46 protein-coding genes and 5 pseudogenes (1 of these 51 cut by a window edge) are annotated in these 57,175 nt (G+C 71.0%); 22 read left to right on the forward strand and 29 right to left on the reverse strand.

The genetic code is table 11. From position 1 onward, the window contains the following. Nucleotides 1-249: 249 nt before the first annotated feature. The gene (locus ACQPW6_RS00005; protein WP_433887385.1) at nt 250-528 is read right to left on the reverse strand and encodes a hypothetical protein; all 279 of its coding nucleotides are present in this window, start codon (nt 526-528) and stop codon (nt 250-252) included. A 238-nt stretch (nt 529-766) separates the two neighbouring features. Here ACQPW6_RS00005 and ACQPW6_RS00010 point away from each other — a divergent pair, with 238 nt between their 5' ends. Beyond that, nucleotides 767-3,277 carry a Helicase associated domain protein gene (locus ACQPW6_RS00010; RefSeq protein ID WP_433887386.1) on the forward strand — a complete coding sequence of 837 codons (2,511 nt, stop codon included), beginning with the start codon at nt 767-769 and terminating at the stop codon, nt 3,275-3,277. A gap of 36 nt (nt 3,278-3,313) precedes the next feature. Here ACQPW6_RS00010 and ACQPW6_RS00015 read toward each other — a convergent pair whose 3' ends face one another. Then, nucleotides 3,314-3,523 carry a hypothetical protein gene (locus ACQPW6_RS00015; protein ID WP_433887387.1) on the reverse strand — a complete coding sequence of 70 codons (210 nt, stop codon included), beginning with the start codon at nt 3,521-3,523 and terminating at the stop codon, nt 3,314-3,316. Between the two features lie 82 nt (nt 3,524-3,605). Here ACQPW6_RS00015 and ACQPW6_RS00020 point away from each other — a divergent pair, with 82 nt between their 5' ends. The 4 genes and pseudogenes from ACQPW6_RS00020 (at nt 3,606) to istB (ending at nt 9,842) form a co-directional block, all read left to right on the forward strand. Continuing rightward, nucleotides 3,606-6,524 (forward strand): NACHT domain-containing protein, encoded by a 2,919-nt coding sequence (locus tag ACQPW6_RS00020; protein ID WP_433887388.1) that lies wholly within the window; start codon nt 3,606-3,608, stop codon nt 6,522-6,524. A 497-nt stretch (nt 6,525-7,021) separates the two neighbouring features. Next, nucleotides 7,022-7,285: a hypothetical protein gene (locus ACQPW6_RS00025; protein ID WP_433887389.1), complete on the forward strand. Its 264-nt coding sequence runs from the start codon at nt 7,022-7,024 to the stop codon at nt 7,283-7,285. A gap of 121 nt (nt 7,286-7,406) precedes the next feature. Further along, on the forward strand, nt 7,407-9,041 hold the full coding sequence (istA, locus tag ACQPW6_RS00030; protein WP_433887390.1) for an IS21 family transposase: 1,635 nt from the start codon (nt 7,407-7,409) through the stop codon (nt 9,039-9,041). After that, nucleotides 9,038-9,842: pseudogene (gene istB, locus ACQPW6_RS00035) on the forward strand (IS21-like element helper ATPase IstB). Before istA ends, istB begins: the two are co-directional and overlap by 4 nt. Before the next feature lie 319 nt (nt 9,843-10,161). Here the strand turns inward: istB and ACQPW6_RS00040 are convergent. Beyond that, entirely contained in the window at nt 10,162-10,422 is a 261-nt protein-coding gene (locus ACQPW6_RS00040) for an ankyrin repeat domain-containing protein (RefSeq protein WP_433887391.1), read from the reverse strand. Between the two features lie 551 nt (nt 10,423-10,973). On the opposite strand from ACQPW6_RS00040, the pseudogene ACQPW6_RS00045 reads away from it, so the two are divergent. After that, nucleotides 10,974-12,881, forward strand: a pseudogene (locus tag ACQPW6_RS00045) (family 78 glycoside hydrolase catalytic domain); the annotation flags it as partial. 586 nt (nt 12,882-13,467) lie between these two features. Next, nucleotides 13,468-13,911, forward strand: a complete 444-nt coding sequence (locus ACQPW6_RS00050) for a hypothetical protein (protein ID WP_433887392.1) — start codon at nt 13,468-13,470, stop codon at nt 13,909-13,911. A 49-nt stretch (nt 13,912-13,960) separates the two neighbouring features. Here the strand turns inward: ACQPW6_RS00050 and ACQPW6_RS00055 are convergent, their stop codons facing one another. Further along, on the reverse strand, nt 13,961-14,374 hold the full coding sequence (locus tag ACQPW6_RS00055; RefSeq protein ID WP_433887393.1) for a hypothetical protein: 414 nt from the start codon (nt 14,372-14,374) through the stop codon (nt 13,961-13,963). 41 nt (nt 14,375-14,415) lie between these two features. On the opposite strand from ACQPW6_RS00055, the pseudogene ACQPW6_RS00060 reads away from it, so the two are divergent. Then, nucleotides 14,416-14,598: pseudogene (locus ACQPW6_RS00060) on the forward strand (sugar O-acetyltransferase); the annotation flags it as partial. Here the strand turns inward: ACQPW6_RS00060 and ACQPW6_RS00065 are convergent. The 4 genes from ACQPW6_RS00065 to ACQPW6_RS00080 all read right to left on the reverse strand — a co-directional run bounded on the left by ACQPW6_RS00065 (nt 14,570) and on the right by ACQPW6_RS00080 (nt 20,277). Further along, on the reverse strand, nt 14,570-15,232 hold the full coding sequence (locus tag ACQPW6_RS00065) for a response regulator (protein ID WP_433887394.1): 663 nt from the start codon (nt 15,230-15,232) through the stop codon (nt 14,570-14,572). The pseudogene ACQPW6_RS00060 and the gene ACQPW6_RS00065 overlap by 29 nt on opposite strands. Further along, nucleotides 15,229-16,419, reverse strand: coding sequence for a sensor histidine kinase (locus ACQPW6_RS00070; RefSeq protein ID WP_433887395.1), 1,191 nt, complete (start codon nt 16,417-16,419; stop codon nt 15,229-15,231). The genes ACQPW6_RS00065 and ACQPW6_RS00070 overlap by 4 nt, the downstream gene beginning before the upstream one ends. 5 nt (nt 16,420-16,424) lie before the next feature. Further along, nucleotides 16,425-18,629: an MMPL family transporter gene (locus ACQPW6_RS00075; RefSeq protein WP_433887396.1), complete on the reverse strand. Its 2,205-nt coding sequence runs from the start codon at nt 18,627-18,629 to the stop codon at nt 16,425-16,427. A gap of 910 nt (nt 18,630-19,539) precedes the next feature. Further along, nucleotides 19,540-20,277 (reverse strand): FadR/GntR family transcriptional regulator, encoded by a 738-nt coding sequence (locus ACQPW6_RS00080; protein WP_433887397.1) that lies wholly within the window; start codon nt 20,275-20,277, stop codon nt 19,540-19,542. A 209-nt stretch (nt 20,278-20,486) separates the two neighbouring features. Between ACQPW6_RS00080 and ACQPW6_RS00085 the strand changes: the two genes are divergently transcribed. Together ACQPW6_RS00085 and ACQPW6_RS00090 are read left to right on the forward strand one after the other, a co-directional pair. Further along, nucleotides 20,487-20,999 carry a gluconokinase gene (locus tag ACQPW6_RS00085; RefSeq protein ID WP_433887398.1) on the forward strand — a complete coding sequence of 171 codons (513 nt, stop codon included), beginning with the start codon at nt 20,487-20,489 and terminating at the stop codon, nt 20,997-20,999. A gap of 93 nt (nt 21,000-21,092) precedes the next feature. Beyond that, on the forward strand, nt 21,093-22,487 hold the full coding sequence (locus tag ACQPW6_RS00090; RefSeq protein ID WP_433887399.1) for a GntP family permease: 1,395 nt from the start codon (nt 21,093-21,095) through the stop codon (nt 22,485-22,487). A 201-nt stretch (nt 22,488-22,688) separates the two neighbouring features. Here the strand turns inward: ACQPW6_RS00090 and ACQPW6_RS00095 are convergent. Further along, a pseudogene (locus ACQPW6_RS00095) lies at nt 22,689-23,186 on the reverse strand (enolase C-terminal domain-like protein); the annotation flags it as partial. A 481-nt stretch (nt 23,187-23,667) separates the two neighbouring features. On the opposite strand from ACQPW6_RS00095, the gene ACQPW6_RS00100 reads away from it, so the two are divergent. Then, nucleotides 23,668-24,105, forward strand: coding sequence for a hypothetical protein (locus ACQPW6_RS00100; RefSeq protein WP_433887400.1), 438 nt, complete (start codon nt 23,668-23,670; stop codon nt 24,103-24,105). Between the two features lie 1,111 nt (nt 24,106-25,216). On the opposite strand, the gene ACQPW6_RS00105 is transcribed toward ACQPW6_RS00100, so the two are convergent. The 5 genes and pseudogenes from ACQPW6_RS00105 to ACQPW6_RS00125 form a co-directional block, all read right to left on the reverse strand. Continuing rightward, the gene (locus ACQPW6_RS00105; protein WP_433887401.1) at nt 25,217-25,378 is read right to left on the reverse strand and encodes a hypothetical protein; all 162 of its coding nucleotides are present in this window, start codon (nt 25,376-25,378) and stop codon (nt 25,217-25,219) included. A gap of 1,012 nt (nt 25,379-26,390) precedes the next feature. After that, nucleotides 26,391-26,699 (reverse strand): DUF6221 family protein, encoded by a 309-nt coding sequence (locus ACQPW6_RS00110; protein WP_433887402.1) that lies wholly within the window; start codon nt 26,697-26,699, stop codon nt 26,391-26,393. Nucleotides 26,700-26,774: 75 nt separating this feature from the next. Continuing rightward, nucleotides 26,775-27,158: pseudogene (locus tag ACQPW6_RS00115) on the reverse strand (transposase); the annotation flags it as partial. 35 nt (nt 27,159-27,193) lie between these two features. Continuing rightward, entirely contained in the window at nt 27,194-27,895 is a 702-nt protein-coding gene (locus tag ACQPW6_RS00120) for a DUF4232 domain-containing protein (protein WP_433894377.1), read from the reverse strand. Between the two features lie 183 nt (nt 27,896-28,078). Next, nucleotides 28,079-29,410 (reverse strand): FAD-binding protein, encoded by a 1,332-nt coding sequence (locus ACQPW6_RS00125; RefSeq protein ID WP_433887403.1) that lies wholly within the window; start codon nt 29,408-29,410, stop codon nt 28,079-28,081. A 188-nt stretch (nt 29,411-29,598) separates the two neighbouring features. Between ACQPW6_RS00125 and ACQPW6_RS00130 the strand changes: the two genes are divergently transcribed. The 4 genes from ACQPW6_RS00130 to ACQPW6_RS00145 all read left to right on the forward strand — a co-directional run bounded on the left by ACQPW6_RS00130 (nt 29,599) and on the right by ACQPW6_RS00145 (nt 32,512). Next, on the forward strand, nt 29,599-30,198 hold the full coding sequence (locus ACQPW6_RS00130) for a TetR/AcrR family transcriptional regulator (protein WP_433887404.1): 600 nt from the start codon (nt 29,599-29,601) through the stop codon (nt 30,196-30,198). 58 nt (nt 30,199-30,256) lie between these two features. Beyond that, on the forward strand, nt 30,257-30,799 hold the full coding sequence (locus tag ACQPW6_RS00135) for a GNAT family N-acetyltransferase (RefSeq protein ID WP_433887405.1): 543 nt from the start codon (nt 30,257-30,259) through the stop codon (nt 30,797-30,799). A 65-nt stretch (nt 30,800-30,864) separates the two neighbouring features. Then, complete coding sequence (locus ACQPW6_RS00140) at nt 30,865-31,677, forward strand: hypothetical protein (protein WP_433887406.1); 813 nt, start codon at nt 30,865-30,867, stop codon at nt 31,675-31,677. 376 nt (nt 31,678-32,053) lie between these two features. Further along, nucleotides 32,054-32,512, forward strand: coding sequence for a hypothetical protein (locus ACQPW6_RS00145; protein WP_433887407.1), 459 nt, complete (start codon nt 32,054-32,056; stop codon nt 32,510-32,512). 88 nt (nt 32,513-32,600) lie between these two features. Here the strand turns inward: ACQPW6_RS00145 and ACQPW6_RS00150 are convergent, their stop codons facing one another. From ACQPW6_RS00150 to ACQPW6_RS00185, 8 genes are all read right to left on the reverse strand, one after another. After that, nucleotides 32,601-33,707 (reverse strand): maleylacetate reductase, encoded by a 1,107-nt coding sequence (locus tag ACQPW6_RS00150; protein WP_433887408.1) that lies wholly within the window; start codon nt 33,705-33,707, stop codon nt 32,601-32,603. Between the two features lie 117 nt (nt 33,708-33,824). Beyond that, nucleotides 33,825-34,592, reverse strand: coding sequence for a dienelactone hydrolase family protein (locus ACQPW6_RS00155; RefSeq protein WP_433887409.1), 768 nt, complete (start codon nt 34,590-34,592; stop codon nt 33,825-33,827). A gap of 2 nt (nt 34,593-34,594) precedes the next feature. Further along, nucleotides 34,595-35,410: a catechol 1,2-dioxygenase gene (locus tag ACQPW6_RS00160; protein ID WP_433887410.1), complete on the reverse strand. Its 816-nt coding sequence runs from the start codon at nt 35,408-35,410 to the stop codon at nt 34,595-34,597. 133 nt (nt 35,411-35,543) lie between these two features. After that, on the reverse strand, nt 35,544-36,728 hold the full coding sequence (locus tag ACQPW6_RS00165) for a glycine/sarcosine/betaine reductase selenoprotein B family protein (protein WP_433887411.1): 1,185 nt from the start codon (nt 36,726-36,728) through the stop codon (nt 35,544-35,546). Nucleotides 36,729-36,768: 40 nt separating this feature from the next. Next, on the reverse strand, nt 36,769-37,131 hold the full coding sequence (locus ACQPW6_RS00170) for a DUF1330 domain-containing protein (protein ID WP_433887412.1): 363 nt from the start codon (nt 37,129-37,131) through the stop codon (nt 36,769-36,771). Nucleotides 37,132-37,133: 2 nt separating this feature from the next. Then, a complete protein-coding gene (locus tag ACQPW6_RS00175) occupies nt 37,134-38,246 on the reverse strand; it encodes a muconate/chloromuconate family cycloisomerase (protein WP_433887413.1) in 1,113 nt (370 codons plus the stop codon). Next, nucleotides 38,243-39,043, reverse strand: coding sequence for a 3-oxoacid CoA-transferase subunit B (locus ACQPW6_RS00180; RefSeq protein WP_433887414.1), 801 nt, complete (start codon nt 39,041-39,043; stop codon nt 38,243-38,245). Before ACQPW6_RS00180 ends, ACQPW6_RS00175 begins: the two co-directional genes overlap by 4 nt. After that, nucleotides 39,040-39,744 carry a CoA transferase subunit A gene (locus ACQPW6_RS00185; protein WP_433887415.1) on the reverse strand — a complete coding sequence of 235 codons (705 nt, stop codon included), beginning with the start codon at nt 39,742-39,744 and terminating at the stop codon, nt 39,040-39,042. Before ACQPW6_RS00185 ends, ACQPW6_RS00180 begins: the two co-directional genes overlap by 4 nt. Before the next feature lie 80 nt (nt 39,745-39,824). Between ACQPW6_RS00185 and ACQPW6_RS00190 the strand changes: the two genes are divergently transcribed. Then, nucleotides 39,825-40,805 carry a LysR family transcriptional regulator gene (locus ACQPW6_RS00190; protein ID WP_433887416.1) on the forward strand — a complete coding sequence of 327 codons (981 nt, stop codon included), beginning with the start codon at nt 39,825-39,827 and terminating at the stop codon, nt 40,803-40,805. Between the two features lie 5 nt (nt 40,806-40,810). Then, nucleotides 40,811-40,981: a hypothetical protein gene (locus tag ACQPW6_RS00195; RefSeq protein ID WP_433887417.1), complete on the forward strand. Its 171-nt coding sequence runs from the start codon at nt 40,811-40,813 to the stop codon at nt 40,979-40,981. 79 nt (nt 40,982-41,060) lie between these two features. Here the strand turns inward: ACQPW6_RS00195 and ACQPW6_RS00200 are convergent, their stop codons facing one another. The 4 genes from ACQPW6_RS00200 to ACQPW6_RS00215 form a co-directional block, all read right to left on the reverse strand. Continuing rightward, nucleotides 41,061-43,169, reverse strand: coding sequence for a xanthine dehydrogenase family protein molybdopterin-binding subunit (locus tag ACQPW6_RS00200; RefSeq protein WP_433887418.1), 2,109 nt, complete (start codon nt 43,167-43,169; stop codon nt 41,061-41,063). Beyond that, nucleotides 43,166-44,170: an FAD binding domain-containing protein gene (locus ACQPW6_RS00205; protein WP_433887419.1), complete on the reverse strand. Its 1,005-nt coding sequence runs from the start codon at nt 44,168-44,170 to the stop codon at nt 43,166-43,168. Before ACQPW6_RS00205 ends, ACQPW6_RS00200 begins: the two co-directional genes overlap by 4 nt. Continuing rightward, a complete protein-coding gene (locus tag ACQPW6_RS00210; RefSeq protein WP_433887420.1) occupies nt 44,167-44,742 on the reverse strand; it encodes a (2Fe-2S)-binding protein in 576 nt (191 codons plus the stop codon). Before ACQPW6_RS00210 ends, ACQPW6_RS00205 begins: the two co-directional genes overlap by 4 nt. A gap of 110 nt (nt 44,743-44,852) precedes the next feature. After that, nucleotides 44,853-45,152 carry a hypothetical protein gene (locus ACQPW6_RS00215; protein WP_433887421.1) on the reverse strand — a complete coding sequence of 100 codons (300 nt, stop codon included), beginning with the start codon at nt 45,150-45,152 and terminating at the stop codon, nt 44,853-44,855. Nucleotides 45,153-45,406: 254 nt separating this feature from the next. Between ACQPW6_RS00215 and ACQPW6_RS00220 the strand changes: the two genes are divergently transcribed. Further along, nucleotides 45,407-45,889, forward strand: a complete 483-nt coding sequence (locus ACQPW6_RS00220; RefSeq protein ID WP_433887422.1) for an MSMEG_6728 family protein — start codon at nt 45,407-45,409, stop codon at nt 45,887-45,889. 129 nt (nt 45,890-46,018) lie between these two features. On the opposite strand, the gene ACQPW6_RS00225 is transcribed toward ACQPW6_RS00220, so the two are convergent. Both ACQPW6_RS00225 and ACQPW6_RS00230 read right to left on the reverse strand, forming a co-directional pair. Next, nucleotides 46,019-46,708, reverse strand: coding sequence for a response regulator (locus ACQPW6_RS00225; protein WP_433887423.1), 690 nt, complete (start codon nt 46,706-46,708; stop codon nt 46,019-46,021). Beyond that, nucleotides 46,705-48,264, reverse strand: a complete 1,560-nt coding sequence (locus ACQPW6_RS00230) for an ATP-binding protein (RefSeq protein ID WP_433894378.1) — start codon at nt 48,262-48,264, stop codon at nt 46,705-46,707. The genes ACQPW6_RS00225 and ACQPW6_RS00230 overlap by 4 nt, the downstream gene beginning before the upstream one ends. 221 nt (nt 48,265-48,485) lie before the next feature. Here ACQPW6_RS00230 and ACQPW6_RS00235 point away from each other — a divergent pair, with 221 nt between their 5' ends. From ACQPW6_RS00235 to ACQPW6_RS00250, 4 genes are all read left to right on the forward strand, one after another. After that, the gene (locus ACQPW6_RS00235) at nt 48,486-49,883 is read left to right on the forward strand and encodes a cation:dicarboxylate symporter family transporter (RefSeq protein ID WP_433887424.1); all 1,398 of its coding nucleotides are present in this window, start codon (nt 48,486-48,488) and stop codon (nt 49,881-49,883) included. Between the two features lie 228 nt (nt 49,884-50,111). Next, a complete protein-coding gene (locus ACQPW6_RS00240) occupies nt 50,112-51,983 on the forward strand; it encodes a coagulation factor 5/8 type domain-containing protein (RefSeq protein ID WP_433887425.1) in 1,872 nt (623 codons plus the stop codon). Nucleotides 51,984-52,185: 202 nt separating this feature from the next. Then, a complete protein-coding gene (locus tag ACQPW6_RS00245) occupies nt 52,186-53,748 on the forward strand; it encodes a glycoside hydrolase family 88 protein (protein ID WP_433887426.1) in 1,563 nt (520 codons plus the stop codon). Nucleotides 53,749-53,820: 72 nt separating this feature from the next. Then, nucleotides 53,821-55,179: a ricin-type beta-trefoil lectin domain protein gene (locus ACQPW6_RS00250; protein WP_433887427.1), complete on the forward strand. Its 1,359-nt coding sequence runs from the start codon at nt 53,821-53,823 to the stop codon at nt 55,177-55,179. A gap of 92 nt (nt 55,180-55,271) precedes the next feature. Here ACQPW6_RS00250 and ACQPW6_RS00255 read toward each other — a convergent pair whose 3' ends face one another. Further along, nucleotides 55,272-57,175 carry the 3' portion of a hypothetical protein gene (locus ACQPW6_RS00255; protein ID WP_433887428.1) on the reverse strand. It continues 1,090 nt past the right edge of the window, so only the last 1,904 of its 2,994 coding nucleotides appear in the window; its start codon lies off the right edge, out of view; its stop codon occupies nt 55,272-55,274.

Raw genomic sequence — 57,175 nt, forward strand, 5'->3', positions numbered from 1 at the left:
AAACCGTTCGCTTGCTCACGGTTCGCACCCGCTCCGCGGGTGCGTGACCGCGCTGCGCGCGGTCCGCCCGGCTTCGCCGGCCAACCCCTCCGCTGCGCTCCAGGGTTGACGGCCCGCCAGGACGCGGGCTGCACCCGCCTCCTGGCGGGCCCGGCCCCTCGCTCCGCTCAGGTCCCCGCGGTGCGCTCCGCGCCCCGTAGCGGCTGCGGGAACACCCGTTCCGTGCGGGGCGGGCAACAAACAGGCTGGCTAGGAGGAGGGCGGAATGTCAGCTTGCTGCGGCGCGGAGTCGACGCCTCCGCTGGCAACGCGTCGGAATGTCAATGTCCAGCGCTCCTTGGGGGTTGCAGGGTTCTCTTTGGCGCTGACCAGCTTCCAGCCCTCGGATTCGATCAGGGCGATGTGTCTGCTCCGTATCTCCTCGAGGGTTGAAGCCAGTGTGCGCACGTACGTGTTCTCGCCTCGCTCTCGAGCAGCGATCGCACCCTTGGTTGCGCGCTTGTGCCCCCACTTCTGCATGAATCCCATGAGCAGGCCTCTTTCTGGGCTGGTCCGACCGCGGTGATCGACATCGACAGGACACTAGCGGCCTCCGCGCTGGCGGTCGGTGGGTGGCGTGGGGGAACCAGTTTCGGACAGTTCCGGTCATGGGATCGATCGATGCTGCGTCAAATTTCTGAGTGCGCTAATCTCTGGACTCAGACACCACCCCCGGAGCACACCGCCCGGGGCCGCGCATCGTCCCGGGATGGGGGAGCGTCAAACCATGGTGGCAGTGGTCACAGCCGAAGCGGAAAACACGGTCGTGGAGATGGACCCGCTTCCGCATCAGATCGAGGCATCCGATGCGGCGGTGCGGGCACTCGAATTGCAACCGGGTCAGGAAATGCCCGCGCAGGGCTTGCGGACGCAGGTCATCGCGGCGACCGGCTCGGGCAAAACGTTTATGGCCGTGCTGACCGCGCGGAAATTGCGGGCAGGCCGGGTTTTGGTACTGGTGCCGACTCTGGATTTGCTGACGCAGATGGCGGCCGCGTGGCGGGCCGGCGGCCGCACCGGCCCGTTCTACGGCATCTGCTCGCTGCGGGCCGAGGAGGCGCAGGGGCTCGCGGCGTGCACGACGAACGTGGACGAGCTGGTGGCGTGGACGCGCGGCCAGGAGCACCTGACGGTGTTCGCCACGTACGCCAGCGTGGGTCTGGGGACGCTCCAGCGGGCGCACGAGGCGGGCCTCGCACCGTGGTCGCTGGTGGTGGTGGACGAGGCGCACCGGGTCAGCGGCCGGGGCAGTAAGCCGTGGGCGGCGATCCACGACAACACCCGCATCCCGGCCGACCGCAGGCTCTATATGACGGCGACCCCGAGGGTGTGGGAGGCGCCGGAGACCGAGGAAGGCGCCGGCGGGGCACCGGTGCTGGTCGCCAGCATGGAAGACGACCCGGACGGGCTGTTCGGCAGCGTGGCGTACAAGCTGACGCTCTCGCAGGCCCGCAATCTCGGCCTGGTCGCGGCGTGGCAGGTGGTGTGCGTGGACGTGACCGACCCGGAGCTCCAGGCGGCCGCGCTGCTGGGGATTGAGGCCAGGTCGGACACCGTGCGCGGGAGCCGGCTCGCCGCGTTGCAGACGGCTGCGGTGAAGACCGCCGCGGAACGCGGCCTGCGCAGGATGCTGACCTTCCACTACCGGACCAGCGAGGCCGAGGCGATGGCCGCCGGGGTGCCGGCCGTGGCGCGGCGGCTGTGGGAGGACGACCCGCAGACGTACCCGGAGCCGGATCGGGTGTGGTCGGACTGGCTGTGCGGGGAGCACAAACCGAAGCGCCGCAAGGAGGTGCTGGCCACGTTTGCGGACCCGGTCGGCGAGCGCCTGGACGGCGACCTGGTCCCGATGCGCCTGCGACTGCTCAGCTCCGTTCGCATCCTCGGAGAGGGCGTGGACACACCAGGCTGTGACTCTGTGTACTTCGGGGACGTGCGCGGGTCGGCCGTCGATATCCTCCAGATCGTCGGCCGGGCACTGCGCATGAAGCCGGGAGAGGGCAAGGTCGCGTCATTGGTGGTGCCCGTTTTTCTGGGCAAGGACGAAGACCCGGACGCCATGCTCACGTCCAAGGGGTACAACGGCCTGGCCAAGGTTCTGGCCGCCCTCCGCAGTCACGACGCGGACACCGTGGAGGCCCTGGCGGAGCAGCAGGCCAACACCCGCAGCCGCAAGCCGTCGGCGGCGGAGACCAAGGGGGCCGGGCGGGGTGAGGAACGCGGCACGTCGGCCCCCGCGAGCAGCCTGCTGTCCTTCTCCACCCCGCGTGACCCGGCCGTGCTGGCGCAATTCATGAAACTGAGGATTCTCCAGCCCGAAAACACGTACTGGCGTCAGGGAGTCCAGGCCGCGACCCGGTACGTGAAAGAGAACGGGGATCTGAAAGTTCCCTATTCCTATGTCACGCCGGAGGACTGGACTCCCGCTGACTTCCCTCTGGGAACGTGGATCGCTGACCAGAGGCGGTTTTACAACGCGGGTGAGATGAAGCCCTCGCGCGCCAGGGAACTCGAAGACCTGCAGATGGTGTGGTCGCACTGGGACGTCGCCTTTCAGGAGGGACTGTCAGCAGCACAGGGGTGGGCAGCCGCACACGGGCACTTCCTCCCGCCCACCACGGCCAACTGGAACGGCCATCCGGTGGGGGTGTGGGCCAAGAATCTGAGGACGGCGGGCAGGAAGGCGGCGGAGATCGAGGCGCGGCGCGAGCAGGGGCTGCCGCTCGGCTCCGCCGTCGGGGCGCTGACCGAGGAACGCAGGGACGCCCTGGAGGCCATCGACCCGTCGTGGTGCCCGGCCTGGCCCGTGACCTGGCAGCGCGCCTACCGGCTGTGCCGCAACCTGATCGAAGCCGGCGCCCCGCTGCCCGGACCGGGCGAGGCCACGGTGCAAGGCGAAGACCTCGGCGCGTGGGTGCAGGCGCAGCGCCTGGACTGGGACCAGCTGCTGCCCGCGCAGCAGTGGATGCTGGAGAACATGCTGCACCTGTCCCCTGCGGAGGCGTCTGAGCGGCCGCCGGCGCCCCGCACGCAGGCCGACAAGTGGGCGGCGAACCTCGCAGCCGCCCGGCAGTACCACGCCCGCGAAGGCCACCTCCAGCCCCCGCGCAAGCACGTCGAAATCGTGGACGGAACCGAACACAAACTCGGCATGTTCCTCGACAACGCCCGCCGCAGGGCCGACAAGCTGAGCGAGGCGCGGCGCCAGGAACTCACCGAGCTGGGCATGCACTGGTAAACGCAGGCTCGGGCCGCATCGGCAAACCGGGCCGACTCACACGGCTGCGATCACGAAAGTCAGGAGTGCCAGCGAGAGTGTGGCACAGCCGGCGAAGGTGACGGCTCCATGCATGAGTGCCTTGGCATACGTGGCTCCATCGAGGCGGGCGAGCAGACCGGCGGTGGCGCCTGCCAGGATGCAGAAGAGTAGGACGACGGCCAAGAGCAGAAGGAGGAGCATCAGGTGAGTGGGTGTGGTGTTCATTCCTTCTCCCAGGATCGGTGGGGTCGCTGAGGAGAAGTTCGCCGGTTTGGTGTTCGCCGGGGTTCAGCGTGCACAAAGATGAATGAAAACGGTCATCGGAGCGACGGAGCATCGGGATATGGCGGAGTTGCCGGGCGATCCGCTGACGGAGCTGGCACGGCGGTTACGAACGCTGAAGGCGCAACGGAGGCTGCAGTCGGGCGGTCTTCAGCAGCGGACTGGGCTGGGGCGGACCACGCTCAGTCAGGCGCTGAGCGGTTCCAAGGTGCCATCCGAGACAACGCTGGTGCTACTGGCGAAGGCACTGGAGGCGGACGCGGAGCCGTTGCTGGCTCTACGCTCGGCTGCCGCTCGCCCGTCGGTGTCCAGGGCTACGCGAGTGTCAGGACCGCTTTCATTCGAGCAGCGGTATCGCGCCTACGTGGAACAGCGGCATTCCGGGCTAACTGTCGTGGGACTGGACCTCAGTCGCCCGGACCGTGCCCATTGGCCGTTGGACGCGGCCTACCTGAGCCTGGAGTTGGCGGAGCGGGCCGAGAGCTGGTCGGGCGGCGGTGATGAAGCTGACCGGTCAAGGTCCGTCGTCAAACGCGCCGAGCATGCCCTGTCTGGGCACCGGCGAGTGCTCCTGCGAGGGCTGGCCGGCAGCGGGAAGTCCACTCTCCTCCAGTGGCTTGCGGTAGCCGCAGCTCGGGAGGAATTGCCAGAAGAGCTGGCGGACTGGCGGGACCGGATTCCGTTTGTCTTGCCGCTGCGAACACTGGTGAGACGTGGTCCTCTCCCCCAGCCTCAGGAGTTCCTGGCGGCAGTCGGTACCCCGCTGGCAGCCTCGCAGCCCGAGCGCTGGGCCGATGCCGTGCTAGCCCGGGGCGAGGGTCTCGTGCTGATCGACGGCATCGACGAAGTGCCACAAGAGCAGCGGGGTGCCACACGGGACTGGTTGGAGGGGCTTCTGGCGGCCTATCAGGATGCTGTGTTCGTGGTCACCACGCGCCCGTCGGCGGTTCCCGAGGGATGGCTAGCGTCATCGCGCTTCACCGAGTTGACGGTTCGGCCCATGAACGCCGCCGACATCGGGGTGTTCGTGGGCCGGTGGCACACTGCAGCCCGCCGCGGCGCCGAGTCTGCCGATGAACGAGCGCACCTGGACGAACTGGAATCCGCGCTGCGGATGACGGTGCGTGCTCAGCGCGACCTGGCGCAGTTGTCCAGTACGCCGCTGATGTGTGCGCTGGTCTGCGCGCTCCACCGGGACCGCCGCGGCCATCTTCCGCACAGCCGCATGGAGCTCTACCAAGCCGCGCTGTCGATGCTGCTCGTACGCCGTGACCGCGAACGCAGCATCGACATCCCCGAAGGGATCCAGCTCACCGAGCACCAGAGCATCAAGCTTCTCCAGCGCCTTGCCTACTGGCTGATCCGCAACCGCCAGACCGAAATGGACTACGCCACCGCGCTGGTTCTGATCGGCGATGCTCTGCCTGCCATGCAAGCCGTGGCCGAACAGGGACCGGCCGAGCAGGTCCTGACTCATCTGATCGGCCGTAGCGGTTTGCTGCGCCAGCCCACCGCCGACACCGTCGACTTCGTCCACCGCACCTTCCAGGACTACCTCGGCGCCAAAGCCGCCATTGAAGCGCACGACTTCCCCCTACTCATCAACAACGCCCACGACGACCAGTGGGAAGACGTCATCCGCATGGCCGTCGCCCATTCCCGTCCGGCTGAGAGCACTGATCTGCTCAACCGCCTCGTCACTCGTGGCAATGCTGAAGCCGAACACCGCCCCAGACTCCACCTCCTGGCCCAGGCGAGCCTGCACTACGCGACCGAAATCGAACCCGACACCCGCGACCTCGTCGAACAGCACGCGCGCGCCCTCATGCCGCCCCGCTCCGAAGAGGAAGCGGACACCCTCGCCTCGCTTGGGCCAGGCATCCTGGACCTACTGCCACAGCCTCAGGGGTTGGAAGGCGATGAAGTAGCGGCCGTGGTGCGAACCGCCGCCGCCATCGGCAGCGACCAGGCCTATGTCTTCCTCCAGCGCTTCGTGACGTCCCTACCCCAAGACACCTCATCTCATGAACTGGTGAGGGGTTGGGAGCACTTCGACGCGGACCAGTACGCCCAGGACATCCTCTCCGCCGTTAGGGAAAAAATCTACCTGAGCGTGCAAAGCCACGATCAGCGTAATGCGCTTCGCTTCTTGACGCCCGTAACCGACATTTCCTTCGAAAATGAAGAGTTCACCGCGGGAGAAATCACAGAGTACCTGTCGCCCAAGACTCACGCCTTGCGAATCTATGCAGGTGCCCGACTGCAGAACCTAAAATTCTTGCATTCTTTTCCCACTCTGAGAGAACTCGCACTTGGAAGCGTAACAGGGTTCGCACATATTGATGACATCGCAAACCATCCACTAGCCGATCTGACTCTAGTCAATTTGCCCAATGAGTTCTCATTGACAGCCCTGAATTCTCTTCCCAATCTCACATCACTGGGCCTCTACACCCCCCTGTCATATCAGAACCTGGCAGAACTGCCCGGACCAGAGAGCCTCACCTCGCTACATCTGGGCCCTGGGACCGGTCCACACCTTACGGGCATCTCCAAGTGGCAGCAGTTGCGAGAGCTGACAATGAACAGACAGCCCACCCCGGAAGACTGGCGAGAGATCGCGCCCCTTCCGCACCTCGAAGAAATATTTCTTTCACATTATGATCTCACCCAGGCCGTTCCCATGCAGGCCGTCACCTATCTCCGACTCATGCCCAAAGATACGGCTACACAAGCAGACCTGATCCCGAATATATTCCCCAACCTTGAGAAGGTTTTCATCAACTTCCGCGAAGCAACATCTGACATCATCGACATCACACCTCTGGCTCGAATAAAAAACCTCAAGCTCTCCTTGAGCTTCGCGAAAGGGATTGTCGGCCTAGAAGAATTTGATCCGGACGCGGTTACACTGCACCCAAGGCCGCGAACATTGGACATCTGAAACCTCCGAAATGGCGGAGTTTCACGGAGAACGAGTCCAGCTGTGAGTAGACGCCCCTGTGACAGCCCGCAGAGCCGGCGCCAGCCGGACAATGGCAGTCGTCTAGTCACCTCATGACAGCAGGGCAGTCCACACGGCTCTGTGCTGCCAGGCCGGCAAAGGACTTCTGCCGCCGGCGCCCGCCTGCTGCCACCAAGACGCCCACTCACAACGGACATCCAGTCGGAATGTGGGCCAAGAATTGAGGACGGCCTGTCGGCGGTTGACGGAGATCGAAACGCGGCGCGAGCAGGGGCTACCGGTCGGCTCCACCACCGGGGCGCTCACTGAGGAGCGCAGGGACGCGCTCGAGGCGATCGACCCGAGCTGGTGCCCGGTCTGGCCGGTGGTCTGGCAGCGCCCCTACCGGCTGTGCCGGGGCCTCATCGAGGCCGGCAGCCCGCTGCCCACCGCGCCGGGGCAGATGACCGCTCCAGGGCGAGGATCTCGGGGCGTGGATGCAGGCGCAGCGCCTGAACTGGGACCAGTTGCTGCCCGCGCAGGCCTGGATGCTGGAGAACATGCTGCACCTGGCGCCGGCGGAGCCTGACGAGCGGCCGCCGGCGCCCCGTACGCAGGCGGACAAGTGGGCGGCGAACCTGGCGGCGGCCCGGCAGTTCCACGCCCGTGAGGGCCACCTGCAGCCGTCCAGGAAGGCCGTGGAAGTCGTGGACGGGACCGAACACAAGATCGGGCTGTTTGGTTCTGTACGCGGGATTTGAGAACGGTTGTTGCTCAGCGTGGAGTGCGCCCGGTTTCGACGGAGGGTGATGTCTGCGAGTTCTGACAACACCTCAGGGCTTGCGGTGGGAGCATCGAAGTGCTCTGCATGATGAGGGGGCGATGGTGCCGTCGAAGTCCAAGGTCGATCTGTACGCGGCGATACGCCGCGATGCCCGCTCGGGCATGTCGCACCGGGCGTTGATGCGCGAGTACGGGGTGGGTTTCCGCACCGTCAAGGCCGCACTGGATTCGGTCTGGCCGGAGCCGAGGAAGAAGCCGCCTCCCCGCGGGACACGGCTGGACCCGTTCAAGCTGCTGATCGACCAGATGCTGCGTGCGGACCTGGACGCGCCGCGCAAGCAGCGTCACACCGTCAAGCGGATCTTCGACCGGCTGGTCGATGAACACCGAGCGGAGGAAGTGACCTATCCCATGGTCAGGGCATACGTCGCCGCCCGGCGCTCCCAGATCGCGATCGAGGCCGGCCGAGGGGCGGCGGAGGCGTTCATCGTGCAGTCCCATCAGCCGGGGGCCGAGGCGGAAGTGGACTTCGGGGACGTGAAGGTGCGCCTGGCCGGTGAGCTGGTCACCTGCTACCTGTTCGCGATGCGCCTGTCGTTCTCCGGCAAGGCCGTGCACCGCGTGTTCGCCTCCTGCGGCCAGGAGGCATTCCTCGAAGGCCACGTCCATGCTCTGAGCGTGCTGGGCGGAGTGCCGACCGGCAAAGTCCGCTACGACAACCTGCGGGCGGCGGTCGCCCGGGTGCTGGGGTCACGGGCCAGAACGGAGAACGAGCGGTGGGTGGCGTTCCGCTCGCACTACGGCCTGGACGCCTTCTACTGCCGGCCGGGCATCGTGGGCGCACATGAGAAGGGCGGGGTCGAGGGGCAGGTCGGCTGGTTCCGTCGCAATCACATGGTCCCCGTCCCGGAGGCGGGCTCGCTGGCGGAGCTGAACGCGATGGTCGACCAGTGGGACGAGCAGGACGAGGACCGGCGGATCGGGACCCGGCCGCGGGTGGTGCGGGAGTACTTCGAGGTCGAGCGGCGGCTGCTGCGGCCGCTGCCGGACCAGCCGTTCGAGACGGGGCGACTGTTCAGCCTGCGGGTGGACCGGTTCTCCCAGGTCAGTGTCCGCACCAACCGCTACTCGGTGCCGGTGCGGCTGATCGGCCGAACCGTGCGGGTCATGCTGCACGCCTCCGAGGTGGTGGTCTACGACGGCCGGATGGAGGTCGCCCGGCACGAACGGCTGATCGCCAAAGGCGGTGTCCGCCTGGACCTGGACCACTACCTGGAGGCACTGGTCCGCAAACCCGGAGCGTTCCCCGGGGCGACCGCACTGGAACAGGCCCGCTCAGCGGGCAAGTTCACCCCTGTTCACGACGCGTGGTGGGCAGCGGCCTGCAAGGCCCACGGCGACCGGGACGGAACCCGCGCGCTGATCGAGGTCTTGCTCATGGCCCGGAGCATGTCCCACGAACACCTGGTGACCGGCCTGGCGGCGGCCTTGCGGGCCGGGGCCCTGACCGCGGACGCCGTCGCCCTGGAGGCCCGGAAGGCTGCCGAGGCGGACGCGGCGACCGAGCCTGTCCTGGAGCCGCCGGAACCGGGACGCGTGACGTTCCTGACCGAACGGCGGCTGGCACATCTGCCGCCCGACACCCGGCCGCTGCCGTCGGTCGCGGCCTATGACCAGCTGCTGCGGCCGAGGCAGCCCGGCCACCGTTCCGCCGGCCAGGGAGAGATACCGTGACGCAGTTCAAACGCCACCGCGGACTGACCGAACAGGCCGCTGACGCGGCCGTTGACCAGGCATGCCGGATGCTGCGGCTGCCGACGATCCGCCAGCAGTTCCCCGAACTCGCCGAAGCCGCCGCCCGCGACCAGATGTCGTATCGCGGGTTCCTGGCCGAGCTGCTCATGGCCGAGTGCGACGACCGCGCCCGCCGCCGCTCCGAGCGGCGCATCAAAGCCGCCGCCTTCCCGCGCGAGAAGTCGATCAGGGCCTTCGACTTCGAGGCCAACCCCAACGTCGACCCCGCCGTCATCCATACACTGGCGACCTGCGAGTGGGTGAAGAAGAGCATGCCGCTCTGTCTGATCGGCGACTCGGGCACCGGCAAGTCGCATCTGCTGATCGCGCTGGGCACCGAGGCGGCGATGGCCGGCTACCGGGTGCGCTACACGCTGGCCACCAAGCTCGTGAACGAGCTTGGTGGAAGCCGCGGACGACAAGCAACTGACCAAGACCATCGCCCGCTACGGCCGAGTTGATCTTCTTTGTATTGATGAACTCGGCTACATGGAGCTGGACCGCAGGGGCGCTGAGCTGCTGTTCCAGGTTCTGACCGAGCGCGAGGAGAAGAACAGCGTCGCGATCGCCTCCAACGAATCGTTCGGAGGCTGGACGAAGACCTTCACCGACCCGCGGCTCTGCGCGGCCATCGTCGACCGCCTCACCTTCGGCGGGAACATCATCCAGACCGGCACCGATTCCTACCGCCTCGCCAGCACCAGGGCCCACACCGGCCCGCACGACGCCACCGCAGGCTGACCGCTCTGGGGCTTCCCCCGATAGGTGCCGACTCGCCGGCCACAGGACCACGTCAAGGTGGGCGCGCCCGCAGGCGAAGCCGAGGACGAACGACCTTGACGTGGCCCGAGGGACCGGCCACCATCACGGCACCGGGGAAGGGACCAGGGCTGTGACTGCGCAGGTCACAGCCTAGGATGAACGGTCTTCACCATCCGGCAGATGGACAGCGACGTCATAGTTGGCGATCCGCTCCGCCAGCGCCCGCGGGCTCACACCATGCTCATTCGCCCGGTCGGGGTCAGCCCCAGCAGCAAGCAGCACCCGAATCATCGTGCCCTCACCCCGAGAGCTGAACACTGCCTTCCACAACGGAGTTGCCGTTGCAATCTGCCATGTCCACCGCTGCCCCTGCTGCCAGCAGCACCTCGGCGGCCAGCGGGTCCTGCGCCTGCGCGGCGAAGTGCAACGGCGTCCAGCCCGAGGAATCAGGCGCCCCCGGATCTGCCCCGTCCGAGAGCAGTTCTCTCAGCTCGACTACATCGCCATCGGCCACCGCATAGTGGACAGCCGTCCGCCCCAAACGATCCCCATCCGTCATGCCGCCCATCCTCGTCGACTTGACGCGCCAGAGAGCGGCTCCCGCTTCAAGCGTTGCTACTTCTCATCGACATTTCCGGGCCCAATGACCGCCAAGTGCTGCCCAAAGCCATCGACAATCGTTGCCCACTCTCACCTACGAAACCAGCCGTCACCGGGGCCACCGCCGTCGTCACCGCCGGGGCCACCGCCGTCGTCACCGCCGACGACTTCTACGACCCCTACGCCAACGGGACGCTGGTCGCCTCGCACCCGCAAGCGGCCGACGGCTGGCAGCGGGCCCAGGTCTACGACCTGGGCCCGCACGTGCGCACCGGCGCGAACGCGATCGCACTGGCGGTCACCAACACCGGCCCGACCCCGGCCGGGCTGCTCGCGACGGCCCGGGTGACAGCGGGCCACAGCGCCGACTCCGTTCCCACCGACACCTCCTGGCGTGCCTCCGCCTCCGCGCCGGCCGGCTGGCACAGCCCCGGCTTCGACGACTCCGGCTGGGCGGTGCCGCTCGACCAGGACGCCTACGGCGGCGGCCCGTGGGGCAGCGCCGTCACGGTGGACAACGCCGCCCCCGCGCCCTGCCTGCGCAAGGACTTCTCGCTGCGCGCCCCGGTCGTCTCGGCCCGGCTGTACGTCTGCGGCCTGGGCTACTACCTCGCCTCGCTCAACGCCCGGCGGGTCGGCGACCGCGAACTCGACCCGGCGCCGAGCCTGTACGACACGGCGGGCCTGTACAGCGCCTACGACGTGACCGGCCTGCTGCGGCACGGCGCCAACACCGTCGGACTCGTCCTCGGCCGCTCCTTCTACGCGATCGACAGCCCCACCATCTACTGGGACAACGCGTCCTGGATCTGCGACCGGCCCGCCGCCCGGCTCGTCCTGCGGGCGACGCACCGCGACGGCACCGTCACCACGGTCGTCAGCGACGGCGGCTGGTCGGCGCACCCGGGCCCCACCCTCGCCGACTCCGTCTGCAACGGGGACGCCTACGACGCGCGGGCCGAACTCCCGGGCTGGGACCGGCCCGGCGCCCCGACGAAGGGATGGACACCGGCGGCCGTCCGCGCCGGCGCCAAGCTGCCGCCGGCCGACCGCCCGCAGCCGATGCCGCCGATCCGGGTGACCGGAACCCTGCAGGCCACCTCGGTCACCGAACCGGCCCCGGGCAGCTACGTGTTCGGCTTCCCCCGCCTCGTCACCGGCCGCCCGCGGCTGCGGGTCCGCGCACCGGCGGGCACCACCGTCGACCTGGGGTACGGCGAGATCCTGAACGCCGACGGCACCGTCGACAACCAGGGCGACCCCGGCATCACCCCCGGCGAGATCCAGCACGACACCTACACCACCGCCGGCACCGGACCGGAGACGTGGGAGGCGTCGTTCTCCTACGGCAGCTTCCAGTACGTGCAGCTGGACGGCCACCCCGGCCGGCCGCCGCGCGACGCCGTCACCGCCCGGGTGCTGGGCAGCGACCTGCCCGCCGCCGGCGGCTTCCACTGCTCCGACGACCTGGTCGACACCGTGCACCAGATGACCCGCGACACCATCGCCAACAACCTCACCGGCATCCCCACCGACACCCCGATGTACGAAAAACGCGGCTGGCTCGGCGACGCGTCACTGTTCTGCGCACCCAGCCTGGACAACTTCGACACGCAGACGTTCTGGACCAACTTCCCGGCGGTCATGGCCGACGACCAGGGCGCGGACGGCAACTTCGGCGACCTCGCCCCGGCCCTGGGCCCGGGCCAGGGCGCCGACCCCACCTGGAGCACCGCCGGGATCGTGCTGCCCTGGACGCTCTACCAGGAGTACGGCGACCTCGGCATCCTCGGCACCCGCTACACCGGCATGGCGCGCTTCGCGGACTACCTCACCGGCCGGGCCACCGGCTCGATCCTGGACGGCACCTACGGCGACTGGTGCCCACCGGGCAACGTACCGCCACCGGAGGGCGCGACGCTCACCTCCACCGGGCCGTACCACCGGTGCGCCGACCTGATGGCGCAGATCGCCGGGGCGCTCGGCAAGAACGCCGACCAGGCGGCCTACGCGCCACAGGCCGCCGAGATCCGCGACGCGTTCAACGCCGCGTTCCTCGACCCGGCCACCGGCGTCTACCGCACCGGCACCGCGACACCGTACCGCCAGTCATCCAACGCCTACCCGCTCTACCTCGGCCCGGTCCCCGACACGCAACGCGACGCCGTCATCGCCGCACTGGTGCGCAGCATCGCCGCGGGCGGCAACCACCTGGACACCGGCATCATCGGCACCATGGCACTGTTCCCCGCACTCACCGAACACGGCCACGCCGACCTCGCCTGCAAAGTCGCCACCCAGCCCACCTACCCCGGCTACGGCTACTGGGCCTCGCTGGGCGCGACCACACTGCGGGAGCAGTGGACCGCCACCCCGCGGTCGCACGACCACGCGATGTTCGGCACGGTCGACGAGTGGTTCTACCAATACCTCGGCGGTATCCGCCCCGCCGCGCCCGGATACAAGAAGACCGCGATCCGGCCCTACACACCCGCCGGCCCCACCTCGGTCACAGCCCACCGACACCCCCTACGGCCGGATATCGGTCCACTGGCAGGCCACCGCCCACAGCTTCCGGATCGACGCCACCGTACCCGCCAACACCACCGCGACGATCACCATCCCCCACCCACCCACCCGGCAGCCGGATACACCCCACCCCAGCCATCACCACCACACCCACACCCACCCACACCCACACCGGCACCGCCACCGGCACCCACACCGGCGCAGGCGCAGGCACTGCCACCGCCCACGCCGGCCCGGGACACCACACACTGACCATCGACCACTGACCCACCACCACACCGCAGCCCACCCGCCCGCCACACCGCAGCTCACCCGCCCGCACCACCGCAGCACACCGTCCGCCACACCACCCCCGCTGACCGTCCGCACCACCGCAGCCCACCCGCCCGCACCGCAGCTGACTGACCGTCCGCCGCACCGGGAACCCGATCGGCCCCCGCCACGTCACACCGCCATGACAACCAGGACGTGGACCGTGGCGGGGGCACTCACAGCGCTGGTGACCCTGGCGACGGCGAGCGGATGCGACAGCGCCCCGGGCGAGAGAGCCTGCACCCTCGTCGGCGCAAGCTCCGGCGTGACGGCCGACATCCCAGGAAAAGCCGGCACCGCCTACCGCATGTGCGTAGACACCCGCTGCGACACCCGAACGGCGCCGGCCGACTCCCGCACCGGCACCGGCACCGGCACCGGCACGACGCAGACCTCCCTGAACGTGCCACTACCCGACACCATCGGCGCCACCGAGGTCACCGTCCACTACACCGAAACCCCCCAAGGCAGCACCCGCCCCACCCTGGACCAGACCCTGCCCCTCACCCTCACCAAAGGCCAGCCCAACGGCCCAGGCTGCCAACCCACCGTCTACCAAGGCCGACTCACCTACACCACCGGCAAAGGACTCACACCGAGACAGTGACGCCGCCTTCCCGACGCGCAAGGCCCGGGCCGCACCAGCAGCCCGGGCCTCACCGTCCGCGGACCGCGGCCAGCGCGAAGGCCAGGCGCATGTCCAGCCACCCCGCCTGCCTGGTGTAACGGGCACGATGACCCACAGCATCACCATGGGTCAGCACCACCTCGCTGCCCGCCCGCCACGTCGTCGGCCTGGCCTCGCCCGACTCCGAGCTCTCACCGTCCCCGTCACCCAGACCGAAAGTGACCACCGACAGGGCCAGATCGAAGGCCGCATCGGCCACCGCGGCGACCGCCGCCGTGCCCGCCCGGTCCGCCACATCGCCGGAGCTGCCCACCGCCCAGTGGTAGCGAGCCACCACATTGGGACGATCCGGCTGCTGCAGCCACAGGGCGTGCTGGATCGACCGCTTGGCCTTCCCGGTCTGCAGCACCCGGCCGACCTCGGCGCCGTCCGCGTCCAGCACCCGGAAACCCCCGAGTTCACCGCGGTCGGCGCCCTGCGCCCCACCCGGGAGTGCGCATCGGCTACGGCTCGGTGATCGGCGCGGGCAGCATCGTCAGCCGCGACATTCCGCCTATGACCGTCGCGGTCGGCACCCCCTGCCGCGTACTGCGCGAGATCACCGACACCGATCTCACCACCCGCACCACCGAGTTGCTCAACGGCGGTCCGGTCGACGGGAGATGAGGCCGCGCTCCATCGCCGTGACCACGGCGTGCGTGCGGTCGCTGACGTCCAGCTTGGCGAACACGCGCAGCAGATGGGTCTTGACGGTCGCCTCCGCGATGACGAGGCGCCGGCCGATCTCCACGTTCGACAGCCCGTCCGCGACCGCGTCCAGCACCTGCTGCTCGCGCGCGGTCAGTACCACGGGCGCAGGGCGGCGCATCCGCGAGACAAGCTTCTGCGCCACGCGCGGCGCGAGGACGGTCTCGCCGCGCGCGGCGGCGTGGATCGCGCCGACGAGCTGCTCGCGCGTGGCGTCCTTGAGCAGGTAGCCGATCGCGCCCGCCTCCACGGCCCGCTCGATCTCCTCGTCGGTGTCGTAGGTGGTGAGGATCAGCACCCGGGTACCGGGGTGGCGGCGTACGATCTCCTCAGTCGCGGCCACCCCGTCCAGCACCGGCATCCGCAGGTCGAGCAGCGCCAGGTCCGGCGCCAACTCCGCGACCAGCGCGATCGCTTCGCGCCCGTCGCCCGCCTCGCCGACGACCTCGATCGTCGCGTCCCCGGACACCAGCGCGGCCACTCCGGCCCGCATCACCTCATGGTCGTCCGCGAGGACGACCCGCAACACACCGCTGTGCCGCTGCTCGTTCACTGCTCGCCCCTTCCGGCGGTAGGGATGACGGCGAGGACGCGGGTGCCGTCGCCGACCGAGCTGGTCACGTTCAACCCGCCGCCCAGCTCGGCCATCCGGCGGCGCATCCCGTCCAGGCCGTAGCCCTGCGAGGTGCCGACGGCGAAACCGCGCCCGTCGTCGGTGATCTCCAGCTCCACCCGGTCCCCGTACGCGGCCAGGACCAGGCCGACCGTCGAAGCGCCCGCGTGCTTGCGGACGTTGGCCAGCGACTCCTGTGTGCAGCGCAGCAGCGCGATACGGGTCTGCTGGTCGCACTCCACGTCGGCCAGTTCGGCGTCCGTGGCGAGGCCGGTGTCCTCGGCGAAGCGCTCCAGGACGCGGCGCAGCGTCGCCGTCACCGGCCCCTGCCCGTCCCCGCCCGCCGGGGCGGCGCGTACCAGGGCCCGCGCCTCGGCCAGGTTGTCCCGCGCGGTCCGCTCGATCGACCGCAACTGCTGGGCGGAGCGGGCGGGTTCGCCCGCGATACCAGAGCGGGCCGCCTCCGCGAGCGCGACGATCGAGGCGAAGCCCTGCGCGAGCGTGTCGTGGATCTCGCGGGCCAGCCGCTCGCGCTCCTCGGTGGCGCCCTGCCGCTGGTAGGCCTCGACCAACCGAAGCCGGGCCCCCTCCAGTTCGGCGTTGAGCTGCCGGACCCGCTCGTCGTTCTGCTCGATCAGCCGCACCACCGCGAGTCCGGCCGCGATGCTCACCGCGAAGGCCGCGAGCGTGGCGACCGCGTTGCCGGTGAAGAGCTGCGGGCTCAGCCCCTGCGGAGCGTCGCCGCCCAGCACGGTCACGGCGGCCGCAACACCGCTGTAGTAGACCGCGGCGCCCGGCGCCCCGGCCAGGTACCAGAAGTGCGGCAGCGTCGCCACGTACACCGACGCCCCGCCCTCCCGTAGATACGACATCCCGCCGAGCCCCGCGATCAGCGCCCAGGCCACCGTGCGCGGCCGCGACACCGCACGCCCCGGTAGGGCGAGTGTCAGCAGGTAGTACGCGCCCACCGCGAGCGGCAAGCCCACCGCCGCCCAGCGGGCGGGCGGCGGGTCGTCCCGGCCGGCAAGCACCAGGGGCAGCAGCCCGAGGAGCAGCCAGCCGAGGACGTAACCGCGGTGCAGGGACCACGCGCGTATCTGCGTTGCGGGTCTGAGCCAGGGAACCATGCAGCTCAGCCTACGTTTACGGCGCTCGCGGCAGGGCGCTGGTCCACCGCAGCCGCCGACGCCCGTGCCCGACGCACCGCCCGCGAGGGGTACCAGGCGCGCTCGCCGAGCAGCAGCAGCGCCGCGGGCAGCACCATCACGCGGATGACGAAGGCGTCCAGCAGCACCGCGACCGCGAGGCTGAAGCCGAGCTGCTTCATCTCGATCAGGTGCAGCCCGACGAAGCTCGCGAACACCGTCACCATCACGAAGGCCGCGCTCGTCACCACGCTCGCCGAGTGGCCGATACCGTCCAGCACCGCCTTGCGCGTGGACTCCCCGCGCAGCACCGCCTCCCGGATCCGGCTGACGACGAAGACCTGGTAGTCCATCGACAGCCCGAAGAGGATCACGAAGAGGAAGAGCGGCACGCGCGAGCCGATCGAGCCGGTGGACGTGAAGCCCAACGCGCCCTCCGCCCAGGTGTTCTGGAAGACCAGGGTCAGTACGCCGAGCGCCGCGCCCGCCGACAGCAGGTTGAGCAGCACCCCGAGCAGGCCGATGACCACCGAGCCGAACGCCCACACCGTAAGGGCGAAGGTGACCAGCAGCAGCGCCCCGATGACGAGCGGCAGCTTGGCCTTCTCGTGCGCCGGGTAGTCCGCGAAGCGCGCGATGTCGCCGGTGACCGCGACCTCGACGTCCGGCAGCCCCTTCATGGCCTGCGGCAGGTAGTCCTCCCGCAGGTGGGCGAGCGAGGTGTGCGCCCGGTCGGAGCTGACGTACGCGGGGACGCCCAGCTCCAGCATGCTGACGCGGTGGTCGGCGGAGGTGCGCAGCGCGGACGTACCAGCGAAGACGGGATCGGCCTTCGCGCGGGCCGCGACGTTCCGCAGCGCCGCCGCGACCGCGCCGGCCCGGTCCGGATCGGCCTTCACCAGCACCTGGTTCACGGACGTCTGCTCCGGGAAAGCCTGGTTGGTGCGGTCCCACGCCTGCATCGCGGGCAGGCCGCGGCTGTACGTCTCGCGCCCGATGTCGGTGAGCTTCAGGCCGCTCAGCGGCGCTGCCAGCGCGAGGAGGGCGAGCCCGCCCGCCGCGAGGACGGCCGCGGGCCGCCTGGCGGTGCCGCGCAGGACGGCGCCGACGAGCCGCCCGCCGCCCTGCCGTGCGGGGGTCTTGGCCTTACGCCCCCTGCGTGCCCGGCGTTCGGCCCGGCGCTCCGCCCGTACGCCCAACTTGACCAGCACCGCGGGCAGCACCGTCATCGAGCTGACGACGGCGGCGAGGGCGACCACGATCGCGCCGGTCGCGAGCGACGAGAAGATCACGTCGTCCGCGAGGTAGAGCGTTGCGCTGGACGCGGCCACGGCGAGCCCGGAGACCACCACGACCCGCCCGGATGTGGCCGCCGCCAGCTCCACCAGCTCCCGCGACCCCAACTTTCCCCCTGCCTTGGCCCGCTCCTCGCGTTCTCGCTTGATGTAGAACAGCGTGTAGTCGACGCCGACCGCGAGCCCGATGAGCAGGATGACGTTGGTGCCGACACCGGCGTCCGGGAAGGCGTGCGAGGCGATCATCGACAGCCCGATGGCGGCCGCGATCGCGGTCAGCGCGAGCAGCAGCGGCACGGTCGCCACCGCCACCGACCGGAAGACCAGCAGCAGCGTCAGCAACGTGACCGGCAGCGCGATGAGTTCGGTACGCGACAGGTCGTCGCCGCGCTGCCCCTGCACGTCCTTGCTGATGGACGGGCCGCCGCTTTCCTCCACCCGCAGCGCCGGATACGCCTTCGCGACGAGCGCGGTCTGCGCGAGCACCGGATCGACATGGTTCTTGCCGTCCAGCTCCGCGCCCTTGAGGGTGACGTCGACGCGTACAGCCGTACGGTCCGCGTTGTACAACGGGCTCGCCACGTCGGCGACTTCGGGAAGCCCGCGCATCCTGTCGGCGATGTCCCGCGCGGCGGCGTCGGCGGCGTCGCCGTCCAGCGCCCCGCCCAGCGCGGTGATCAGCACCTTCTCGACGGCCTTCTGCTCCAGCCCGCCCGAGGCCGCGATGGCCTCCGCGCGCCCGGCCTCACCCACCCGGAAGTCGTCGGCGGTGGCGGCATGCCCGCCGAGCGCCGCACCCCCGCCCAGGCACAGGACGACGAAGACGAACCACCCGACGATGGCCCGCCACGGGTGGCGGGCGCTCCAACGAGCCACGTTGACCGGAAGATTTCTCATACCCCGATGCTGGCCGCGGGGCCCCGGTGGACATCAGCACCGCCCGGTGGAACTTCCCGTCCACCGACCGGTGGACCCCGCGCCGACAACGGGCGCCATGAGCGCGCGACACGACGACGTGATCGGCCGCTACGGGAGGCGTACCACGCGCGCGTGGCGCGGCGCCCGGCCGGCCCGCTCTTCGCCGGAGTCTGCGGCGGGACCGAGAGCGCGCAGGGCCCGATCGCGGGCGACGAGCACGTACCCGCTTCTCATGGACCCATCGGGCCGTAGGAAGAACTACGGCCCGTAGCCGCCAGCAGGTGCGCACTTCCTCCTTCGGAGCCACCGCGAGCTCTGAGGTCAGACCGTGCCCCTGCTGGTCGGCCGGGGCCTGACTGCTGATGGGATGGCGTGCCCGCCAGGCAGGTTGGGCGTGAGCACCTGATCCATTAGAACGCGAGCCGTGCCTTCCGCTGGCTGCACACACAGAACGCCCAGAGAAGCCGGGGAAGGCCGGTGCTGTTCCATCGGCGACGACTGGGCCGAAGACCACCACGACGTGGAGCTGCAGAACGAGACGGGCCCGGGATGCCGGTGCAGACGGCGAGCCCGGCCAACCGCGGTAGCCGGCTGCGCGCAGTCGGCGGGGTGACGTCGGCGGGGTGACGTCGGACCCGGCCGAGCAGGCGGCGCTGCACCGGCCGGTGGAACGGATGCGGCCGGCGCTCGACGCGTAGCCGCGGGCCGACCGGGCTCGGCGCGGGCCGGGGAAGGGCGCCGGCCTCAGCGCGCCCGGTGGCGCGGCGCGCCGAGCAGCGCCCGTATCTCCCGGTCGGCGGCACCGGGCTCGCGCGATGGTCCGGAGCAGCGGGTCCCGTACGGCCCGGATCCGGCTGCGCGTCGCGCTCTCCAGGGCGTGCCGCGCCGTTCAGCCCCCCGGCGGTTCCTCCGGGACCAGGATGTCCAGCTCCCGCAGCGCGCCCACGCAGATCTCGCGCATCAACCGCTCGGCGCCCGGCGCGTCGCCGGCGCGGACCGCCTCGGCGACCTGGACGTGCAGGGTGACCGCCGCCGGGTCGGGCGCGGTGAACATCACGTGGTGCTCGGTGCGGCCGGTCAGCACTTCGGCGACCACGTCGCCGAGCCGGGCGAACATCTCGTTGCCGGACGCGTCCAGGATCACCCGGTGGAAGGCGACGTCGTGCACGAGGTACGCCGCCAGGTCGGCGGCGCGCCCGGCGGCGGCCATCTCGGCGGCAAGCAGGGTGAGTTCGCGGCACTGCGCGGGGGTGGCGGCAGCGGCGGCCAGGCCGGCGGCCACCGGCTCCACGGCGGTACGCAGCGTGGTGAGGGAGCGCAACTGGCGCGGGCGGTCGGTGCCGGCCAACCGCCAGCGGATCACCGCGGGGTCGAAGACGTTCCACTCCTCGGCGCGCCGCACCGTGACGCCGACCCGGCGACGGGACTCCACCAGGTGCATGGCCTCCAGCACCCGGACCGCCTCCCGGACGACCGTGCGCGAGACGCCGTAGCGCGCCTCCAGAGCGTCGATGCGCAGCACGGTGCCGGGCGGGTGCTGGCCGGAGGCGATGGCCGGGCCGAGTTCGGCCAGCAGCCGGGAGTACAGGCCGCCGTTCTCGGCGGGATCGGGAGGCACCTGAGGCATGTACCCAGCGTAGAGGTCACCGCTTTGGTGGCCGCGCCGGCACTGTCGTATGACTTTTATGTCACAGCGTCTTGAATAAGTAGTACCAATTCGTGTTCAGTGGTCGGCGCAACCCCAGGTGACACCTGCTACCCACGGACTGCCCGCTTGAACACGGGCCGGCGACGGTCCGCCCCCAGCACCCGCACGCGCAAGGAGGCACGCACGAGATGACCGCCGTATCGGCCCCGCTTCCCGTGGTCGTCGTCATGGGAGTGTCCGGTTCGGGCAAGTCCACGGTGGGCGGCCTGCTCGCGCAGCGGCTCGGCGTGCCCTACGCCGAGGCCGACGACTTCCACCCGCCGGCCAACATCGCCAAGATGTCGGCCGGTCACCCGCTCGACGACACCGACCGCGCGCCCTGGCTGGACGCGATCGCCGCCTGGATCGCCGAACGCGGCGACCGCGGCGGTGTGGTGAGCTGCTCGGCGCTGCGCCGCCGCTACCGCGACCGGCTGCGCCGGGACGCCCCCGGGCTGTTCTTCGTGCACCTGGACGGCTCGCCCGAGCTGATCGCCTCCCGGATGGCGGCCCGCATGGAGCACTTCATGCCGCCGGGGCTGCTGGCCTCGCAGTTCGAGGCGCTGGAGCCGCTCCAACCCGACGAGGCGGGCGCGGTCGTGCCCATCGACGGCGGCCCGCAGCAACTCGCCGAGCGGGCGCTGGCGGCGCTCCCCCGCTGACCTTCGCGCCGGACGGCGGCGCCACGCCCGCGGCTCCCGCCGTCGCCTCTCCCCCACCTGTCCCCGCCCGTACCCGTCCCCTTGGAGCCATCCGTGTCCGCACTCAGCGTCGAGCTGCTGGCCGCCGACCCACCACCGATAGCCGACGCCGGTCATCTCCGGCTCGCACTGGCCGCCTTGGCCGGCATCGCGGTCATCGTGCTGTTGATCACCCGCTGGAAGGTGCACGCCTTCCTCGCCCTGACCATCGGCGCGGGGGTGCTCGGCACGGTCGCCGGCGCCCCGCTCGCCAAGACCATCACCAGCTATTCCACCGGCCTCGGCGCGACGGTGGCGAGCGTCGGCACCCTGATCGCGCTGGGCGCGATCCTCGGCAAGCTGCTCGCCGACTCCGGCGGCGCGGACCAGATCGTCGACACGATCCTGGCCAGGACCAGTGAGAAGCGGCTGCCGTGGGCGATGGCGCTGATCGCGGGCCTGGTCGGGCTGCCGCTCTTCTTCGAGATCGGCATCGTGATCCTGATCCCGGTGGTGCTGCTGGTGGCCCGGCGCAGCGGTCAGTCGCTGATCCGGCTGGGCATCCCGGCGCTGGCCGGCCTGTCGGTGATGCACGGCCTCGTGCCGCCGCACCCCGGGCCGCTGGCCGCCATCGGCGCGATCCACGCGGACATGGGCATCACGCTGGCGCTCGGTGTGCTGGTGGCGCTGCCCACGCTGGCGATCGCCGGGCCGCTCTTCGGCCGGGTCGCAGCGGGGTGGGTGGACGTGGAGCCACCGGAGCGGATGACGCCGGCCCGGGCCTCGGACGAGCTGGATCGGCGGCCGAGCTTCCTGGCGACGGCCTGCACGATGCTGCTGCCGGTGGTGCTGATGCTGGCCAAGGCGCTGGTCGACGTGATCGTCGACGACAAGAACAGCCTGACGTACCGGATCTTCGACGTGGTCGGCACGCCCCTGGTCGCGCTGCTGGCCGCGGTGATCGTGGCGATGTTCACCCTCGGCCGGGCCGCGGGCTTCACCAAGGACCGGATCTCGCACACGGTGGACGCCTCGCTCGGCCCGATCGCCGGCATCCTGCTCATCGTCGGCGCCGGCGGCGGCTTCAAGCAGACGCTGATCGACTGCGGGGTCGGCCAGATGATCCTCGACTGGTCCAAGAGCTGGCACATCTCGGCACTGCTGCTGGCCTGGCTGATCGCGGTACTGATCCGGGTGTCCACCGGTTCGGCGACGGTGGCGATCATCTCGGCGGCCGGTCTGGTGGCACCGCTGGCCGACGGCATGTCCTCCACCCACACCGCGCTACTGGTGCTGTCGGTGGGCGCCGGGTCGCTGTTCTTCTCACACGTCAACGACGCCGGGTTCTGGCTGGTGAAGGAGTACTTCGGGATGGACGTCCCGCAGACCCTCAAGACGTGGTCGGCGATGGAGACCGTGATCTCGGTGGTGGCCCTCGGCTTCGTGATGCTGCTCTCGCTGGTGCTGTGAGCGGTGCCGTGAGTGGTGCCGTGAGTGGTGCCGTGAAGCACTGCCCGTGAGCCGGCACCGGGAAGCCGCTGCCGTGAAACAGGCCAGGGTCACCGGCGGACGTGACGGCGGGCGGCGCACCGGAGGGTTCGGGTGCGCCGCCCGCCGTGCGTGATCGTGGCGTTCGGGGGTTCGGGGGTTCGGGGTTTCGGGGGTTCGGTGCTACCAGCGGGGCACCGGCTGCGTTCGCCACCGCGGGCCGGCCTTGCGCGTCGCGGCGGCGTCGTCGCGGTTCCGCAGGGTGCCGTCGTCGTCCAGCCACCGACGGTGCAGGACGGCCAGCGGGTCGCGGTCGAGGGCGACGCCGAGCCCGGACAGGTCGCTGACGGTGAGCCGGCCGTCGGCGAAGACGTGCCGTTCGGGGCTGACGTCCTCGCTCTGCCAGGGGTACTGCGTGTCGCAGGCGTAGTCGAGGTTGGGCACGGTGGCCGCGACATGGGTCATGGCGGCCAGGCTGATGGGGAGGTGGGTGTTGGAGAGCATCGACAGACCCACCCCGAAGGTCCGGCAGATCGCGGCGAGCTGCCGAGGGTTGCGCAACCCGCCCCAGTAGTGGCAGCCGGAGAGCACCACCTGCACCGCCCACCGGCTGAGGGCATCCTCGACCTCCTGGAAGGTCGCCACGCGCATGCTCGTAGCCAGGGGTACGTCGGTGCCGGCCGGTCGTCGGCGGCCCCCTGACCCGCGGGGTGCTCGACCGGCCGGTAGACCACCCATGTCCAACCACCCCACCCGCCTGGCGCAACGAGCACGATGACCCACAGCGTCGCCACGGGTCAGCACCACCTCGCCGGCCGCCACGTCGTCGGGCTGGCCTCGCCCAACTCGGAGCTCTCACCGCCCCCGCCACCCAAACCGACGGAACACGGGCTGTCTGCCGACAACTGCCGGCGCCGACCGATTTCCGGGTTCGCCGGCGCCGGCGGATTTCCAGGACCGGGCACGGGGAAATCCGTCCCGGTTTCACAGAATACGAAATCCCAGGTTCGTGATAAAGGTTAAAGGAAGGCTGCGTTCCAGGCAATGAAAAGGTGTTTCTCTCGATGTCTTACGGCAAAGAGTATAGCCGGATCGCGAATCAGCAAGAAATATCGGTGGGGCCTGCCGGACAGCCCGAGCGGGCAGTGAGGGGTCCATCATCATGCGCAACAGGATCGCGGCCCTCGCCGCGACCACCGTCATACTCGCCGGCGGGGCACTCGCCACCGCCTCAGCGGCATCGGCCTCCGTAGCGCCTCCCGGAGGCGGCAGCTGGGACCACACCTGGACCACCATCGATGCCAAGCACGGTGGCACGGTGTACGTCGAGGAACACGGCGATGTCGTCTCCCTGTGCGACACAGCCGCCGACGGATACGCCCCCAGAGCCGAAGTCAGCGCCCAGGACTCCGTGGGCACCTACGACATCAAATACACCATCACCGGCGCAGGCGGATACGGAGCCTGCACCACCTACAGCGCCTCCAACGGCGGGAAATACGACCTCCCGGAGAACGACAACATCATGATCTCCATCTGGCTCGGCCCGACCAAACCCGGCCCCGGCTTCAAGTGGTACACCTACCTCAACGACCACTGACCATCCCCATACCAACCCGACCGAAAGCACAGCCCCGCCGCCCGCCGGCAAACAGGGAACAACGAGTTACACAGAGTTACACGCTCGCAAAAAAGGCACCCCGGGCACCCAGAAAACACACGCGGAACATCACCGGGACACCCGCACACATCAGACCCGCCCGACGGGCCTGCCCTGCGGAAAACACCCGCAGGGCAGGCCGCCAAACCATCAACAAACCGCCACCGAAATCCGGCACCCCCAGGGGACACACCAGCCACGGCAGCCCCCGCCACGGAGCTGCTCGAAAGAGCCACGGGCCGGTACGCCGGCCCGGCCACGTCTGCTCGCCGCACGCTTTGCTGACGGCCACTCGGAGCCGGAGCCAGGCGGGATCTCCTGCCGTCGCGGTGTGCACCATTGCCAGATCGTCCGTGTTCCAGGTGCGGTCCCCGTCTGTCAGGACGAGGTGCTCCCCAGGCCGCCGCCGTCAGGAACGCCGGACACGGCGTCGAGGAGACGCCGGCCGCGGAGATGTTCGCGGCCACCGCGCGGATCGTACGAGCGGTGGACGTGCCCGTGACGACCGACGTCGAGGCGGGGTACGGCCTGCCGGCCAGAGACTCGTCGAACGGCTCCTGGAGGCCGGGGTCGCCGGCTGCAACCTGGAGGACTCCGAACCCGGGGCGCGCCGGCTTACAGACGCCCGCGCCCAGGCAGACCGGCATGCTCGTCTACCCGATCATGGCGCCGGCCGCCCAACTGGCCCCGATCGCCGAGGCGGTGGGCGTTCCGGTGAACGCCCTCTGCAAGCCGGGCGGTTCCTCGCCCCGTGAACTCGGCGTCATGGGCGCGACGCGGGTCACCTTCGGTGGGGGCTTCAGGCGCAGGCGCTGGAAGCGGTTCGTGAGATGGCGTACGGCCTGCGACCCGCGGGCCAGTAGCCTCCGGCGGATGCACCGCAACCCGCCACACCCGGCCCTGGACGCCCACCGGGCTCGAAGAACCGACGAACCGCAACCCGCTATGACGTGGGACGAATACTCACCGGCAGCGAGGCATACCAGCGACCGGCCCACCACAAGACCGGCGCCAAACCCCGGAGATCGGCTGGGTTGCCAGGTCAAGGCTCCTATGAGTGAACAGCGACGGCATCGATCCCAGACTTTCGCAGCTTGGCCGCCAGAAGTTCCATCTCAGGCAGGGTGCCTGAGTAAGCTCCGGTCACGATCTCGTCCAGCACGGACCTTGCACTGGCCAGATCGAGGCCGAGCTCGCCACGCAGAACGCGCATGACCGCAGCATTGTGTGCCGAAGGATCCACCTGGAGCACTGCTGGGCCACACTCGGACAGCAACCGACCCCGAAGTTCAGCAGGCAGCTCGCCACCGCAAGCAGCCACCGCAAACCCGCAAACCGGGCACTCGGACTCCGTGTCCCATCGAAGAACGCCGTTCACCAGGGACTGAACACCCCAGCATTCCAGCTGCGCACCACAGTCCTGACACCTGGCCGAGTACCTGATGGACGCGAAGACCGTCTGCTCCATCCCCCACCCCCTTCACGAAGATGAGGTTAAACAACAAGCTGAGCAGGAACCGCATCTGCGCGCCGGCCGCCTTCGGGATCGGCCGGGTCGCGGTGCCCGCGGCCGCGCGTGGTGATGTTCTGAGTGTATGAGCCGCCGCCCGCCGCCAAGTAGGTCGGGAAGTTGCCCATCATGACTTTTTGCGTTCACTACGGGCTATCGAGTAAAACAGAAAGGCTGCGCCTGATACGATAAAAACGACAGCGAGGACGATCAAAAGCTCGCTGCCATGACCGGGCTGGAAAATTCCCATGAGCATCAATAGGGCGCCACACGCGAGTTCAACTCTGCCCAGGATTTGCATCTGGCGGGCGAGTCTAGGATTGGGTGACATGGTTTCTCCTGGACCTGGCAGTGGGGTTGGGCGGGGGCCTATCGCTATGCAGTACGGGGCCGCTTCGGCTACGGCGATCCCCCTCTGTGCCAATCGCGGCCATAGCTGTGCACAGGCCGGAGATGCCGATATCCAGAATAGCCCTTTCCGTAGCGGCCCTAGCCGCATCCTCTCCTTAAACATGCCCTGGTAAACAATGTTGACCACACTGAGCTCTGAACTGAGATCGTCCGACAATCCCGGTCCGCTCGGGTCGGTGTGGTTGACGGGATTGTTGGCGAGGGCGGCGCAGGGGTTGGTTTCTTGGCCGGAGGGGTCGGTTGGGATGAAGCGGGTGGTGACGGCAGCACGTGCTTGGCGAGTCCCCAACGCCAGGGCAGGGGTCTACTCGTCGTCAGGGGCCAACTCCTCGCGGTATCCCGGGCGATCGGAGTATGCGGTCGCTGCGAGGACTCGCACTGTCCAGTCGCTGCGGAGGGCGTCGTTGTCCCCGTGGCCGACGTGATCCGGGTCGCGCCAGGCGGCGAGCATGCCACGGCGCACGGCAATGGTGCGGGCGGGCGCGTAAAGCGCGGACAGTGGGTTGTCGGCGGTCAGTCCTTCTGGCAGCCAGGACACGGGGAGTTGGCCTGCGGCCGCCGCCTCGTCCGCGTCGATCTGCTCGTGCAGCCAGGTGATCAGTTCTGCGGTCATAGCCGGCATGATCTCCCGTGCCACTGACAGTGCGCGGCCCAGGTGCCGCACGGGGCACGTCGAAGGGACCTGGCGTTAGAACTGGTCCACGTTGACGCTTCTGCGATAGCAGATGAGGGTGCTGGCGATCCCGACGAAGGCGAGAAAGTGTTCGGGCTTGCGCTCGTAACGGCGGTGGAGTCGGCGGCAGCCCATGAGCCAGGACAGGGTGCGTTCGATGACCCAGCGGTGTCGCCCCAGGCGGTCGGAGGGCTCTTTGCCGCGGCGCGCGATGCGCGGCACGGCCTGCCTCGCAGCCAGGCACGCAGGTGCTCGAAGTCGTAGCCCTGTCGCGTGCAGCCTGGCCGGGCGCCGGCGGCGCGGACCGAACCGGGACCTGACGGGTGCGATTCCGCGCATCAACGGTTTCAGCTGAGTTGTCTGGCCGTCCGTCAGGTCAGCAAGCCCCACGGCCAGTGCTCATCCACGATCTTGATCCGCTGTCGCAACACGGCCTAATTGGCTTGGCCGGCGCTGCCGACCGGGCCGATCTTCACCGGCGTGCCGCTGCCGTTAGTGGCGGGCAGTGTGCTCTCGCCCGGCCAACTGAGGGTGACCGACTTCGTCTCGTCGGGCGGTGTCACCACGAGACCGGTGATCCTGACGCCCGAACCGCCGGTCTTGTTCGCCGGATAAGTGATGGGGAAGAACGTCGACTTCCCGCTCTTGAGTACCGCGGAGGTGCTCTTCTGGCCACTGCGCTCCGCGGGCACCGACCCGCCGCTGGTGTTGAGATTGACGCCCGCGTAACCGTAGATCGTGCAGTCCCGGCCACCGCTGTTCTTCAGCGTCACCGTGACGGAGGGCGTGGGGTCCCCGTCGATAGTGGTGTTGCTCGCTGTGATCTTCAGGTCGTCGGTACCGCACCTGCCGGGTTTGCCGCTCCCGCTGGACCCCGTGGGTGCGGTCTGGTCGGTGGAACCGGCGGACTCATTGCTGCCGCCTTGCTCCGATCCGGTGGTGGTTTTTTCCGGAGACGCCGTGCCGCCGTCCTGCTGCGAACCGCCGGAGCCCGAACTGTCTGCCGGGGAGGGTGTGCTGGAGGCGGCGGGCGCGCTGGCCCCGTCCGCCGAGTCACCGCCGTCGCCGCTACAGGCGGCGAGCGAGAGACTTGCGGCGAGGACGAGGGCGGCAAGAGGAATGGTGTGAACGCGCATCTTCTTCTCCTCGGTAGGCATATCGGTATACACATCTTCACCGGCTCGACTGGACTGCTCTTGCCGGCTTTGGGGGCTTATCTCTGGCCGGGGCCTCCTGTGGGGAACCGGGACGGCCGACTGGCGGACCTGCTCACGGGGAAAAGTGGCCCACGGCCGGTTTCGGTTTACTGAAAGAACTTCTCAGGCGAACAGGGTGCGTAGGGCGTCGTTGAGAAACAGGTCGTGGGGGTCGAACTCGGAGCGCACGGCGGCGAACCGGGGAAGTTCCGGGAACAGCCGCCGGACATCGGCGCGCTCGTGGCGAAAGAGCTTGCCCCAGTGCGGGCGCGCGTCGAAATCAGCGAGCAGCAGATGGTGCACGGCATCGAAGAACGCGTCCTCGCCCGAGTCCGGCCAGGCGCCGGCCGAGACCGTGATCGAGTCCCGTCCGCAGAACGGGGACAGATAGGCGTCGTCGGCGGCAGCGAATCGGAAGAACAACGGGTGTTCGCGTTCGGGATGCCGCTCGCGCAGCAGCCGACGGGCCGAAGTCATCGCTTCGGCCGCCCGCTCGATGGGGACGGCGTACTCCAACTCGTGGAAGGGCGAGGGCGATTCGCCGTCCCGGGCGGACAGCACATGGTGGGACGGTTCGCCGTGCCGCGCATCCGTCTTGTCGAAGACGAAGGTCAGGTTGCGGTCACTCATGGCGACACCCGGCGGGCTCTGGATCTGGTAGCACTTCTGCAAGGAGTCGTCGGCCGGCGACCACATGGTCGAGTAGTGGCGGTGGGCCGCGAGGTCGACCTCCAGCGTGCCGAGTGCCTCGTCCCAGGTCGGGAAGCTGATCTGCCGGGTCAGGTGGTAACGCGGCTCGACCTGGAGAAGCACCTCGACGATCACCCCGAGCATTCCGAGACTCAGGCGCGCGGCGCGGAGTTCCGCCGGGTCGTCCTCGGTGATCTCCACGAGCCGCCCCCGGCCGTCGATCACCCGGACGCCGCGGACGAAGCTCGCCAGGTTCCCCAACTCGGCGCCGCTGCCGTGGGTTCCGGTCGTCAGCGCCCCGACGATGGTCTGCCGGTCGAAGAAACCCTGCTGGGTGAGTGAGTAGCCGGCAGTCCACAGCAGGTCGCCCAGGTCACGGACGGTCGTGCCGGCCCGCACCCATACCCGGGCGGTCGCTGGATCCACCTCGCCCATCCCGACCAGTTCCCCTGTCTCAACGAGCATGCCTCCCGTCACCGCCAGCGCCGACCAGGAGTACCCCGCTCCGGCGGGCCGCACCGGCATCCGGCGCCGGACGGCGTAGCGAACGGCTTCCAGGACCTCGGCAGTTGACCGGGGGCTGACGGTGTACTGAGGAGTGGACGACTGTGAACCGAGCCAGTTCGCCCTGAGCCGGCCCCGGTGATGCGGCGCCGAGAAAGCGCGGTCCTCCGCGGGACCGGGTCCGGGAGCGGGTTCGGTGGGAGCGGGACCGGTGGGAGCAGGTTCGGCGAGAACGGGTCCGGTGGGAGCGGGTTCGGTCATTCGCGACTCCGGGGTTTCGGCCGACCAGAGTAGGTCGGAGTGCCTACCTCGACTCCCGTACCCGCTTTCATGAGAATCATTTCTCACGAGCGCATCGCGCCCGGAAGCACGGCGCGATCGCCCCGCGGAAGCACGGCCCCTCGATCCGCGTCCCGCCCCAGCGCTGAACAGCGCGTTACCCTCTGCCTATGCCACGTCCCCGTACCCGAGAGGTCGATCTTGAGAGCGGGCGGGCGGCGCAGAAACGGCGCACGCGCACCGCCATCGTCGATGCCGCGACCGAGCTCACCCTGGGCGACGCGGCGATCAGCCTGACGGGCGTTGCTCAGCGGGCCGGGGTGTCACGGGCGACGATGTACCGGCACTTTCCCGACCTGCCGACCCTCCAGCTCGCTGTCGCGGAGCGGGTCTGGCGCGACCCTGTCGACGTCCTGGCTCCCCTTCACGGCGTGACCGACCCGGTGGTGCGCGTCCGTCACGCGGCGGACTACCTGCTGGGCACCATGCTGCGCTTTCACCGCAGCGTGCGCGCGGTCATCGGGCTCTCGCTGGCCGCACCGGACGCGCTCGACCGGCGGCCGGACCTCCGGATGCCGTTGCTGCGGGAGGCGCTCGCCCCCACCCCTCTCGGTCCGGCCGCGCAGCAGCGGCTGGTCGAGCAACTGGCCGTGGTCGTAGGGCCGGAAGCCCTGTTCGTCCTCACCGATGTCGTGGGACTCGACGCGGACACAGCGGTGCGCCGCCTTCTCGATCTTGCGGAGAGCATCGTGCGCAACACCGCCCCGTGAGCGCGGCCGGCGCCTTATTGGTTTGCCGCCGCCGGCCGCGGTCGGATAGGAAACCAGTATGCTGACAGGCGACATCATCGGGCTCAGGGCCCGGCACGAGGACGACATCGCGGTCCTGCAGAGCGAGTTGCACGACGACGTGCCCACCGCGGCGCGGGCCGACGGCCGGCCGTGGCGGCCGATCACGCCCGGCTCGAAGGACTCGCCGTTCGCGGTGGACGACACCGTGCAGGGTCACGCCCAGTTCTCCGTGGTGGAGCTGGACGGCGGTGCGCTGGCCGGCAGCGCCGCGCTGTGGGGCATCGACGCCCACCACCGGACCGCGCACATCGGCCTCGGACTGCTGCCGTCCGCCCGCGGCAAGGGTTACGGCACCGACGTGGTCGCGGTGCTCTGCCACTACGGCTTCGTCGTCCGCGGCTTGCAGCGGTTGCAGATCGAGACGCTGTCGGACAACGCCGCGATGCTGCACGCCGCCGAGCGCAGCGGCTTCGTCCGCGAGGGGGTATTGCGCTCCTCGGCCTGGGTGATGGGCCGGTTCATGGACGAGGTGCTGCTCGGTCTCCTGGCTGAGGACTGGCGCCAGGACCCGACGCACTAGCCTGTCCCCCGTCGACTGGGCCCGATCGGGGGCCGGCCGCGGGCTTTTCCCGTTAATCTGACGGGATGGCAGGCACGGGGGTACCGCCGGAGGCCGCGGGTGGGCTGCGGCCCGCCGAAGCGGGTGTGGTGCTGGACAGGGGGCCGCGCCCGGCGCACGTCGTCGCCACCGTCATCGATCTGGCGCAGCGAGGCTGGCTGGGGATAGAGGCGCTGGACGCGAGCGGGGACGCGGACTGGGTGTTCACACGAAGCAGGACGCCCGCGCGGTGGCTGGCGCGGCGGCGCGGGCTGGCACGCTACGAACGGCTGCTGCTGCGCGGCGTCTTCGGCCGCCGGTCGCAGGTGCGCTTCACCCGGATCGTCTCGGTGGACATCCGCCGGGTGTACCGCCGGTTGACACGGGACGCTCTCGCGCAGGGGTGGCTGGCTCCGACCGCCCCCGATGCGACGCCGGACACCGACGCGGAGGAACTGCGAGCCGAACTGCGGGCTCTGCGGGTGGCGCTGAACGGGCTGCGGCCGCCGCCGGGTGTTGACGAGCTGCCCTTCTACAGCTCCTGGTTGCCCTACGCCGTCGCCTTCGGCCTGATGCCGGTGTGGGCCCAACGGCTGGACGTGCTCGGGGCGCCGGCGATCCCCAGCTCCGGGTCCGGCGCCTCGTATCCCGGCCCGGACGTCGTCCTCATGGCCTGGTGGAACCGCGACTTCGCGAACCGGATGACGGGCGCCGTCGGCGACTGGTCCCACCACTCCGGGGGATCAGACGGCGCTGCCGGGGGCCATCACGGCGGCGGGTTCGGCCATCACTCCGGACACGGCGGCCACCACGGTTTCGACGGCGGCCACCATGGAGGACATGACGGCGGCTCCTGGTGACGGCGGCTCCTGGTGACCGCGACGGCCGCCGCGGCCGGGGCCACGGACGTCAGGCGGGTCAGGCGGCTCAGGCGGTGGGGATCGCGCGGGTCGGGCAGTAGTCGGGGTTGGGCGCGTTGTACCAGGCGTCGCCGCTGAACGCGTTGCGGCGGCACTGCAGTACGGAGGTCTGGCGGTAGCCGCACACCAGCCGGCCCCGGCCGTACGTCCATCCCTGCGGGCGCGTGCGTGCGCGTGGTGCTCGTGGAATGCGGCCGGTTCGCGTCTAGGCGGTCCTGCGGCGCCGCCGAGTCCATTGCCAACGGCGGGCCGGGGCGCCACCTTGATTTCGTCTCCGTCGGTCCGGGCGTGCCGCCCGCATCTGGAAGGAATCGAAGTGCTGCGCAGACTCATCGCCGTCATGACGACGGCCGCGGCGGGAACGGCCGTGCTGCTGACGGGCGGCAGTACGGCCTCGGCGGCCGCCGCCCACCCCGCGACCTGCTCCGGGACGGTCCAGGTCCGCGGTCTCGCGTTCGACCCCAACGAGGCTCCGCCCGGGGGCAGTTCGGACGTCACGCTGAAGCTCAGGAACTGCACCGGCCTGTCCCAGACCGTCTCCGAGACCTGGTACGGCCGCTTCTCCTCCGCCACCGCCCCCGGCATCCCTGCGGGCTGCCCCGTCTATGACCCCATCCTCATCCAGGCGACCCTCCCCCCACACGCCCGCCTCTCCCGCACCGCCCCCTACGGCTCCTTCCCCGGCTGCACCGCAGACCGACTCACCGTGACCGTCACGGTCTCCCAGGGCGCCACAACCCTCGGCACGGCGAACGCGGACCTCACCTTCGCCTGAGGCAACCGGGCCCGCCAGGCGCGCGGGTCTGTCGCCGGTATGCGGCCGGCGCCGCAGGGCACGCGGAACTCCGCCGGGCTCGCGGCCGTCAAAGAGGATCGTGAGGCGGGGCCTGTCGGGGGTGAGCGCCGTAGCCGTCGGCTGCCGGGGCCTGTCCGGTCCATGCGGCGCGGAGCAGGGCCTCCAGGGTGTCGCGCCGGACCGGCCGCGGGTTGGCGTACGGGCCGCGCGTGCACGCGTCGGCGGCCTTCGCGATGCCTGACTCCGGCATGCCCAGGTCGCGCAGGGCCGTCGGGGCGCCCGCGTTCTCGGCGAAGGCGCGCACCGCGGCGGCGGCCGGGGCGCCGAGCGCCTGCTCGATCACCGCCGTCGCCCGCGGCGCCCAGGGCGCGTTGTACGCGATGACGTAGGGCAGGATGACGGCGTGCGTGGCCGCGTGCGGCAGGCCGAACGAGCCGCCCAGTACGTGGCACAGCTTGTGGTGCAGCGCCATGCCGGCCGTCGCGAGGCAGGTGCCGGCGAGCCAGGCGCCATACAGCGCGCTGCCGCGGGCCGCGCGGTCGGCCGGGTCGGACACCACGCCGGGCAGGGCGGAGACGATCGTGGTGACGGCCTCGCGGGCCATCAGCAGCGTGACCGGATCGGGGTCCTCGGCCCACAGCGCCTCGACCGCGTGCGCCAGGGAGTTCAGCGCGCTGGTGACGGTGATGCCGACCGGCAGCGAGAGCGTCAGGTCCACGTCGTAGATCACCGTCTCGGGCAGCACTTCCGGCGAGCGCAGCGTCGTCTTCGTCCCGTCCACCGTCTCGCCGAGCACGGGTGTCACCTCCGAGCCGGCGTAGGTGGTCGGCAGCACGATCTGGTCGAGGCCGGTGCGGTACGCGATCGCCTTGCCCAGGCCGGTCGTCGAGCCGCCGCCGATCGACACCAGGCAGTCCGCGGACAGCTTCCGGGCCACCGCGAGTGCCTGTTCGGTCACGTTCACCGGCGTGTGCGGCGCCGCCCCGGTGAAGGTGCCGGCCGCCAACGGTCCCAACTGCTCCGCCAGCTCCTCGGCCTGGCGACGCCGCCCCGGCGTGGACAGCACCAGCGCCCGGCGGCCGCCGAGCAGCCCGACCTCCCGGGCCGCGTGCCGGCGACCGCCCGGTTCGAAGACCACTCGCGTCGGCGGGCTCTCGTGGACGAAGGTGTGCATGGCTGTGTTCCTTTGCGGGGCGGGGGCGAGCGGCGGCCGGCGGGTTCCCGGGGACCCGGCGCCGGCGGGCCGGGCCCCCGGGAGGTCGGGCGGCGACCGGGGCGGGCAGCCGCCGGCTCAGGCGGCCGACGATCCCGCCACATGGGCGGACAGGAACGTCAGCGTCCGGTCGAACGCGTCCCGCGCGGCCCCGGAGTCGGGGCGTTCCTCGACCAGGCCCTGCAGGAAGCCGTGGCCCACGCCCGGGTAGACGTGCTGCCGGTAGTCGGCCCCGTGCCGGACTACCTCGGCGCCGAAGCGCTCCACGAGTTCCATCGGGATGCCGTCCTGGTCGCCCCAGAAGGCGGTGATCGGGCCCCGTAGCCGGTCGGCGACGTCGATGGGCCGCGGCGCGCGGCTCACCACCTGGCCGCCCGGCCCTTCGGGAAAGCCGTAGAACGCCACCGTCGCCAGGTCGTCGCGCGCGCTCGCCAGGTCGAGCACGAACGTGCCGGACAGGCAGAAGCCCACCACCCCGATCCGGGCCGCCCCGTCCTCCCGGGCCAACTGGTCGACGACGTCGCCGATGTCACGCAGGCACAGGTTCTCGTCCATCGCCGAGCGGCGCCCGAAAGCCCCCTCCCTGGTGGCCTCGGCCAGCGGTCCCTGCCGGAAGAAGTAGTCGGCCAGCACCGTGCGGTACCCCTCCCCCGCGATCAGCGAGGCCACCTTGTGGTAGAAGGGCGACGGTCCGAAGATGTCCGGCAGCACCAGGCACACGCCCCGCCCGGGGCCGTCCCCGTACCGCCAGGCCGGCATGCTCTGCCCGTCGGAGACCGTGAAGGAGCACGCGGACGGCCCGAGGCCGTCGTCGGCCGCGCCCGGCTTCCACTTCTCATGGCACATGCTCAGACCACCGGCCGCAGCGTGAAGGTGTAGTGCGCCGAGTGGAACGGGATGCTCAGGCCGTACCGCGCGGCGACCTCCTCGTCCCGGTCCTCGGTCACCTCGATCTTGAGGGACTCCTTGACCGCCTCCGAGACATCGCCGTGCCCTCTCTCGTCACCCAGCCACGGGCCGCCGCGGAAGTACAGCTGCGTGGTGAGCGGGTCGAACCCGTCGGCGGACAGCCTGAGGTGGAAGTGCGCCGGGCGCCAGGCGTGCCGGCCGATCATCTCCAGATAGCGGCCGGTCGGTCCGCCGGTCGGTATCTGGTAGGGCGAGGGGCGGATGGTCCGGATCTGGAAGCGCCCGTCGCCGTCGGTGTACAGCCGGGCCCGCAGGTTGGTCGGCGGCGCGTCGCCGACGAAGCCGGAGTAGGTGCCGTCGTTGCCGGCATGCCACAGGTCCACCAGCGCGCCGGCCAGCGGTTTGCCGTCGAGGTCCACGACCAGGCCGCCCAGGACCATCGGGTCGCCGGGCTCGTCGTCGCGCATCGGGATCACGAAGGGCTGGTCGGTGAGCAGCGGCGCGCCCGGCAGGTAGTACGGGCCGCGCACCGTTCCCTCCGAGCCGGGCTTGCCCGCGTAGGTCGCCTGCTCGACGGTCTGCTCGAAGAAGTTGTCCAGGAACATCGGCACCTCGCCGGCCTCCACGAGGCCGCGGATCCACAGCACCGCCGCCCCGTACTCGGCGTGATCGACCCCGTGCCTGGTCAAGACGTCACGTACGGCGTGAATGATGTCGGTCGTCACCGCGGCGACGCGTTCGTTGTACTCGGCCATCCCGGTCCCTTTCATCGGTCGGTGGTGCGCTGTGTCGCTCGGGAACCGGACTTCCTGTCCGGAGGGTCGGGGTGTCGGGGGGAGTCCGCGGGCTCGCCGGGCCCGCACCGCCGGCTCGGCGGGGCGGGCGGGCTCAGCGGGCGACACCGAAGGCCGCGTCCCGGACCGCCGGGTCGTCGGACGCCTCCATCCGCGCCTTGAGGCCGACCAGCAGGGCACCGAGCGCCGTCTCACCCCACAGCCACCGCGCGGCGTCGTCGGCGCTCTCCGCCGGGTTCATCACCAGCCTGCCTTCGAGGTAGAGGGCCTTGAGGTCGTCGCAGCAGTAGCGGACGAAGTCGGGAAGCGGCACGTCCTCGGGCCGCTCCCGCATGTCCGCGTCGCCCTCGGCGAACGATTCGAGGAATCGGATGATCCCGCGGAACCTGACCACCGGGATCCTGGTGAGGCCGACCGCGGTCTTCCCGTGCTCGGCGACCCACTGCTCGTGGTACCGCCGCATCATGGACGTCTCGGCCGCCGCGTCCAGTTCGGTCCGGCCCGAACGCGGCGTGCCGGACGCCTGCACCGGGCCGGGGCTGTAGCCGCCGTTGCCGGAGCTCGCGAAGTCGACCAGGACCGGGCCCCTGGGGGCCGTCAAGGTGGCCAGCGCCGTCCGCACGACCGACAGCTGCTGCGCGCGCTCGCCCGGCAGTCCGCAAGGCGCGCCGAACGGGAAGGGCACGAACACCGCGCGCGGCGGCTTGACCTTCTCGGTGTACTCGCGCACCAGGCTGATCGCCACGGTGGCCAGGCCCTGCTCCTCCAGCACCCGGGCCAGCACGCCGGAGGTGTGAGTGCACACCGGGCAGGTCGGGGTGATCAGCACCGCCTCCGCGCCCTGTTCGAGCAGCAGCGGGCCGATCCGGCCCCCGACCGTCTCGGCGGTCTTCTCCGAGTCCTCCTGGGCGCCGACCAGCGAGTAGAAGTGGGAGGTGAGCGCGCCCACCGCACCCTCGGCCACCAACTCCCTGAGCCGGTCGGCGGGGAAGACGACGTTGACGTCCCGCATCCGAAGGCTCCGGTCGAAGCCGATGCTGCTCTGGCTCTGCAGCAGGTCCGCCTCGGCGACGTCCGCGTCGATGACCCGGTGCGTCTGGTCGTACTTCAGGAACGGTGCGTCGCCGCGGTGGTGCAGCCCCGAGGTGGTCACGAGCGCCAGCGTGCTCTGGGCCGGCGGGCGGCGCGGCACCGTCCACGGCGTCCCGGCGCTGATCGGCACCGGACGCATGAGGATGCGGTTGCGCTGCACCTGGTTCAGCTCCGCCAGGACCGGCACAAGCTCACCCCCTGCCGCCGCGGCAGGTGGAGCCGGCCGGTCACCACGGCCGGTCCCATCCGCCGACCAGCAGCACCCTGCCGGTGCTGGTGGCCTGCCGCTTGCGGGCCGCCGCCTGGTACAGGTCGGAGTGGTACCAGGCGCGGGCGACGGCGACGGTGGGGAACTCGGCTATGACCAGCCGTCTCGTCGGCCAGTCGCCCTCCAGGACCTCCACCACTCCCCGCGGCGCCGGCTCACCGGACAGCACCCGGCCGCCGAAGTGGCGGATGCTCGCCTGCCCGTCGAGCCGATAGGCCTCGTAGCCCTCCGGCTGGCGGATCTCCAGGTCGAAGACGACATACCCCTTGGGCACGAAGGTGGACGGCGCGGCTTGGGCCTTCGCGTCACCGGTGACGGCCATGATCACTCCCTGACGTAGTCTCGGATCTTGTCCTCGTCCAACTCCACGCCCAGACCGGCCCCTTGCGGAACCGTGAGGGCTCCGTCGCGTACCTCCAGCGGGCGGGTGACGACGTCGTCGGCGAGCATGAGCGGACCGATGAGGTCGCAGCCGGCGAGTTCGGGCAGCGTGCTGAACAGCTGCACCGCCGCCGAGGTGCCGATGGAGGTCTCCATGGTGCCGCCGGCGTAGCAGCGCAGCCCGGCGGCACGGGTGACGGCGGCGACGTCCCGCGCCGCCGCTATGCCGCCGAGCTTGGGAACCTTCAGGGCGATGATGTCCGCGCTGTGCGCCAGGGCGACCCGGAGGGCGTCGGAGGCCGAGCGGACGGCCTCGTCCGCCATCGTCCACACCCGGGTGAGCCCGGTCAGCCGGGCCATGGCGTCGAGGTTCCACGCCGGGACGAGCTGCTCGGCGATGTCCACTCCCGCCTCCGCCAGCACCGGGAGCAGCCGCCGGGCCGCCGGCTCGTCCCACCTGCCGCTGGCGTCCACCACGACGGTCAGCCCCGTGGGCAGCTCGTGCAGCGCCGTACGGACGCGCTCCACGTCGGCCCGCGGACTGCGCCCGCCCATCATGAACTTGACGCTGCGGTGGCCGGCCCCGGCGAACTCGGCGAGCTCGCCGGCCGGGTCCTCCACATTGGCGCCGACGGACCACAGCACGTCCACGCTTTCCCGCCGCCGGCCGCCGAGCAGTTCGTGCACCGGCAGGCCGGCCGCCTTCCCCGCGATGTCCCACAGCGCCATCTCGACGGCGGCCTTGGCGAAGTGGTTTCCCGTCGACACCCGCCGCATCAGGGCCGCGGCCTCGTTGGCGCCGGTCAGCGGGACACCGATCAGGGCGGGGGCCAGGTGGCGGTCGATGGTGACCTTGATCGAGTCCACGGACTCGCCGCCCCAGGCGGGGCCGCCGCCGGGCACCACACCCTCACCGAGCCCGGTCGGCCCGTCCTCGGTGAACACCTGGACGATCACGCTGCTCTGGCGGCGCATGGTCGACACCCCGATCCGGTGCTCGCGGCGGATCGGGAGGTCGACGATGCGGGTGGCGATCTCGCGGATCCGGTACGTCACGGCTTCCCCCTCGCCGGGGCCGGGCTCCGGGCCGGGGCTGACGGCGCGCCCGGGCCCGGGTCCGGGCCGGCCGGGGGCGGGTCTGCCGGGGTCGTGAAAGGCGCGGCCGTGTGGCGCGCCAGCCACTGGGGGGTGGTCCCGGAGGCGGTCTCCACGAGCACGAGACGGCCGTCGGCCACCGCGAAGGTGGCCCGTTCGGTGACGATGAGGTCGGCCGGCCGGTCCGACGTCAGCGGGTAGCTGCACCCGTCCACCAGTTTGGGCCGGCCGTCCCAGGTCAGATGGGTCGTCGCGATGATCACCCTGCGGGCGCCGGCCAGCAGGTCCATCGCCCCGCCGACTCCCAGGACGGCCCGGCCGGGCACCGCCCAGTTCGCGATCCTGCCGGTGCGGTCCACCTGCAGCGTGCCGAGCACCGCCACGTCCACGTGCCCGCCGCGGATCATCGCGAAGGACAGCGCACTGTCGAAGTAACTGGCTCCCGGTAACGCGGTGACCGGCACCTTCCCGGCGTTGACCAGGTGCGGGTCGCTCTCGTCCGGCCGCGGCGAAGGGCCCACGCCCAGCAGGCCGTTCTCGGTGTGCAGAACGATGGAGCAGCCGTCAGGAAGGCAGTCCGGCACCAGGGTGGGGATGCCGATGCCGAGGTTGACGACCTGCCCCGCGGTCAGGTGCCGTGCCACCCGGGCGGCGATGAGGCGCTGCACGGTCGCCCGGGCGCCGGCGCGGCCGGCCGGCACGCCGTCCCGGTGCACCGCGACCGCACCGCCCCGCGCCGCTGACGCGTCGGCGCTCACAGGAACACCTCCGCGAGGACCAGGCGGTCCACCAGCGGGTGCGGGGTGATGACCACCTCAGGGTCCAGGGTCCCGACCGGGACGACCCGGTCCACCTCGGCGATCACCAGGTCCGCCGCGGCGGCCATCAGCGGATTGAAGTTGCGCGCGGTCTTGCTGTAGACGAGGTTGCCCAGCTCGTCGGCGACATGGGCGCGTATCAGGGCCACATCCGCGCGCATCCCCTCGTAGTACAGCCACGACTCCCCGCGGATCAGCCGCTCCTCGTGGCCGCGCGCCAGTTCGGTGCCGACCCCGGTCCGCACGTAGAACCCGCCGATCCCGGCGCCGCCGGCCCTGATGGACTCCGCCAGCGTGCCCTGCGGCATCAGCTCGACCTCCAGCCTGCCCTCGCTGTGCCACCGCACCGCGTCGGGATTACTGGTGAAGAACGACCCCACGGCCTTCCGGACCCGCCCCTCCAGCAGGAGCCGGCCAAGCCCTCGCCCGGACTCGCCGAGGTTGTTGCTGATGACCGTCAGACCGTCGGCCGGGACCACCGCCCCGGACGATCCCGCCAGTGCGTCCAGCACCGTCAGGGGGGCGCCCACCAGCCCGAACCCGCCGACCATGACGACGCTGCCGGGCCTGACAAGTGCCGCCGCCTCGGCGGGGCTTGCGATGCGGCACGCGCCCGGCGCCCGGACGTCCTGCTCGGTCATACCCCCATCCTGTGACCACCCCTCACATATGTCTAATATGTGAATCGTTGCGTTCGATACCGGGCACGTATGGTTCGAGAATGCAGCTCAGGCATCTCCAGTACTTCCTGGCCGTGGCCGAGGAACTCAGCTTCACCCGTGCCGCCGAGCGGCTGCACATGGCCCAACCGCCGCTGAGCACGCAGATCCAGGCTCTGGAGTCGGAGTTGGGCGTCGGGCTCTTCGACCGCTCCCGGCGGGCCATCACCCTCACGGCGGCCGGCCGGGCACTGATCCCCGAGGCACGCCGCCTGCTGGGCGACGTCGACCGGGTCGCGAGAATCGTGCGGCACGCCGGTGACGGCACGGTGGGCCGGCTCGCCGTCGGCCTGGTCCCCTCCGCGGCCAACGGAGCGCTCCCGGAGATCCTGCGCCGCTACCGCAGGCGCTGCCCGGGCGTGGAGCTCACCTTGTTCGAGCTGGCGCCCGACGACCTCGTCCACCAGCTGCACGAACGGCGCATCGACGTCGCCTTCATGTTCGCCCCCGTCGCGGACGACTCGCTGTCGACGGCCCGGGTGTCCACCGAGCACCTGATGGTGGCGCTGCCGCGCAGCCACCGGCTGGCGACCGCTGCCGTCGTGGACCTGCGGGCGCTGGCGGCCGATCCGCTGATCCTGCCCACCCGGCACGAGACGCCCGGGCTGTTCTCGCGGATCAGGAAGCTGCTGGACGAGGTGGGCGTCGAGCCGGTCGTCGTCCAGCGCGAGGTGTGGATGATGCAGACCGTCATCGGGCTGGTGGCCGCCGAGATCGGCGCCGCCATCGTGCCCTCCTCGGCCGCGACGCTCCACCGTGACGGCGTGGTGTACCTCCCGCTGGACCATGCCGTGGAACCGGTGGAGATGGTCGCGGTCTGGCGCAGCGACGTCGGCTCGCCCACGCTCGCCGGATTCCTCGACACGGCCGGCGAGGACACCCCTGACATCCCGGCCCCGGCGTCCGGGCGAGGTGCGGTAGCGAGTCAGGGACGGGGGGAACACTCACAGGGAAGCGAGGCCGTACATCGGCGGAAGGAGTGAAGGCCATGGGTCTTTTCAAGAAGGTTCACGAGCGGACCGAGGCGAAGATGGAGGAGGAGCGGCAGAAGGCGTACGCCAAGGCGATCGGGCAGGGCGCCACCGAAGCGGAGGCGAACGCCGCCGGTGAGCGCGCCGCGGTACGCCGCCGGCGGGTGCGGCGCTCGCTGTTGTCGTGAGCGGCCGCCGGGCGCTGCCTCCGGTCGTCCTCTCGGGTGCCATCCGGGTCCGGGCTTCGCACGGCAGACCGAGCCCGGGTCACCGGCCGGGCTGTTCCTCCAGCGCGTGCAGCACCTTGTCCAGCGTGATCGGCAGGTCGCGGACGCGGACGCCGCAGGCGTGCCACACCGCGTTCGACACGGCGGCGGCCGTGCCGACGATGCCGATCTCCCCGATGCCCTTGGACCCCATGGCGTTGACGTGCCGGTCGTGCTCGGGCAGCCAGTACGCCTCGATCTCGCCGACGTCCGCGTTGGCCGTGATGTGGTACTCCGCGAAGTCGTGGTTGACGACATGGCCGAAGCGGGGGTCCAGGACGCTGCTCTCGTGCAGCGCCATCGACAGCCCCATCGTCATCCCGCCGACGAACTGCGACCTTGCCGTTCGCGGGTTGATGATCCGGCCGGCGGCGAACACCCCGAGCAGCCGCGGCACCCGCACCTCGCCGGTGTCGGCGTTGACGTGGGCCTCGGCGAACTGCGCGCCGAAGGCGTGCATCGCGTAACGGTCGTCGGGAGCGCCGACGGAGCCGGACGCCTCGGCCCCGTCCGGGGGTTCGGTCCCGTACCTGTCGCGGAAGGTGCGCGCGGCCTCGATCACGGCCGATCCCCAGGTCGTCATGCCCGAGGAGCCCCCGGCCACCGACGCCATCGGATAGTCGGTGTCACCGATCCGCACGTCCACCCGCTCCACCGGCACGCCGAGCGCGTCCGCGGCGATCTGCGGCAGCGTGGTCCAGGTGCCGGTGCCGAGATCGGCCGCGCCGATCTCGGCGACATAGCGGTCCCCTTCCCGCCGGATCGTCGCTGTCGACTTCGGCATCCGGTTGACCGGGTAGGTGGAGGCCGCGACGCCCGTGCCGACCAGCCAGTCGCCCCGGCGGCGGACGCCGGGCCGCGGGTCGCGCCGCGACCAGCCGAACCGCCGCGCGCCCTGCCGCAGGCAGCCGACGAGGTCGCGGCTGGAGAAGGGCTTGCCAGAACCCGGCTCCACGTCGGGCTCGTTGCGGATCCGCAGCTGGACGGGGTCCATGCCCAGGTGCTCGGCCAGCTCGTCCATCGCCACCTCGGGGCCGAACATGCCGGGGCACTCGCCGGGGGCGCGCATCCAGGACGGCACGGGGACGTCGAGTGCCGCGAGCCGGTGGGTGGTCCGCCGGTTCGCGGTGGCGTACATCATCCGGGAGGGCACACCGGTCTGTTCGGCGAACTCCTTGATGCGTGAGGTCTGCTCGACGACGTCGATCGCGAGGGCGGTCAGCGTGCCGCTGCGGTCCGCGCCCAGCGCGCAGCGCTGGATCGTGGGGGTGCGGTAGCCGCACAGGGAGAACATCTGCCGGCGGGTCAGGGCCAGCCGCACCGGCCGGCCGGGTACCGCCCGCGCGGCCATCGCGGCGAGCACCACGTTGACGTGGCTGTTCCCCTTGGATCCGAAGCCGCCCCCGACATACGGGCACACGACCCGGACCTGCGCCTCCTCCAGGCCGAACACGGTGGCCACGGTGGCGCGGGTGGAATGGACGCCCTGCGTGGACTCCCACAAGGTGAGGAAGCCGTCGCCCGCGGGGTCCCACAGGGCCGTCGTGGCGTGCGGCTCCATCGGGTTGTTGTGGTACATCGCGGTGGTGTAGGTCTGCTCGACGGTCACCGCCGCGGCCGCCATACCGGCGGCGACGTCGCCCTCGAAGGTGTCGGTGGGAAAGGCCGGGTTCACCTGCTCGGGCGCGTAGAGGTCGTCGCTGTCGGCCCGCAGCTCGGCCTCGTGCGCCTCCTGCGCGTAGGACACCCTGACCAGGGCGGCGGCGTGCCGCGCCGTCTCGGAGCTGTCGGCGAGGACCGCGGCGACGACCTGGCCCCGGAAGGCGACCTGATCGTCCTGAAGCGCCGCCAGCTCCCGGTCCTCGGTGGAGGCCAGGCGTTCCGCGGTGCCGGGGGTGAGCACCGCGACCACGCCCTGGAGCGATGCCGCGGCGGTGGTGTCCAGCTCTGTGACGCGCCCGCGGGCGATAGCGGCCTGGACCAGATGCAGGTAGGCGACGTTGTCCGCCGGGGTCTCGCAGGCGTAGACGGCGGTGCCCAGGACCTTGGCGGGCCCGTCCCGGCGGGGCAGGTCGCGGCCGATGGCCTCAGGCCGGCTCAGGAAGGTCATCGGGTGTCCTCTCGGGCCAGGCCGCGCAGGGTGGCGGTGAGAGTACGGCGCAGCAGCGGGATCTTGAACGCGTTGCCGCCGCCCAGCCCCCGGACCGGGCGGGCGGCGGCGAGTTCGCGGTCCGCGGCGGCGCGATAGCTCGGGTCCGACGCCGCCGAACCCCGCAGCGCCTCCTCGGCCCGGTACGCACGCCACGGCGCGTGCGCCACACCGCCGAACGCGACGCGCGCGTCGGTGATCACGCCGTCCTCGATGTCGAGCGCGGCGGCAACGCTGACCAGGGCGAACGCGTACGAGGCGCGGTCACGGACCTTGCGGTAGGCCGAACGGCGGCCGAAGGGCAGGCCCGGCAGGTCGATGGCGGTGATCAACTCACCGTGCTCGAGCACGGTGTCGCGCTCGGGGGTGTCGCCGGGCAGCCGGTGCAGGTCGACGAAGGGGATCGTGCGCTCACCGTCCGGGCCGAGCACCCGCACCCGGGCGTCGAGCGCCGCCATCGCCACGGCCATGTCGGACGGGTGGACCGCGACGCAGTGCTCGGACGCGCCGAGGATCGCGTGGTTGCGGGTCCACCCCCCGACCGCGGAGCAGCCCGAGCCGGGCTCCCGCTTGTTGCACGGTGTCGTGACGTCCTGGAAGTAGACGCAGCGGGTCCGTTGCAGTGGATTGCCCCCGGTGGTGGCCATGTTGCGCAGCTGTCCCGACGCGCCCGACAGCAGCGCCTGGGACAGCACAGGAAACCGCTCGCGGACCCGGTGGTCCGCGGCCAGTTCGCTGTTGCTGACGGCCGCGCCGATCCTGAGACCTCCCGCGTCCAGCTCCTGGATCTCGGCGGACAGCACGCCGGCCACATTGACGACCAGGCCGGGTGCGGCGACACCCAGCTTGAGGTGGTCCACCAGGTTCGTACCGCCGGCGAGGAACACCGCGGCCGGGTCGCCGGCGACGCTGCGCACGGCGTCGGCCGCGCTGGTGGGATCGCGGTAGCCGAAGGGCTTCACCGGGCCGCCTCAGAACCGGTCGGCCGCTGCCTGTCGGTTGCCGGCGCGGCGGCCTGCTGGACGGCGCGCACGATGTTGACGTAGGCCGCGCACCGGCACAGGTTGCCGCTCATCCGCTCGGCCACCTCGGCGCGGTCGAGCCCGGCCGCTCCCGTGCCGCGGGTGACCGCGCTCGGGCCGCCCCGCGCGAACTCCTGGAGCATCCCGACCGCGGAGACGACCTGCCCGGGGGTGCAGTAACCGCACTGGAACGCGTCGCAGTCGATGAAGGCGCGCTGTACCGGATGAAGTCCGCCGTCGGTGAGCGGTCCGCCCTCGGTGGCCTCCGCGGCGGCGAGCCCTTCGGCGGTGACGACTTCGGCGCCGTCCTGGGTGACGGCGAGGGTGAGACAGCTCAACACGCGCCGCCCGCCGGACAGCACGGTGCACGCACCGCACTGCCCGTGGTCGCAGCCCTTCTTGGGACTCGTCACCCCCAGCCGTTCACGCAGCGCGTCCAGAAGCGTCGTGCGCGTGTCGACGGTCAGCCGGCGCCGGGCTCCGTCGACCCGCATGGTGATTTCGGTGTCCACCGGGTGAGGGTTCCCGCCCGCAGCCCGCCCTCACGCCGCGCGGCACCAACTCACACAGGTGGCGGCAGCCGGAACGTCCCGCAGCGGGGCGGGATCGCCCCGCCGTCAGGTCAGGCGGTGGGGATCGCGCGGGTCGGGCAGTAGTCGGGGTTGGGGGCGTTGTACCAGGCGTCGCCGCTGAACGCGTTGTAGCGGCACTGCAGTACGGAGGTCTGGCTGTAGCTGCACACCAGCCAGCCCTGGCCGTACGTCCACCAGTAGAGGCCGTGCGCCCCGTCGGTGAGGAACTGCGGGCACATGTACGGTGTCGGCGGCGTGGTGGCCTGGGCGGTCGTGGCGGTGGCGGCCACGAGACCTGCGCCGGCGAGTACGACGGCGGCGCCTGCGGCGGCGATACGGGCACGGAGCACGAGCGGTCCTCCCTGCTGGGCCGCACGGACCGGATCCCGGTCGCGCGGCGCAAATAATGACGCCATGAAGGTAGCAACGCGACGGCATGGTGAAAATACGCCATGCGTCACTGAAATTGTCGTAGTGACGATGCGCGTGCGCCCGGGGCGGCGCCAGCCGTTCGGCCGGGGTGTTCTCGTGCCGGCCGGTCAACGCCGCCGCGCTGGCGCGTGGCGACCGGCGGCCGGCGGCGCAAGGGGCGGTAATGGGACGCATGCAGACGTTTCTGCCGTATGCCGGCTTCACCGCCTCCGCTGAGGCGCTGGACGCCCGCCGCCTCGGCAAGCAGCGGGTCGAGGCGCTCCAGGTGCTGCGCGGGCTGACCGTGCCCGGCTACGGCTGGCGCCACCACCCCGCGGTGCGGATGTGGGGCGGGTACGAGGAGGCGCTGGCCCGGTACGGCCTCGATGTGTGCGCGGTGTGGACGGCCGCCGGGCGGGCCGACACCTGCGCCGCCACCCTCGTCTCCGACCTCGCCGCCCACCGGGGCGAGCAGGCACCGGTCCGCACCCAGGACGAACTGGCCGCCGCCGGGGAACTCCCGCCGTGGCTGGGCGATCCGGCGTTCCACCGCAGCCACCGGTCGGCCCTGCTCACCCGCGCGCCCGACCACTACGCCCCGCTGTTCGCCGGCACCCCGCCTGACCTGCCCTACGTGTGGCCGGCCACCGACCGCCCCTGGGCGCTGCCCGGTTGACCGAGGCAACCCCCGCACGCCAAGGGGAGCTTCCGCGCTCGATCCGGTCCACGCCGCGCCCGGGTTGCTTCGGCAGCGGCCCGAGGGACCCGGGTTGTCGCGCTGACGGATGCGTGGAGGGGCGGGCGGCTACGGGTTCGGGCGGTCCGTCCAGCGGTAGCACAGCTCGGGGCGGCCGACCTGGCCGTACTGGGGGTTGCGCACCGCGCGGCCGGTGTCCACCAGGTGTTCCAGGTAGCGGCGGGCGGTGATGCGGGAGACCCCGGCGGCCTGGGCTGCCGCGTTCGCGGAGATGGCCTCGCCCGGGGCGGCGCGGAGCGCGGCGGTGACCGCCTCCAGGGTCGGGGCGCTCAGGCCCTTGGGCAGGACCGCGGGCTGCGGGCTGTGCAGGGCGGACAGCGCGCGGTCGACCTCGGCCTGGCCGGTGGCCTGGCCGCCGCCGGCCAGGCCGCTGCGGTAGCGCGCCCACTGCTCCAGCCGGTCGCGCAGCGACGGATACGTGAACGGCTTCAGCAGGTACTGGACGACGCCCACCGAAACCGCCTGGCGCACGACGGCCAGGTCCCGGGCCGAGGTCACCGCCACCACGTCCGCGGTGTGGCCTGCGCCGCGCATCCGCCGTACGAGGTCGAGCCCGTGGCCGTCGGGCAGGTTGAGGTCGAGCAGCACCAGGTCCACCGGCTGCCGCTCCAGCAACCGCAGCGCCGCCCCGCCGGTGTGCACGACCGCCGCCACCTCGAAGCCGGCCAGCCGCCCGACGTACATCCGGTGCGCCTCGGCGGCCACCGGATCGTCCTCCACCACCAGGACCTTGATCATGCCCGTGCCTCCTGCCGCAGCGGCAGCCGTACGGTGAACCGCGCGCCGCCGCCGGAGGACCGGTCCAGGCCCACCGTGCCGCCCGCGCGGCGGGCGGCCTGCTCCACCAGGGCCAGGCCCAGGCCGCGGCCCTCGCTCTTGGTCGTCCAGCCGCGCCGGAAGACCTCCAGGGCGGCGGCCGGATCGACGCCCCGGCCCGAATCGGTGACCTGCAGCAGCAGTTCGTCCTCCCCGGCCCTGGCCCGTACGGTGACCGACGGGCGGCTGCCGCCGCGGGCCGCGCCCTCGATCGCCGCGTCGACCGCGTTGTCTATCAGGTTTCCCAGCACGGTGACCAGGTCGCGGGCGGCGAGCGCGGGCGGGAGCACGCCGTCGTCCATCCGGCTGTCGTCGGTCACGGTCAGCTCCACCCCGCGCTCGTGCGCCTCGGCGGCCTTGCCGAGCAGCAGCGCCGCGAGCACCGGTTCGCCGACGGCCGCCACCACCCGGTCGGTGAGCGCCTGCGCCAACTCCAGCTCGGAGGTGGCGAAGTCGACCGCCTCGGCCGAGCGGCCCAGCTCGATCAGCGACACGACGGTGTGCAGCCGGTTGGACGACTCGTGCGCCTGCGAGCGCAGCGCCTCAGCGAAGCCGCGCACCGAGTCCAGCTCCCCGGTCAGCGCCTGGAGGTCGGTGTGGTCGCGCAGGGTGACCACGGTGCCGCGCTGCTCGCCGCCGCGTACCGGCGAGGTGTTGACGACGACGACCCGCTCGGCGGTCAGGTGCACCTCGTCCACCCGGGGTTCGGCGGCCAGCAGCGCGCCGGTCAGCGACGGGGGCAGACCGAGGCCGTCCACGTACCGGCCGACCACGTCGCCGCCGAGGCCGAGCAGTTCGCGGGCGGCGTCGTTGCACAGCGCCACCCTGCGGTCGGCGTCCAGCAGGACCAGGCCCTCGCGCACCGCGTGCAGCGTCGCCTGGTGGTAGTCGTACATCCGGCTCAGTTCGGCGGCGGCCATGCCGTGGGTGTGCCGGCGCAGCCGGCGGTTGGCCACGTAGGTGCCGAGGCCGCCGACCGTGAGGGCGGCCAGCGCGACCGCCAGCAGCGCGCTGAGCTGCCGGCGCACCTGGTGGCTGATGGTGTCGATCTTGATGCCTATGCTGACCAGGCCCACGATCCGGTCTCCGGCGCGGATCGGCGTCACCACGCGCACCGACGGGCCGAGCGAGCCGGTGTAGGTCTCGGTGAAGGTCGCGCCGCGCAACGCCGGGCCGATGTGGCCGAGGAAGTGCTCGCCGATCAGCGAGGGGTCGGGGTGGGTCCAGCGGATGCCGTGCGGGTCCATGATCGTCACGAAGTCCACGTCCGCGTCCGCCGCGACCCGCAGCGCGTACGGCTGGAGGTCCGCGCTCGGGTCGGCGGACTGCGCGGCCCGCACCACGTCGCCGGAGTCCGCGACGGCGGTGGCGGCGGCCACCACCTGGTCGCGGGCGGCGTCCTGCGCCCGGCTGCCGGCGTTGACGTACGCCAGCACCGCGCAGCCGGCCACCACGGCGGCCACGATCACCACCTGCATGGCGAAGAGCTGGCCGGCCAGGCTGCGCGGACCCGGCCGGGTCCGGCGGGCCCGGCGTGTTCGGCTCACTGCGGGGATGCTCGGCATGGCAACAGTGTGCGCGCGAACCGCGAACTCAATGAACGCAAACGTGACCTGGCTCACTCGCCGCGCGCATAGTCACCGGGACCTGTCCGATCGCGGGCGCCCGGGACGGCGCACGCGGAGCGAGGGAGACGAAGGTGTCAGCCCAGGCCCCCCACGACGCCACGAGCCGTCGAGACCGAGACCGTACCCACTACCTCTACATCGCCGTGATCCTCGCGACGGTCGCCGGCGCCGTGCTGGGACTGGCCGCGCCCGGCGTGGCCGTCGAACTGAAGCCGATGGGCGACGGCTTCGTGAGCCTGATCAGGATGATGATCTCGCCCATCATCTTCTGCACGCTGGTGCTCGGCATCGGATCGGTCCGCAACGCGGCCAAGGTCGGAAAGGTCGGCGGCCTCGCCCTCGGCTACTTCGTGGCCATGTCGTTCGTCGCGCTGGCCATCGGCCTGCTGGTCGGCAACATCCTGCATCCGGGCAGCGGCCTGCACCTGACCGACACCCTGAAGCACGTGGGGCACTCCCAGGCCGCCGCCGCTCCCGCCGAGGGCGTCGACTTCGTGCTCAGCATCATTCCCACCACCCTGGTCTCGGCCTTCACCGAGGGCCAGGTGCTGCAGACCCTCCTGGTGGCGCTGCTCGTCGGGTTCGCGCTGCAGATCATGGGAAGGGCCGGGGAGCCAGTGCTGCGCGGTGTCGGGCACATCCAGAAGCTGGTCTTCCGGGTGCTGTCGATGATCATGTGGGCGGCCCCCATCGGGGCGTTCGGCGCCATCGCGGCCGTCGTGGGCTCCGCGGGCGTCGACGCGATCAAGGCACTGGCCACCATCATGCTCGGCTTCTACGTGACCTGCCTGATCTTCGTGGTCGTCGTGCTCGGCGCGGTGCTGTGGGTCTTCTCCCGGGTCAACCTCTGGCATCTGCTGCGCTACCTGGCACGGGAGTTCCTGCTGATCGTCTCCACGTCGTCCTCGGAGTCGGCGCTGCCCCGGCTGATCGCCAAGATGGAGCACCTCGGGGTGAGCCGGCCCGTGGTCGGCATCACCGTGCCGACCGGCTACTCCTTCAACCTCGACGGCACGATGATCTACCTGACCATGGCCTCGCTGTTCATCGCCGACGCCCTCGACCAGCCGCTGGCGCTCGGCCAGCAGGTCTCGCTGCTGCTCTTCATGATGATCGCCTCCAAGGGCGCCGCCGGCGTGTCGGGATCGGGCATCGCCGTGCTGGCCAGCGGCCTCCAGTCGCACCGCCCGGCCCTGGTCGACGGCATCGGCCTGATCGTAGGCATCGACCGCTTCATGAGCGAGGCCCGCGCGGTCACCAACTTCGCCGGCAACGCGGTCGCCACGGTGCTGATCGGCACCTGGACCGGGGAGTTCGACCGCGACCGGGCGCAGCGGGTCTTCGCCGGCGACCTGCCGTTCGACGAGTCGACGATGACCGACGACGAGCTGGAGGAGAGCGGCGCTCCGGCGGGCGTCCCCGACCAGCCAGGACCGGGCGCGCCGGCCAAGGAGGCCGCGCCGATCTGACCCCGGGGCGGCTGCTCCCCCGCGCCGGACAGCTGGTTGCCGGCGCTGAGCGCCGGGCCGAAGATCGTCCGAACCGTTGACGCGGACATATCTCACGAGTTAAACCAAGCGGCGAACAAAGTCGGTCCACCCAGGGCCGGTTCGGTCCGTCCCAGGGCCGGTTCCGTCCGGAACGGAGGTGCGTCCATCCGGCACGCCTCCGTTCCGGTTCTCGCGAAGGGACTCATCGTGTCCACCGTCTCCGATCACAGTCCGTCCGAGCAGCAGCCGCACCCCGGTGGTGTCGGACGTCGTACCTTCCTGACCCTGGCCGGCGGCGCGGTCGCCACCGGCGCGGCGGGCGTCGCCGCCGCCACGCCGGCCGCCGCCGGCACCCCGGAAGTGGCCGAGCAGGCCGGCGCCCAGGGCGCGGCACCGGCGGCCGCCTCGGGCCCGCCGCCCGCCCAGCACCCCGACGGGGAGCCGGACTTCGGGCCGAACGTCTACGTCTTCGACGGCTCCACTCCCGCCTCGACCATCCAGTCGGTGGCCGACGCCGTCTACGCCCAGCAGGCCGGCGCGGAGTTCGGTACCGGACGCTACGCGCTGCTGTTCAAGCCCGGCGGCTACGACGTCGACCTGAACATCGGGTACTACACCCAGGCGGCCGGGCTCGGCCTGCAGCCCTCGGGGGCGAGCATCACCAACGCCGTCCACACCGACGCCGACGCCCACGGGCACGGCGCGCTGACCAACTTCTGGCGCGGCGTGGAGAACCTCAACATCGTGCCGCGCAGCGGCAGCACCCGCTGGGCGGTCTCGCAGGCGACGTTCTTCCGGCGGGTCTACCTGCTCGGCGACATGCGGCTGGACGACGGGGGCTACTCCAGCGGCGGCTTCATCGCCGACTGCAAGATCACCGGCCAGGTCAACTCCGGGACCCAGCAGCAGTGGCTGACCCGCAACAGCATGCTCGGCCAGTGGACCGGCTCCAACTGGAACATGGTCTTCGTCGGAGTGGGCAACGCCCCCGCCACCTCCTTCCCGTCCCCGACCTTCACCTCCGTGGCCCGCACACCCGTGGTGCGCGAGAAGCCCTTCCTGTACGTGGACGGCGACGGCGCCTACCAGGTCTTCGTGCCCGCCGTCCGCAAGGACACCCACGGCACGAGTTGGGAGGGGCGCAGGCCCGAGGGAACCTCGGTGCCGATCGGCCGCTTCCACCTCGCCAAGCCGGCCGAGTCCGCGGCGGACCTCAACGCGGCGCTGGCCGGCGGCAAGCACCTGCTGCTCACCCCCGGCATCTACCACCTCGACGAACCGCTGCGGATCACCCGTGCGGGTACGGTCGTGCTCGGCCTCGGCCTGGCCACGCTCGTGCCGGACCAGGGCACCGCGGCCCTCGACGTCGCCGACGTGGACGGCGTGGCGATAGCCGGCCTGCTGGTCGACGCCGGGCCGCAGGTCTCGGACGCGCTGGTCCGGATCGGCCCGGACGGGGCCCGCCGCCGCCACGACCGCGATCCGACCTCGCTGCACGACGTGTTCGTCCGGATCGGCGGCGCCGGGGCCGGACGGGCGAAGGTGTCGATCCTGGTCAACAGCAGTGACGTGATCATCGACAACACCTGGCTGTGGCGCGCCGACCACGGCAAGGGCGTCGGCTGGACGGTCAACACCTCGGAGAACGGCCTGGTGGTGGACGGCGACGACGTCACCGTCTACGGCCTGTTCGTCGAACACCACCAGAAGACACAGGTGCAGTGGAACGGGGAGCGTGGCCGGACGTACTTCTTCCAGAACGAGATGCCCTACGACCCGCCGAACCAGGCCGCGTGGCAGGACGGCGCCACCCGCGGCTACCGCTCCTACCAGGTCGCGCCGCACGTGCGCGAGCACGAGGCGTGGGGCCTGGGCAGCTACTGCATCTTCGCCGAGGACCCGACGATCGTGAACGACCGCGCGTTCGCCGCGCCGCGCCGGTCCGAGGTGCGCTTCCACAGCATGATCACCTTCTCGCTCGGCGGCGGCCAGGGCACGATCGCCCACGTCATCAACACCTCTGGCGGTCCGTCGGACGCGACCACCAACCTGGCGCTGCTGACCTCGTATCCGCACTGACCGACACCGTCCCCGCCCGGGCCGGGCCGCCACCCGGCCCGGGCGGACCGCGCCTCGCGGCGGCTGATCGTTGTCGCGACTGTTGACCGGACGATTGGTCCAGTCCTATCGTCCTCCTGGCGCTGGTCATATGGATGACCGGCGTCCGCCTTCGTGAACGCAACGCTCTTTCCCCCACTAGCCGTTCCTGAGAGGCATCGTCATGGACCGACGGAGTTTTCTTGCCGGTGGAGCCGCGCTCGCCGCGGCCGGCATACCGGCGCTGGGCGCCGGGTCCGCGCACGCCGCGAGCGCCGCCGCGCCGGCCGGGACCCTGCCTGCGCGGGAGGACATGGTCGCGACCATGCGGCGCGTCGCCGACCAGTGGATCGGCGCCCACCCCGGCGGCGGCGACAACCAGTGGGCCAACGCCACGCTGATGAGCGGGCTGCTGGCCCTGTACCGGCTGACCGCGGACGTGACCTACCTCAACTACGCGACCGGCTGGGCGCAGGCCCACGCCTACGGCCTCGCCGGCGGCAACACCACCCGGATCGCGGACAACCAGACCGCGGGCCAGGCGTATCTGGACCTCTACGACCTCGCCCCCGGCGCCGACAAGATCGCCGCGATCGAGGCGTGCCTGCACACCATGACCTACGTCAACCAGGTGGCCAAGAACGACGACTGGTGGTGGGTCGACGCCCTGCACATGGCGATGCCGCAGTTCGCCCGGCTCGGCGTGCTGCGCGGCGACAGCGGCTACTTCGACAAGCTGTACAGGCTCTACACGCACACCAAGAGCGCGGAGGGCGGTCCCGGGCTCTACGACCCGGCGACCGGCCTGTGGTACCGCGACAAGAACTTCGTCCCCGGCCACATCGTCTCGCCGTCCGGCAAGCCGGTGGTCTGGTCGCGCGGCAACGGCTGGGCGGCGGGCGCCCACGCCAAGGTGCTCAAGGCACTGCCGGCGAGCCAGGCGAACGTGCCGGAGTACCGCGCCACGCTGACCAAGCTGATCACCGCGGTCGCCGAAGTACAGCGGGCGGACGGCTTCTGGAACGTGAACCTCGCCGACCCGGACCACTTCCCCGGCCCGGAGACCAGCGGCACCGCCTTCTTCGCCTACGGCACCGCGTACGCGGTCGCCGCGGGCCTGGTGGACGCCGCCGGCTACCTGCCGGTCGCGGCCCGCGCCTGGAACGGCATGGTGGCGACCGCCGTCCACTCCGACGGCGTGCTCGGCTACGTGCAGAAGGTCGGCGACCGCCCCGACTCCAGCCAGCCCGTCACGTTCGACAGCACCGCCGACTTCGGCGTCGGCGGCTTCCTGCTGGGCGGCACCGAACTGGCCCCGCTCGCCGCCTCCACCGGCCAGGGCAGGCCGGCCTCGGGGACGTACGCCCTGCGGGCCCGGATCAACAACCTGTTCGTGACCGCGGCCGACGCCGGCGGCTCGCCGCTCATCGCCGACCGCGCCACCGCCCAGGGCTGGGAGACCTTCGACCTGGCGGTGTCGCCGACCGGCAGCGTGACGCTGCGCGCCCACGCGAACAACCTGTTCGTGACGGCGGCGGCCGCCGGCGCCTCGCCGCTCATCGCCAACCGCGCCACCGCCCAGGGCTGGGAGACGTTCACCCTTGTGACCAACCCGGGCGGGTCGGTGAGCCTGCGCGCACAGGTCAACGGCAAGTACGTCACCGCTGCGGCCGCCGGCGCCTCCCCGCTGATCGCGAGCGCTCCCGTCATCGGCACATGGGAGCAGTTCGACCTCGTTCCCGTCTGACCGGCCCGGGCACCGCCCGTCCGCGGCGGGCCCCCTCCGACCCCCACCCCCCACACATCAGGAGATCCACCAATGGCATGGTCACGTAGAAAGAAACTGCTCGTCGCCTCCGTGCTGCCGCTGGCAGCGGCGGCGGCGATGATCACCAACGCCTCGTCCTCGCAGGCCGCCACCACGTTCCCCGCGCACTACGCGGCGCCGTACCTCTACATCAGCGGCGGCAACGCCGGTGACATGGCCGCCGACATGGCCGCCACCGGCGACAAGTTCTACACGCTGGCGTTCCTGGTCCCCACCTCCGGCTGCAACGAGGCGTGGGGCAACGGCGGTTCGGTCGGGACCTACACCTCGCAGATCAACTCGCTCAAGGCGGCCGGCGGTGACGTGATCCCCTCGTTCGGCGGCGCGCCGGACGGCAACAACCCCAACGAGATAGCCCAGACCTGCACGTCGGTGACCTCGCTGACGGCCGCGTACAACAAGATCGTCACCACCTACGGGGTCACTCGGCTGGACTTCGACATCGAAGGCAGCGTGATCGGCGACTCGGCCGCCAACACCCGGCGCAACCAGGCGCTGGCCGCCCTCCAGGCCCAGAACCCCGCGGTGCAGGTGGACTACACCCTCGCGGTCGACCCCGGCGGCCTGCCGTCGACCGAGCTCAACGTGCTCAAGGACGCCAAGGCCAAGGGCGTGAACGTCAACCTGGTCAACATCATGACCATGGACTTCGGCGACGGCCAGAACGCCTACAACGACGCCATCTCGGCCGCCAAGGCCACCGCGGCCCAGCTCGCGAGCCTGTACGGGATCTCCACCGCCGCGGCCTACAACAAGATCGGCCTGACCCCGATCGCCGGCCAGAACGACGACAACGAGAACTTCACCCAGGCCAACGCCACCTCCCTGGAGAGCTTCGCCGCCACCAACGGCGTCCAGGAGCTGTCGTTCTGGGAGGTAGACGGCTACGACAAGGGCACCGGCTACGCGTACTCCCGGATCTTCAACAAGATCACCGGAGGTGGCGGCACCACCCCGCCGCCGCCCACCGGCGGTGGCCAGATCACGGGCTACGGCGGCAAGTGCGTCGACGTGGCAGCCGCGAGCAGCGCCAACGGCACCGCCGTGCAGCTCTACACCTGCAACGGCACCGACGCCCAGCAGTGGGCGGCCTCCGGCGGGACGCTCCAGTCGCTCGGCAAGTGCATGGACGTCACCGCGGCCGGCACGGCGAACGGCACGAAGGTGCAGCTCTACGACTGCAACGGGACCGCCGCGCAGCAGTGGGCGCACCAGTCCGACGGCACGTACCTGAACGCCGGCTCCGGCAAGTGCCTGGACGCGACCGGCCCCAGCTCCGCCGACGGCACCCGGCTGCAGATCTGGACCTGCTCCGGCGCCGCCAACCAGCAGTGGACCCTCACCAGCTGACCCCGGCCGGCCACGGCAGCCCCGGCTGACCGCCTGGGCGGGTGGACCCCGGACCGCACGCGCGGCGGCCGGGGTTCACCCGTCTGCGGGCTTCAGCCGTTGTCGACCTCGAACCCGTCGAAGGTCATGTAGGTGCCGTCGGCCTTGGTCAGGACGAGCGTGTGCAGGCCGGCGGCAAGTCCCGTCTTCGACCAGACGGCCACGTTCCCGCGACGCTGACCGTCAGGGGGCACGGTGTCGACGCTGACCGGCGCGCCCGCGTCCAGCACCGCAGAGAAGTGGCCCTCGTCGCTGCTCTGTTCGCCGTACACCTTGATCCCGGTGCCGATGAACGTGTAGCTGACCGTCGAGCCGTCGTCCGACGCGTAGTGGACGTCGTCCTGGTAGTCGTCCAGCCCGCGACCGGACTGGTAGCTGAATCCGGCGTACTGGACGCCGGGGTCCGTGTCGTTGAGCCGGACGGCGGCGGGGGCCTTGCCGACCACGAAGACGGTGGTGGCCGGTGGCGAGTCGACGCCGCGCGCGTTGGACTGCACGGCCTGGAGGGTGTGCTGGCCGGCGGCCTCCGTCGCGGTGCACGACCAGGCGGAGCCCTCGACTGCCACACGGCAGACGGTGGTGCCGCCGTCCGTCACGGTGAGCGTGTCGCCGGTGGTCCCCGAGCCCTGGACGGTGAACGTGGTCGCCACGCCGGTCGCGCCCGACGCCGGCGCCGCGATCCGGGGCGCGGGGACCAGACCGCCGACCGACACCTGCGAGGTGTCCGCACCCGCGGGGAGCGTCGCGATCAGGAAGCCCGGCGAGAGCACCTGCACCTTCGGGGCGGCGTGGCCGGAGAAGTAGACCGGCGTTCCCGGCTCGAACCCGGCGCCGCCGATCAGCACCCGCTTGGTCGTGGCGCCGTCGGAGAACGCGGCCTGCGGCGCCGAGACGTAGTCGGCCTCCAGGTCGGTGGCGGCGGCGAAGCCCCGCCCCGAAGGGCCTGGGCCGGCGTTCGCCAGCGCCGCCAGCTGGATGTCGTTGGGGCCCGGTGAGCCCGGGATGGTGGTGTTGCCGCTAACGTGGCTGTCGACCGCGTCGGCGCAGATGTACTGGCCGGCGGGCGCGGAAAGGTAGTTGCCCTCGACGAGGAAGTGCCCGGTCGCCGCGCAGCCTCCCTGGGCGTTGGCGCCGCTGTTGTGGAACTGGACGTTGCCGACGTAGTGGATCCACTCCGAGCCGGCGTCGTCGTAGAAGGACGCGAAGCCGGGCCCCTGGTTGTAGGTGACGTTGCCGATCACCTGCAGGCCGTGGGCCATTGTGGCGTCGAAGTCGATCGTCTTGCCGTCAGCTTGGTAGTGGTAGGCGGCCTGGTGCCCCTCCATGTACACCGCGCCGCCGTCGCCGAGCACGTCGAGGTGGTCGTGGATGAGGTTGTAGCTGATCGTGTTGTCGGCGTTGATGTTGAGGGAGTTCGAGGGGTGGTCGGCCGAGTCGACGTGTCCCTGGATGACGCCGGCGGTGATGCCGGTGTAGGGCAGGTCGTAGAGCTCGTTGCGGGTGACCAGCGTGTGCCGGTTGTAGAGCAGCGTGATGCCGCTCGCCGAGGGGTAGTCGGTGCCCACGTGGTGGATGACGTTGTCGGAGATCGTGTTGCCGGTGGCGATCTCGTTCACGCCGATGGTGTCGCCGGCCACGGCTGACGGATCCGGGGTGCAGTTGTCCTTGATCGTCTGAGGCGTGTCGGGGTTGGTGGCCGGGTAGTCGGGGAAGTGGTCCGGGTCGGGGTTGACCGGCGTGGGGTCGGCGGTACAGCCGAGCAGGACCGAGGTCGACGCGATGTCGGTGAACTCGTTGCCCTGGACGAGGTTGTGGGACGAGCCGTAGGCGATGCTCAGGCCCGCTCCGCCGAGCTCCGCGAACCGGTTGCCGGTCAGCGTGATGTGGTCGGCGGCGGTGAAGGAGACGTTGGCGTGCGGCTCGGTCAGCAGCCCCCACGGGCAACTGCCGGCCGGGC

It is taken from the genome of Streptomyces sp. CA-111067, from assembly GCF_050956065.1.
In the GTDB taxonomy this organism is placed as follows: Bacteria; Actinomycetota; Actinomycetes; order Streptomycetales; family Streptomycetaceae; genus Actinacidiphila.

What these genes read in the sequence shown, in the direction of transcription:
- ACQPW6_RS00005 (WP_433887385.1), bottom strand. Translation starts at nt 528, where the DNA reads ATGGGATTCATGCAGAAGTGGGGGCACAAGCGCGCAACCAAGGGTGCG.
- ACQPW6_RS00010 (WP_433887386.1), top strand. Translation starts at nt 767, where the DNA reads ATGGTGGCAGTGGTCACAGCCGAAGCGGAAAACACGGTCGTGGAGATG.
- ACQPW6_RS00015 (WP_433887387.1), bottom strand. Translation starts at nt 3,523, where the DNA reads ATGAACACCACACCCACTCACCTGATGCTCCTCCTTCTGCTCTTGGCC.
- ACQPW6_RS00020 (WP_433887388.1), top strand. Translation starts at nt 3,606, where the DNA reads ATGAAAACGGTCATCGGAGCGACGGAGCATCGGGATATGGCGGAGTTG.
- ACQPW6_RS00025 (WP_433887389.1), top strand. Translation starts at nt 7,022, where the DNA reads ATGCAGGCGCAGCGCCTGAACTGGGACCAGTTGCTGCCCGCGCAGGCC.
- istA (WP_433887390.1), top strand. Translation starts at nt 7,407, where the DNA reads ATGGTGCCGTCGAAGTCCAAGGTCGATCTGTACGCGGCGATACGCCGC.
- ACQPW6_RS00040 (WP_433887391.1), bottom strand. Translation starts at nt 10,422, where the DNA reads ATGACGGATGGGGATCGTTTGGGGCGGACGGCTGTCCACTATGCGGTG.
- ACQPW6_RS00070 (WP_433887395.1), bottom strand. Translation starts at nt 16,419, where the DNA reads ATGGTTCCCTGGCTCAGACCCGCAACGCAGATACGCGCGTGGTCCCTG.
- ACQPW6_RS00075 (WP_433887396.1), bottom strand. Translation starts at nt 18,629, where the DNA reads ATGAGAAATCTTCCGGTCAACGTGGCTCGTTGGAGCGCCCGCCACCCG.
- ACQPW6_RS00080 (WP_433887397.1), bottom strand. Translation starts at nt 20,277, where the DNA reads ATGCCTCAGGTGCCTCCCGATCCCGCCGAGAACGGCGGCCTGTACTCC.
- ACQPW6_RS00085 (WP_433887398.1), top strand. Translation starts at nt 20,487, where the DNA reads ATGACCGCCGTATCGGCCCCGCTTCCCGTGGTCGTCGTCATGGGAGTG.
- ACQPW6_RS00100 (WP_433887400.1), top strand. Translation starts at nt 23,668, where the DNA reads ATGCGCAACAGGATCGCGGCCCTCGCCGCGACCACCGTCATACTCGCC.
- ACQPW6_RS00105 (WP_433887401.1), bottom strand. Translation starts at nt 25,378, where the DNA reads ATGCGCGTTCTGCGTGGCGAGCTCGGCCTCGATCTGGCCAGTGCAAGG.
- ACQPW6_RS00110 (WP_433887402.1), bottom strand. Translation starts at nt 26,699, where the DNA reads ATGACCGCAGAACTGATCACCTGGCTGCACGAGCAGATCGACGCGGAC.
- ACQPW6_RS00120 (WP_433894377.1), bottom strand. Translation starts at nt 27,895, where the DNA reads ATGCGCGTTCACACCATTCCTCTTGCCGCCCTCGTCCTCGCCGCAAGT.
- ACQPW6_RS00125 (WP_433887403.1), bottom strand. Translation starts at nt 29,410, where the DNA reads ATGACCGAACCCGCTCCCACCGGACCCGTTCTCGCCGAACCTGCTCCC.
- ACQPW6_RS00130 (WP_433887404.1), top strand. Translation starts at nt 29,599, where the DNA reads ATGCCACGTCCCCGTACCCGAGAGGTCGATCTTGAGAGCGGGCGGGCG.
- ACQPW6_RS00135 (WP_433887405.1), top strand. Translation starts at nt 30,257, where the DNA reads ATGCTGACAGGCGACATCATCGGGCTCAGGGCCCGGCACGAGGACGAC.
- ACQPW6_RS00140 (WP_433887406.1), top strand. Translation starts at nt 30,865, where the DNA reads ATGGCAGGCACGGGGGTACCGCCGGAGGCCGCGGGTGGGCTGCGGCCC.
- ACQPW6_RS00150 (WP_433887408.1), bottom strand. Translation starts at nt 33,707, where the DNA reads ATGCACACCTTCGTCCACGAGAGCCCGCCGACGCGAGTGGTCTTCGAA.
- ACQPW6_RS00155 (WP_433887409.1), bottom strand. Translation starts at nt 34,592, where the DNA reads ATGTGCCATGAGAAGTGGAAGCCGGGCGCGGCCGACGACGGCCTCGGG.
- ACQPW6_RS00160 (WP_433887410.1), bottom strand. Translation starts at nt 35,410, where the DNA reads ATGGCCGAGTACAACGAACGCGTCGCCGCGGTGACGACCGACATCATT.
- ACQPW6_RS00170 (WP_433887412.1), bottom strand. Translation starts at nt 37,131, where the DNA reads ATGGCCGTCACCGGTGACGCGAAGGCCCAAGCCGCGCCGTCCACCTTC.
- ACQPW6_RS00185 (WP_433887415.1), bottom strand. Translation starts at nt 39,744, where the DNA reads ATGACCGAGCAGGACGTCCGGGCGCCGGGCGCGTGCCGCATCGCAAGC.
- ACQPW6_RS00190 (WP_433887416.1), top strand. Translation starts at nt 39,825, where the DNA reads ATGCAGCTCAGGCATCTCCAGTACTTCCTGGCCGTGGCCGAGGAACTC.
- ACQPW6_RS00195 (WP_433887417.1), top strand. Translation starts at nt 40,811, where the DNA reads ATGGGTCTTTTCAAGAAGGTTCACGAGCGGACCGAGGCGAAGATGGAG.
- ACQPW6_RS00200 (WP_433887418.1), bottom strand. Translation starts at nt 43,169, where the DNA reads ATGACCTTCCTGAGCCGGCCTGAGGCCATCGGCCGCGACCTGCCCCGC.
- ACQPW6_RS00220 (WP_433887422.1), top strand. Translation starts at nt 45,407, where the DNA reads ATGCAGACGTTTCTGCCGTATGCCGGCTTCACCGCCTCCGCTGAGGCG.
- ACQPW6_RS00225 (WP_433887423.1), bottom strand. Translation starts at nt 46,708, where the DNA reads ATGATCAAGGTCCTGGTGGTGGAGGACGATCCGGTGGCCGCCGAGGCG.
- ACQPW6_RS00230 (WP_433894378.1), bottom strand. Translation starts at nt 48,264, where the DNA reads ATGCAGGTGGTGATCGTGGCCGCCGTGGTGGCCGGCTGCGCGGTGCTG.
- ACQPW6_RS00245 (WP_433887426.1), top strand. Translation starts at nt 52,186, where the DNA reads ATGGACCGACGGAGTTTTCTTGCCGGTGGAGCCGCGCTCGCCGCGGCC.
- ACQPW6_RS00250 (WP_433887427.1), top strand. Translation starts at nt 53,821, where the DNA reads ATGGCATGGTCACGTAGAAAGAAACTGCTCGTCGCCTCCGTGCTGCCG.